Raw genomic sequence first — 57671 nt, forward strand, 5'->3', positions numbered from 1 at the left:
CATGGCCGCGGGGGAACTCCACGGATTCCAAGGTCTGGGCCAGCGCCTCCGCCGCTGCCGGCTCCACACCCTGGAAAATGCCCGCACGGGCCAGGGTTTCGTCCACCTCGGGTGCCTCCTCGTCGAGAAACGATCACGCTCGGCGTCGGTCGCAGAGCGTGACGCCAGTCACTTGCGCGTCAGTCTAGGGCGTACAGCCGAGATCGCCCGCCGGGCGCGCGGCCCGGCAAACGATCTCGTCCGAACGTGGAGCCTAACTCCGCACGCGCCGCGCGCGTTGCCTGGCTGCCCGTCCGCCCAGCCTACGCAGCCGGAACAGCTCCAGCGCGCGGCCGATGCCGTGCCCGTAGAGCGCCCGGACCTCGTTGGGCTGCGCCTGCTCGAGGAACTCTTCGACCTCGTTCTCCTGCACCGCGACGTGCTTCAACCGGCTCTCCACCCGCTCCATGAACAGGGCGAAGAACATGATCACCAGGGGGACCAGGATGACGAACCAGACGGTCATGGCCGGACTCCTGAACACAGCCGGAAACACTCAGTGAAAAGCATCTACTCCAGATCCTCGCTCATGGCGGCCGGAAACTGCGCCGAGGTGGTGCTCTGGCGTGTCGGTCGTCCACCGGTGCTGTGCCCGGCCCGTCCGACGGCGCCCGTAGGCTATCGGGGTGCCACCTGCCACCACGAACGCCCCCCGTGAGGGCGCTGGTGAAAGCCGGTTAGCTCTGGTGAGACGCGCCAGGCGGATGAAGCGTTGCCTCGACGACGTGTATCCGGACGCCCACTGCGAGCTCGACTTCACCACACCACTGGAACTGCTGGTCGCGGTCGTGTTGTCCGCCCAGACCACCGACGTCCGGGTGAACCTCGTCACGCCCGCGCTGTTCAAGCGCTACCGGACCGCCGCCGACTACGCCGGCGCCGACCGTCCTGAACTGGAGGAATACCTGCGTTCGACCGGTTTCTACCGGGCCAAGGCGAACTCCGTGATGGGGCTCGGCGCGGCGCTGGTCGAACGCTTCGGCGGCGAGGTGCCCGCCAAGCTCGCCGACCTCGTCACCCTGCCCGGCGTCGGCCGCAAGACCGCCAACGTCGTGCTCGGGAACGCCTTCGACGTGCCGGGGATCACCGTCGACACCCACTTCGGCCGGCTGGTCCGGCGCTGGGGCTGGACGGCGGAGGAGGACCCGGTCAAGGTCGAGCACGTGATCGGCGAGCTGATCCCCCGCAAGGAGTGGACGATGCTGTCCCACCGGGTGATCTTCCACGGCCGCCGCGTCTGCCACGCCAAGAAACCGGCCTGCGGCGCCTGCCCGCTGGCCCGGGACTGCCCGTCCTACGGCACCGGCCCGACCGGGTTCGAGGAAGCCGCGAAGCTGGTCAAGGGCGTCGAACGGGACCACATCCTGGCCCTGGCGGCGCCCCGGTGACGACCGTCACCAAATGGGCGCTGGCCGTCGCCGTGCTGGTGGTGGCGCTGATCGTCGCGCTGCTGCCGCGCGGGGGCGCGGACACCGCGGCGACGCCGTCGGCCGGCCTCGCGCCCGCGCGGTCGGCGGCGGCGCTGCAGCCGTGCCCGCCGGCGAGCCCGGCCGCGCCCGTGAAGCAGCTCGACGGCGTCCGCGCCGACTGCCTCGGTGACGGCGCGAGCGTCGACGTCGGACGCGCGCTGGCCGGCGCTCCGGTGCTGGTCAACGTGTGGGCGTCGTGGTGCCAGCCGTGCAAGACGGAGCTGCCCGTGCTCCAGGACTACGCGAAGCAGCCGGGCGCGGTGCGCGTCCTCGGCGTCCAGGTCCAGAGCCCGGCGGAGGACGGCTTGAACCTGCTGGCCCGGCTGGGCGTGCACCTACCGTCGGTGTTCGACGGCGACGGGCAGAGCGGGCCGGTCCGGACCGCGCTCAAGGTGCCCGCGTCGTTGCCGGCGTCGTACCTGGTCACCGCCGCGGGCGCGGTGCGGTTCATCGCGAATCCCCGGACCTTCGGGAACACTGACGAGGTGCGTGTGGCTGTCGAGGGGGCATCGTGATCGGACCGCTGGTCGAGCCGGAGTCGGTTCCGGAGTGGCTCCGGCCGCTGGTCAAGGTCAGCGGTGAGGTCGACTCGAAGACGTTCACCCGGTTCAGCCCGCCCGACGGCGCCTACACCCGGTCCGCCGCGGTGCTCATCCTCTTCGGCGAGAGCGAAGCCGACGGCGAACCGGACGTCCTGCTGCAGCGGCGCGCCGACACGCTCGGCTCGCACGCCGGCCAGGTCGCCTTCCCGGGCGGCGGCGCCGAGGACGGCGACGGCGGCCCGGTCGGCACGGCGCTGCGCGAGGCCGAGGAGGAGACCGGGGTCGTCCCGGCGGGCATCCGGCCTGTCGCGATCCTGCCGGAGCTGTTCGTCCCGGTGTCGGCGTTCGCCGTGACGCCGGTGCTGGCGTACTGGGCCGAGCCGTCGCCGGTGCACGCCGTCGACCCCGGCGAGACGGCGTCCGTGGCCCGCGTCCCGGTGGCCGAGCTGGTCGACCCGGCCAACCGGTTCACGGTCAAGAAGGCCGGCGCGCCGTGGAAGGGCCCGGCCTTCGAGGTCTCGGGCCTGTTCGTGTGGGGGTTCACCGCCGGGTTGCTGTCCGTGTTGCTCGGCCTGGGAGGCTGGGAGCGCGAATGGGACCCGGGCGACGTCCGGGACCTCGACGAGGCGCTGGCCGCGTACCAGGCGCGGATAGCGGCGTCTCACCAGGGCTCCGCCCCGGGCCGGGGGCTCCGCCACCCGGAGCCCCCGAAAGCAGTGGAGGAGTGACACCGTGAACTGGGTCGATGTGCTGGTCCTCCTGCTCGCCGTGCTGGCGGCGGTGTCCGGTGCATACCAGGGCGTGATCATCGCGCTGCCGTCCTTGGTCGGGGTCGTGCTCGGCGCGATCACCGGCATCAAGCTGGCGCCGGTGGTCGTCGCGTTCTTCGACGACCCGGTGTGGAAGGTCGCGTTCGCGGTGGCGACCGTGGTGTTCCTGGTCGCCTTCGGCGAGGCGCTCGGCGTGTACGTCGGCCGCCGGCTGCGGCAGAAGATCAACCCGGACAAGCTCTCCGGCATCGACAAGACCCTCGGCGCGGTCGTGCAGGCCGCGGTCGTGTTCGTGGTCGCGTGGCTGATCGCGACGCCGCTGACGACCGTGTCCGGCCTGCCCGGGCTGGCCAAGGCGATCAACAACTCGGTCGTGCTCGGCAAGGTCAACGACACCATGCCGGCGGCCGCCCAGGGCTTCCCGAGCCAGCTGCGGAAGCTGCTCGACGCGTCCGGCTTCCCGTCCATAGTGGACCCGTTCGAGAAGGCCCCGACGGCGGACACCTCCCCGCCGGACCCGGCCCTGCAGAACAGCGGGATCGTCCAGCAGCTGCACGGCAGCGTCGTCAAGATCCGCGGCACGGCCAGCTCCTGCTCGCGGTCCCTCGAAGGCAGCGGGTTCGTGATCTCACCGCAGCGGGTGATGACCAACGCGCACGTCGTGGCGGGCACCGACACCGTCGGCATCGAGACGACGCAGGGCGATTACCCGGCGCGGGTCGTCTACTTCGACCCGGAGGTCGACATCGCCGTGCTCGCCGTGCCCCGGCTGAGCGCCCCGCCGCTGCAGTTCGCGCCGGAGACGGCCCGCGCGAGTGACAGCGCGGTCGTGCTCGGCTACCCGCTCGACGGCCCGTACCGCGCGACGCCGGCCCGCGTGCGCGGCCGGATCAACCTGCGCGGCCCGGACATCTACGAGGCCAACACCGTGCAGCGCGACGTCTTCACGGTCCGCGCGGAGATCCGCAGCGGCAACTCCGGCGGCCCGATGGTGACGCCGGACGGCCGGGTCATCGGCGTCGTGTTCGGCGCGGCCGTGGAGGACCCGGAAACCGGCTTCACGCTGACGGCCGAGCAGGTCCGCGGCGAGGTCGACGCGGCGTCGACGCAGACGACGGAAGTCTCGACCGGCTCCTGCGCCGCCTGACACCTGCTGCCGCGGCGGTCGTGAGTGGTTAGGGCGGTTAGAACCGCCCTAACCACTCACGACCCCGTAGCGCAGGGCGAGGCCGTCGAGCAGGGCGCGCAGGCCCGACTCGAAGAGGTCGTCCAGGACGAGGTCGTAGCCGTTCGTGCTCAGCTCGGTCATCATCCGGGTGAAGATCGGGTGGCCGCTGACCATCGCCGCCATCGCGGGCGCCTGGTGGTCGATCCACTGCTCTTCGGACAGCCCGGACGCGGCGAGCGCGTGCTGCTCGCGTTCGAGGTGGATCGCGATGCCCTGGACGTAGCTGAAGAACAGCACGTGCAGGTCGCACAGGGTGGCCGCGTCATCGTCCAGCTCGGCCAGCGCCGAGAGCGCCCATTCCGCGTGCGTCGCGAGGTTGCGCAGCGGCAGCGGGCGGGTGATCGGCGTGAGCTGGGCCAGCCACGGGTGCCGCCGGTGGAGCGACCAGAGCGTCCGGCCGGCCAGCGTCAGCCGCTCGCGCCAGCCCGCCGGCGGGATTTCCGGGTAGCCGCGCTCGCCGTACGCGGTGTCGGCCATCAGTAGCACCAGCTCGTCCTTGCCGCGCACGTACCGGTAGGGCGCCATGGCCGCGACGCCGAGCCGGGCCGCCACCCCGCGCATGGACAGCGCGCCGAGCCCTTCGGCGTCGGCGATGTCGATCGCCGTGCGCACGATCCGGTCGCGCGTCAGGCCCTGGTGCCCGCCGCGGTGCTCACGTCCGGCGACGACCGTGCCGGACCGCGGCTCCGCGCGCACCAGCCCCTCCTGGTTCAGCAGGGCGAGCGCCTTCGCCGCGGTCGCCATCGCGACGCCGTGATCGGCCGCGAGCCGCCGGGTCGAGGGCACCCGCGCGCCCGGCGGAAGCTCGCCACGCGCGATCCGGCCGCGCAGCTCCTCGGCGATGACCACGTACTTCACGGCTGCTCCCTGACCTAGTACAGATGACCTTCTGTACTAGCACAGAATTAGCCTCTGAACTGCGATGACTCCAGTGTGGTGCGGGCAAGCGTACAACCCTGGAGGAAGCATGCGGAACGTACTGATCTCGGGCGCGGGCGTCGCCGGCGGCACCCTGGCCTGGTTCCTGGCGCTCGACGGCTGGACGGTGACCGTCGTGGAACGCGCGGCCGGCCCGCGCACCGGCGGCCAGGCGGTCGACGTGCGCGGGGTCGCGCTCGACGTCGTCGACCGGATGGGCTTGGGCGAGCGGCTGCGGGCGAAGCGGACGCGGATGCGCGGGATGTCCGTGGTGGACGGGGCCGGGCAGGAGCTGTACCGGTCCGAGGAGTTCACCCACAGCAGCGGCCGGCTCGACAGCGCCGACTTCGAGCTGCTGCGCGACGACGCCGTCGCGATCCTGCACGAGGCGACCGCGGACCGCGTCGAGTACGTCTTCGGCGACTCGGTCACGGCGTTGACCGAGGACGCGCACGGCGTGCGCGTGGAGTTCGAGCACGGCGGCTTCCGGACGTTCGACCTCGTCGTCGGCGCCGACGGCCCGCACTCGGCGGTCCGGCGGCTGGCCTTCGGCCCGGAGGAGCGCTTCAGCACGCACCTCGGCCAGTACCTGGCGATCTTCCCGGCGCCGAACTTCCTGGGCCTCGAGGACTGGCAGCTGTGGGTCCGGCACGAGGAGACCGGCGGCGCGGTCTACCCGGTGCGGGACAACACCGAGCTGCGCGTGACGCTCGGGTTCGGCTCGGCGCCGCTGCCCCCGATGAGCGTCCCGGAGCAGAAGCGGCTGGTCGCCGAGCAGCTGGCCGGCGTCGGCTGGGAGATGCCGAAGCTGCTGGCCGCGATGGCCGAAGCCGAGGTGTTCTACTTCGACGCGATGGCGCAGATCCACCTGGACCGCTGGTCGGCGGGCCGGGTCGTGCTGGTCGGCGACGCCGGGTACTGCGCGTCGGCGCTGTCCGGCCAGGGCACGAGTCTCGCGCTCGCCGGCGCGTACGTCTTGGCGCAGGAGCTGGGCCGCGCCGGGCACGAGGAGGCGTTCGCCGCGTACGAGCGCCGGATGCGGCCGTTCGTCGCGCTCAACCAGGCGCTGGCCACGGAGAACCCGACCGGTGGACCTTCGGAGGAGTCGCTGGCGCGGGCCAAGAACGCGCTCACGCTCGGTTGAGGAAGTCCACCAGGGCCGCCGACGTGCGGTCCGGCACCTCGAGGTGGGGGAAGTGCCCGACGCCCGGCCAGAACTCCGGCTCGGCGTGCGGGCCCGCCCAGCGCGCGGACGACCTCGCCGTCTCGGGGAGGATGCAGGTGTCGTCGGCGCCGTGCAGCTGCAACGTCGGGGCCGCGATCCGGCGGCCGACGGCGTCGGTGAACCGGCGGCCCTCACCGCGGAACTGCGCGCGGAACGCCCAGCGGTAGTACTCCAGCGCGCTGTGCGCGACGCCCGGCACGAGCATCGCCTGCCGGAACGCCGCCGTGCTCTCGGCGAAGTCCGAAGTGGACCGCCAGGAGTCGCCGGCCCACGCGTCGAAGAGGTCCTCGACGGCTTGGGCGTCTTCGCGGGTCAGCCACTTCTCGGGCGCCATCGGCATCTGGAAGCGGAAGAGGTGCCCGGCCGCGCGGCCCTGGCCACGCCAGAGCGTGCGGGCGATCGACGACCGCAGCGCGAGCGGGTGGGCGCCGCCGATGGCCGTCACCGACGACACGAGCCGGGGGTGCAGCGCGGCGACCGTCCAGGCGAGCATGCCGCCCCACGCGTGTCCGACGAGGTGCGCCCGCCGGGCGCCGAGCGACTTGACCAGCCCGCCGATGTCCCCGGCGAGCGTCCACGCGTCGTAACCCCGTGGCGGCTTGTCCGAGTCGCCGTACCCGCGCAGGTCGACGGCGACCGCGCGGTACCCGGCGTCGGCGAGCGCCTGCAGCTGGTGGTGCCAGGTCCACCAGAACTCGGCGAACCCGTGCAGCAGCACCACGACCGGACCCTCGCCGAGCTCGGCGATGTGCAGCCGGATGCCGTTGGCGGAGACGTCGCGGTGCGCCCACGATCCGTCGATGCGGACGATCGACGGATCGGGGGACGGGTGCAACGAACTCAGTCGCGCGTGGTGGTCAAGTCGGCTTCGGGCGCCTTCTGCGGCTTGAGCGCGGCGGCGGTTTCCTTGACGCTGGCGATGGTCCGCTCCGGTGCCTTGAACTTCTTCACCTTGCGGTAGCCGAGGAACCCGGCCACACCCGCGACCAGCAGCATCAGGAAGAACACGATGCCGAACGCGATCCAGCGGTAGCGCACCCACTCCGCCAGGCCTTCGGCCGCGAAGAAGAACAGGAAGAACGTGCTGTACAGGAAGACCGTCAGCGCGATCAGGAAGTAGACGGCGCCCTTGAGGCCCTTCTTCACCTCGCCGACCAGCTCGGACTTCGCCAGTTCCATCTCGGCCCTGACCAGGGTGGAGATGTGCTGGGTCGCGTCGCCGACCAGGCGGCCGAGGGACTGGTCGCCGGGGACGTCGGTGTCGGAGGACAGCGGGAGGTAAGGCACGGCCCCCACGCCGTCGGGGCCGGTGCGTTCGTGTTTGGGGCTGCTCACCGGGTCATCGTGCCATGACGTCGTGGAGCGGGCGCGGCGGACCGGGCGAGTGTCGGCGATCAATCCATCTCGGCGTGGACCTTGCTCCGCCGCAGGAGCATCACCGCGGCCAGCAGGGACGCGATCCCGGACGCGATCAGCACCGCCGCCTTGGCCAGTTCGCTCGCCTCGGCGGGCAGCGCGAGGTCGGCGATCAGCAGGCTGACCGTGAAGCCCACGCCGCCGAGCAGCGACAACGCGCCGATGTCGCGCCAACCCATGCCCCGCGGCTTCTCGGCGAGCTTCAGCTTCACCGCCAGGAAGCTCGCGCCGAAGATCCCGACGACCTTGCCGCCGAGCAGCCCGGCGAGCACCGCGAGCGGCAACGCCGTCGTGAACACCTTGCCGAGCGAGTCGCCGCTGACCGAGATCCCGGCCGCGAACAGCGCGAAGAGCGGCACGGCGACGGCCGCCGACCACGGCTGCAGCCGGTGCTCCAGCCGCAACGCCGGCGCCTCGGCCTCACCGTCGTCGGCCCGGACGCGGGTGAGCAGGCCCAGCGCGACGCCGGCGATCGTCGCGTGGATGCCCGCGGAGTGCACCGCGACCCAGGTGACGAGCGCGAGCGGGACGTAGATCCACGCCGTCCGGACGCGCTTGTGCTGCAGGAAGGCGTAGAGCGCCAGGGCCACGACGGCGACGGCCACCGCGACCAGGTCGAAGCCGGTCGTGAAGAGCACGGCGATGACGATGATCGCGCCGAGGTCGTCCACCACGGCCAGCGACAGCAGGAACACCCGCGCGCTCGAGGGCAGGTTCGACGCCGTCAGCGCGAGGACGCCGAGCGCGAACGCGATGTCCGTCGCGACCGGGATCGCCCACGCCCGGTCGATCCCCGGCGTCCCCCAGCCGACGCCCAGCGCGACCAGCGCGGGCACGATCATCCCGCCGATCGCGGCGACGATCGGCAGCACGGCCTGCTTGAACCGCGACAGCTCGCCGATGACGAGCTCGCGCTTGAGCTCCAGCCCGGCGACGAAGAAGAAGATCGCGAGCAGGCCGTCCTTCGCCCAGTCGCCGATGGTGAGGTTCAGGTGGAGCAGCTCCGGGCCGAGCCGGAACTCGCGCAGCGCGTGGTAGCTGTCGCGCAGCGGGGAGTTGGCCCAGACCAGGGCGAGCGCCGTCGCGCCGAGCAGGATCATCCCGCCGGTGGTCTCGGTGCGCAGGTAACGCGCGAATTCGCTCAACGGGCGGGACACGGGCGGCTCCTGGGGTCGCTGATCACTGTTGCCGACCAGACTTCCCGGCGCACCTTGACGGTATTTTAATGCCGTTCGTCACCGACCGTTATGGCGGGGACCACACCTTGTGCCGGTGGTGGGTCACACGGTGGCCTCATAACATGCGAACGGACAACGAAGTCCAGACAAAGGATGACTCAGTTGTGAGCACCTCCACCGAGGTCCAGCAGGACAAGAGGTTCTTCGGGCACCCACGAGGGCTGGCGAACCTCTTCGGCGTCGAGATGTGGGAGCGCTTCTCCTACTACGGGATGCTCGGCATCCTGCCGTTCTACCTGTACTACGCGATCGACCAGGGCGGGCTCGCGCTGCCCAAGGCGCCGGCGCTCGGCATCGTCGGCGCGTACGGCGGCCTGGTCTACCTCGCGACCGTGCTCGGTTCGTGGGTCGCGGACCGGCTGCTCGGTTCCGAACGGACGTTGTTCTTCAGCGCCGTGCTGATCATGGTCGGCCACATTAGCCTGGCCGTGATCCCGGGCGTCGCGGGCCTCGGCGTCGGCCTCGCCTGCGTCGCGGTCGGCAGCGGCGGGCTCAAGGCGAACGCCACCGGCATCGTCGGCACGCTCTACGCGCCGGACGACGAACGCCGTGACGCCGGCTTCACGATCTTCTACATGGGCATCAACCTCGGCGCGTTCGTCGGGCAGATCCTCACCGGCCTGGTCTGGGACCAGGCGGGCTTCCACTTCGGCTTCGGCCTGGCCGCGATCGGCATGGCGCTGGGCCTGGTCCAGTACACGCTGGGCCGGCGCAACCTGCCGGACAAGGCGAACGAGGTGCCGAACCCGCTGCCGTCGTCGAACCGCCTGCTGGTCGTCGCCGGTGTGGTCGTCGTCCTCGCGCTGATCGTCGTGCTGCTGCTCACCGGTGTCGTCCGGGCGGACAACCTCGCCGACGTCGTGCTCTGGGCGGTCGGCGGGATCTCGATCGTCTACTTCGCGGTGATCCTCTCGAGCCGCAAGATCGACGCCGACGAGCGCAGCCGGGTGTACTCGTTCATCCCGATGTTCATCGCCAGCGCCGCGTTCTTCTCGTTGTACCAGCAGATCTTCACGGTGCTCGCGACCTACGCCGACACCCGCCTCGACCGGCGGATCTTCGGCTGGGAGATGCCGATCCCGTGGGTCGGCTCGGTCGGCCCGGTGTTCGTCATCCTGTTTTCGCCGCTGTTCGCGCTGATGTGGACGAAACTCGGGACGCGGCAGCCGTCGTCGCCGATCAAGTTCGTCATCAGCACGATCATCATGGGCGTCGCGTTCCTGCTGTTCCTGCCGTTCACCGGCACCGGCCAGAACGGCACGCCGCTGATCGCGATGGTCGGCGTGCTGGCCGTGTTCACCCTGGGCGAGCTGGGCTTGTCCCCGGTCGGGCTGGCGCTGGCCACGAAGCTGGCGCCGAACGCCTTCCGCACCCAGATGGTGGCGCTGAACTTCCTGTCGATCTCGTTCGGCACGGCGATGTCGGGCAAGCTCGCCGAGTTCTACTCACCCGAGCACGAAGGCGCGTACTTCGGCACGGTCGGCGGCGTCGCCATCGTCATCGGCGTCCTGCTGTTCGCGGCGTCGCCGTTCATCCGCCGGATGATGAAGGGCGTGCACTAACCGATCGTGACGCCGAACAACACCCCGACGAAGTAGGTCACCACCATCGTGAGGGCGCCGACACCGACGTTGCGGAGGATCGCGCGCCCTACGTGCGCGTCGCCGAGCCTCGCGCTGACCCACCCGGTCAGCGTGAGGCCGACGACGACCGCGGCCGCGCACGCCCACACCCGCAGCGAGACGCCGGTCCAGGCGATGGCCAGCAGCGGCAGCAGCGCGCCGACGGAGAACGCGATCAGCGACGCCCACGCCGCCTGCCACGGGCTGGTCAGGTGGCCCGGGTCGATGCCGAGCTCGGCTTCCGCGTGCGCCTGCAGCGCGTCCTTTTCGGTCAGTTCGCGGGCGACCTGCCGCGCCAGCTCGGGCGAGAGGCCCTTCTGCCGGTAGATGTCGGCGAGCTCGTGCTCCTCGGCCTCCGGCATGGTCGTGAGTTCTTGTTTTTCCAGCCGGATCAGGGCCTGCTCGGTGTCGCGCTGGGTGCTCACCGAGACGTACTCGCCACCGGCCATGGAGAAGGCCCCGGCGACCAGCCCGGCGATCCCGGCGGTGAGGATCGTGGTGCGTTCGGCGGTCGCCCCGGCCACCCCGACGACGATGCCCGCGACGGACACGATCCCGTCGTTCGCCCCGAGAACCCCGGCCCGCAGCCAGTTCAGCTTCCCGCCGACACCTTCGTGCGGCTCGTGGGGATGCGTTTCGATCACCCGGCAAGTGAAACACGAAAGACGTTCCTGAGAGAGTCCTCAGTGGACTTCTCGCTTAGCGGGACATTCGGTCATGATGGGGGCATGGACGAGCAAGTGTGGCAGCCCCTGCTCACGGTCGAGGGCCTGCCGCTCCAGGGCGGCGAGGGCCGGTTCCGGCTGCTGGAGAGCGCGGACTCGGGGCTGGCGTACTTGATCCACTACCCGGCCGGGGTGTCCTCACCTGCTCATTCGCACGACCACGACTCGATCGTGTACGTCCTGTCGGGTCGTCTTCGGGGCGTGGTCGACGGAGTGGAGTCGATCCTGGAGCCGGGGGATTCGGCGGTGCACCCTCGCGGGGTTCCGCACCAGGTGGAGGCCCTGACGGACGCGATGTGGGTGGAGTTCAAGTCCCCGCTGCCGACCCGCCCCCCGATCGCCTGACCCCCGCTGGCCCAGCTCCCGTCCCGGCTCCCGTGTCGACCCCCTGATCACGCGAGTCGACCCTTCAGTCACGCGTGTCGACTGTCCAGTCACACGAGCCGACTGTCTCGGTGTCCGAGCCGACCCTCCAGGTACGCGAGTCGACCCCTCGGGTGCGTGAGCCGACCGTCCAGGTGCACGAGCCCGACCGCGCAGTTACGTCAGCAGACCGTCTCGGTGCGCGAGCCGAGCATCCAGGTGAGCGGGCCGACCGCACCGTCACGTCAATCGACCGTCGCGGTGCGCGAGCCGACCCGTCGGCCACCGTTTCAAGTGTCTGCCGGTACCGGAATTCGAGCGGCCACGCAAACGTCCATCCACAGTCGCGCAAGTTGTCCACAGATCGCTGAGCGGCCGTTTTCGCAGGTGGGGGCCGGTAGACTGGAACAGGGGACGCCCCCCAAGGGAAGGGTGGGGGGCGCCCTTCGGGCGTCGCGGCCGCCGCAAAACCGCGGAAGGGTGCGGAAGGCGGAAAGGTCCGGAAAGCGGAAACGCCCGGCCCCGCCAATGCGGAACCGGGCGCTTCCTGGAGAGAAAGCTGAAACTCAGGCGTCCAGCTCGGCGAGGGCCTGCTTGGCCTTCTCGAGCTCGGCCTCCAGCGCGGCGACCTTCGCGGCCTGCGCCTCGCGGGCCTGGTTGATCACCTCGTCGATCGGGCCGGACAGGTCGGCGTGCAGTTCCTTCGCCGCGCGCGACACCGCGGCGGCGGGGATCTCCAGGCCCTTCGCGACCCACTTCGAGCCGTTCTTCAGCTCGGCCTGCCACTCGCCATCGGCGGTGCCGGTGACGGTCAGGATCAGCTCGACCGTGCGGGTCTTCTTCGCCGTCGACGCGGTCGCCGCACCCTTCGGGCGGCCTCGCTTCGGCTTCGGTGCCTCTTCGGCGGCGGGCTCAGCGGAAGCAGAGTCCTCCGAAGGAGCGGCAGCCTCCGAAGAAGCAGCGCCCTCCGAAGAGGTGGACGCGGACTCGGTGACGGTCGTCGCCTCGTCAGTGGCAACGGCGGGCGCCTCAGGGGTCGCCGAAGCCGTTTCCTCGTCGTGCGTCAGGACATCCACGGTCATCGTCGTGTCGTCTCCTTGCCCGGGAAGGGGGTGTGGTTCGCGGCACAGTGTAGAACATGCGTTCGAAGTGCGCCGCTCGGGGGGTTCATGAAAGAGCCCTCCCGGCGCGAAGCCGGAAGGGCTCTGACACGCAAGACGCTAGCTCACTCCTCGGACTTGCCCGTCTGCAGGCCCGACGAGATCAGATCCATCACCGTCGAGTCGGCCAGCGTGGTGACGTCGCCGACCTGCCGGTTCTCCGCGACGTCGCGCAGGAGGCGGCGCATGATCTTGCCCGAGCGCGTCTTCGGCAGCTCCGGCACGACCATGATCTGCCGCGGCTTCGCGATCGGCCCGATCTCCTTCGCGACGTGGTTGCGCAGCGCCTGGATGGCCTCTTCGCCACCGTCGACGGCGTTGCCGCGCAGGATGACGAACGCGACGATGCCCTGCCCGGTCGTCGGGTCGGTCGCGCCGACGACCGCCGCCTCGGCGACCGTCGGGTGCGAGACGAGCGCCGACTCGACCTCGGTCGTCGAGATGCGGTGGCCGGACACGTTCATGACGTCGTCGACGCGGCCGAGCAGCCAGATGTCGCCGTCGTTGTCGTACTTCGCGCCGTCACCGGCGAAGTAGAAGCCCTGCTCCTTGAAGCGCGACCAGTACGTCTCCTCGTAGCGCTCGTTGTCGCCCCAGATGCCGCGCAGCATCGACGGCCACGGCTCGTCGAGCACCAGGTAACCGCCGCCGCCGTGCGGGACTTCCTGAGCCTGGTCGTCGACGACCTTCGCGGAGATGCCCGGCAGCGCCTTCTGCGCCGAGCCCGGCTTGGTCGAGGTGACGCCCGGCAGCGGCGAGATCATGATCGCGCCGGTTTCGGTCTGCCACCACGTGTCGACGATCGGCGCCTTGCCCGCGCCGATGTTCTCGCGGTACCAGATCCACGCCTCGGGGTTGATCGGCTCGCCGACCGAGCCCAGCACCCGCAGCGACGACAGGTCGTACTTCTCCGGGATTTCCGCGCCCCACTTCATGAACGTGCGGATCAGCGTCGGCGCGGTGTAGTAGATGGAGACCTTGTGCTTCTGGATGATCTCCCAGTGCCGGCCCTCGTGCGGGGTGTTCGGCGTGCCTTCGTAGACGACCTGCGTGACGCGGTTCGCGAGCGGGCCGTAGACGATGTAGCTGTGGCCGGTGATCCAGCCGATGTCCGCGGTGCACCAGTAGACGTCTTCGCCGGCCTTGTGGTCGAAGACGTTGTGGTGCGTGTACGCCGTCTGCGTCAGGTAGCCGCCGGAGGTGTGCAGGATGCCCTTCGGCTTCCCGGTGGTGCCGGAGGTGTAGAGGATGAACAGCGGGTGCTCGCTGTCGAACGCCTCGGGAGTGTGCTCTTCGGACTGTCCGCCGACGAGCTCGTGCCACCAGAGGTCGCGGCCGTCGGTCCACGGGACGTCGCCCTCGAGCTGGTCGCCGGTGCGCTGCACGACGATGACCTTCTCGACGCTGTCGGCGCCTTCGAGCGCTTCGTCGACGTTGGCCTTCATCGGCGCGGCCTTGCCGCGGCGGAACTGGCCGTCCGAGGTGATCACGATCTTCGCGGCGGCGTCGTCGACGCGGGCGCGCAGCGCGGTCGGGGAGAAGCCGCCGAAGACGACGCTGTGCAGCGCGCCGATCCGGGCGCACGCGAGCATCGCGAAGATGGCCTCGGGGATCATCTGCAGCTGGATCGCCACGACGTCGCCGGCGGTGACGCCGAGGGACAGGAGGGCGTTGGCGGCCCGGGAGACCTCGGTCTTCAGCTCGGCGTAGGTGATGTCCCGGGTGTCACCCGGCTCGCCGACCCAGTGGATCGCGACCTGCTCGCCGTGGCCGGACTCGACGTGCCGGTCGACGCAGTTGTACGCGACGTTCAGCTTGCCGCCGACGAACCACTTCGCGAAGGGCGCATTGGTCCAGTCCAGTACCGTGGTCCACTTCGTGTCCCACGTCAGCCGCTCCGCCTGCTTCGCCCAGAAGGCCTCGCGATCGGCGTCCGCCTCGGCGTAGAGCTCGGCCTGCGCGTTGGCCTGAGCAGCGAAATCGTCACTGGGCGGGAAAGTACGGCTCTCGGTGAGCAGGTTGTCCAGGGCTGGGGACTGCTCGGTCATGTTGCAAGGCCTCCTGTAGTGCGCCGATCACCGGCTAGCGGCACGCTAGCGACGTTAGTCCGCCTTGTAAAAGGTTGCACCCACGTTGCCCCGGGGTTTCACCGAGGCAGGCGAGCGCCGGTGACTAAGCGTTCAGTCAGCCGGGCTTTCGCGGCCGGCCACTCCGGCTCGAGCATCGAGTAGGTGACGGTGTCGCGCGACGACCCGTCCGGCCGGATCCGGTGCGCGCGCAGGACGCCTTCGCGAAGCGCGCCAAGTCGTTCGATGGCGCGTTGTGAGCGCAGGTTGCGGATGTCGGTCTCCCACGCGACCCGTTGCGCGTCAAGGGTTTCGAACGCGTGCGTGAGCAACAGCAGTTTCGACTCGGTGTTCAGCCCGGTGCGCTGCCAGTCCGCGCCGATCCAGGTGTGCCCGATCGAGAGGATCCGGTGCTGCGCCACGACCTGGTAGTACGACGTCGTCCCGGCGACCCGGCCGGAGGCGGCGTCGAGCTGCGCGAAGGGCCGCCGGGCGGGGTCGGCCAGCGCGTCCGAGATCATCCGTTCGGCGGCCGGGACATCCAGCGGCTGCCGGATGCTGAGCCAGGCCCAGATGCCCGGGTCGGCACCGGCCTCGAACAGGCCCTTGGCGTGGTCGAGCGTCAACGGCTCCAGGCGGACGTACTCACCGGACAGGGTCGGCAGGGTGCTCCAGTCACTCACCGGACCACCGTAAGGCGGCCAGTGGCTGTTCGTGATAGCCAATTTCGGAGCAATTCCAGAGTCCACTTCGGCGTTGCCTATGCTCGGCCGACCACGACCGAAGGGCGAGAACGATGGCCGAAGAGCGGGAAGAGCTGAGCTGGGAGCTGTTCGGCACGGCGGCGCGTGAACTGGCTCACACCGTCGCCGACGACGGCTTCGCGCCCGACCTCATCCTGTCCATCGCCCGCGGCGGCCTGTTCGTCGCCGGCTCGCTCGGCTACGCGCTCGACGTGAAGAACCTGCACGTGATGAACGTCGAGTTCTACACCGGCGTCGACCAGCGCCTCGACCTGCCGGTGATGCTGCCGCCGGTGCCGAACGCCGTCGACCTCACGAGCAAGAAGGTGCTGATCGCCGACGACGTCGCCGACACCGGCGCCACCCTCAAGCTCGTCCGCGACTACTGCCTCGACCACGTCGCCGAGGTGCGCTCGGCCGTCGTCTACGAGAAGCCGCACTCCACCGTGAAGTGCGAGTACGTCTGGCGCCACACCGACAAGTGGATCAACTTCCCGTGGTCGGTGCTGCCGCCCGTGGTCAAGCGCGAAGGACAGGTTCTCGACGCATGAGCGACCCGCTGAAGCCCCTGCTCGACCTCGAAGGCGTGGCCGCGGCGGCGAAGTCCGCGCAGGACGCCGTGTTCGCGGTGCACCGCCTCCCGGCGAACCTGCGCGGGGGTGCGGCGACCGCGAGCGAAGCCTCGGTCCGCGCGGCGCGCGCGTCCGCCGGGATCGAAGGCGCCAACCCGGAACTGCCGGCCGACGGTGCGGTGGCCGACCCGGTGCTGGCGGGTGCGCTGCGCGTCGCCGAGACGTTGGAGACGCTGCTGCCGACGTGGCGCCGCGCGCCCATGCAAGCGTTGGCCCGCATGCACGTTCTCGCCGCGGCGGACCTCGTCAGCGACCCGGATGCGTTGGGGCGCCCGCATTCCGGTGGTGGGCGGCTGGAGATGCTGGCGCAGCTGGTGACCGGCGCGACGTCGGTGCCCGGGCCGGTCCTGGCGGCCGTCGTGCACGGGGAACTGCTGGCGCTCAAGCCTTTCGGCAGCGCGGACGGCGTCGTGGCGCGGGCCGCGGCCCGGCTGACGATGATCGCGACGGGCCTGGACCCGAAGGCGCTGAGCATCCCGGAGGTCGCGTTCTTCCGCCGCGTGCCGCGTTATCTTGAAGCGGCACAAGGATTCGCGAGCGGGACGTCGGAAGGCGTCCGCGCGTGGCTGCTCTTCAACTGCGAAGCGTTCGAAGCCGGTGCGCGCGAGGCGAAGAGCATCTCGGACGCGGCCTCTTAGCTGAGCACGGCGTCCAGCAGGCCGGGAAACCGCGCCTGCAGGTCGTCACGCCGTAGTTCGACCCAGCGCCGGCGTCCGTCGACGAACGTCGTCGTCAACCCCGCTTCGCGCAGCACGCGCCAGTGGTGCGACAGCGTCGCCGCCGTGATGTCAACGTCGTACGCCTCGAGCGAGCAGCTGCGCGGCTCCGTCACCGTCGACAGCTCACGGATGACCTCCAGGCGCACCGGATCGGCGAGCGCCTGCAGCACCGTCACGATCTCGATCGCCTCGCGCGCCGGTTGAGGCAGCGTCCTGGTCACCGTGATCTCCCAACAGTTGGATCGTTTGACAACGATCGAAGTGTAGCTCCATCATGACCGTATGACGATTCGACGATCATCTAATGATCGGCTGGGGATCCTGCTCGTCCTCGCGGTGGGCACGTTCACCGTCGGCACCGACGGGTTCGTGCTCAACGGCCTGCTACCGGTCATCGCCGCCGACCTGCACGTGACGGAGTCCGTCGCGGGCCAGCTCACCACCCGTCTTCGCCCTGACGTACGCGGTCGCGTCACCGCTCATCGCCGCGTTCACCGGCGGCTGGGACCGCCGCCGGCTGCTCGCGGGCGGCATGGCGCTGTTCACCGTCGGCATGGCCGGGCAGGCGCTCGGGACGTCGTTCGCGGTGGTCGCCGCGGCCCGGCTGCTTGCCGCCGTCGGCGCCGCGGCGTTCCAGTCGAACGCCTACGTCCTCGCCGGGGCGCTCTCGTCCGAGCAACGCCGGGGGCGGGCCCTGTCGACGGTCGCCGCCGGGATGAGCGTGTCGATGGTGCTCGGCGTCCCGATCGGCGTGCTCGCCGGGCACTGGTTCGGCTGGCGCGCGGTGATGTGGGGGATCGGGGTGGTCGCGGTCGTCGTCGCCGCGCTGATCCCGATCATCCCCGAGGTCCGCGTGCCCGCGGCCGGGCTGCGCGAACGCCTCGCCGTCGTCGCCCGGCCGGCGGTCGCCCGCGTCCTGGTGGTGACGGTCTTCGGCACGCTCGCGGCGTTCACCGTGTTCGTCTACCTGCCGGTGCTGGTCGCGCCGGTCGCGAGCGGCGCCGTGCTGTCCTGGGTGCTGGTCGGGTTCGGGCTCGGCCAGCTCGCCGGGACCACGTTCACCGGCCGCGCCACCGACCGTCTCGGCCCGGCCCGGGTCCTCGCGTTTTCGCTGGCGGGCACGGCGGTCGTGCTCGCGGTCGTGGACGTTGCCGTGCTGTCCCTGCCCGGGGCGCTGCTGTTCGCGCTGTTCGCGGGCGCGTTCGGCGGGATGCTGATGGTCCCGCAGCAGCACCGGCTCTTCACGATCGCGCCGGACGTCCCGACCGTCGCGCTGGGCGTGAACGGTTCGGCGATCTACGTCGGCGGCGCGCTCGGCTCGGTGCTCGGCGGCGTCGTGCTGGCCGACGCGGGCCCGGGGTGGGTCGGGCCGGCCGGCGCGCTCGCTGCACTGGCCGCCCTCGCGCTGGGCGTCAACCCAGCTTCGCGGACCACTTCTCCTCGATCCGCCCGAAGCGCCACACCGCCAGTGCGATCACCCAGGTGAGCACGAACAACCCGACGATCGCGAACCCGACGTAGTCCAGGTCGACCGACGCGATCGCGGCCAGCGGCCCGGACGTGATGTCGAGCTTCTCGGCGAGGATCGACACCAGCTCGATCGTGCCGATCAGCAGCGCGACGGCGACCGACAAGGCCGTCACCGTGAGGTTGTAGAAGATCTTGCGCACCGGCTTCGCGAACGCCCAGCCGTAGGCGAAGTTCATGAAGCAGCCGTCCACGGTGTCGAACAGGCTCATCCCCGCGGCGAACAGGATCGGCAGCACGAGGATCGCGTACCAGGGCAGGGCGAACGTCGCGGCGCCCGCGGCCAGCACCAGCAGGCCGATCTCCGTCGCGGTGTCGAAGCCCAGCCCGAAGAGCAGGCCGACCGGGTAGATGTGCCACGGCTTGCGCACGGCCTTCGTCGCCCCGCGCAGCAGCCGGTTCATCAGGCCCCGGTTGTCCAGCTGGTGCTCCAGCGCGGCTTCGTCGAACTCGCCGCGGCGCATCCTCTTGAACACCCGCAGGATCCCGACGAGCACCACGAGGTTGAGGATCGCGATCACGTACAGGAACACGCCGGACACCGACGTCCCGATGAGGCCGGTGGTCCGGTGCAGCGTCGAGGAGTCGTCCTCGACCTGCCCGGCCAGGGCGCGGACGCCGAGGGAGAGCAGGAGGCACAGCACGAAGACGATCGTCGAGTGCCCGAGGGAGAACCAGAAGCCGACCGACAGCGGCCGCTGGCCGTCGGCCATCAGCTTGCGGGTGGTGTTGTCGATCGCGGCGATGTGATCGGCGTCGAACGCGTGCCGCATGCCGAGCGTGAACGCCGTGACGCCCAGCCCGATCCCGAACACGCCGGAGGTGCCCAACGCGTAGTGCTGGGGTGCGACGAAAGCCGCCAGCACCACCCAGCCCACGACGTTCAGCAGCAGGATGAACCCGGCCATCCCGCCCACGGAGACCCATTCACGGCGTGAAAGCCGCGAACCGGTCGCTTCGAGCACGCCCATCGTCGCCACCCGCCTTCCCTCATCTGAGAGGTTAGACAGGTGAACAGATGAACGGCAATCAGTCTGTGACAGCCGAGGCTTCGCCTCGGGCCGGGGGCTCCGCCACCCGGAACCCCCTAACCGCGTCCTAGCTGGCGCGCGCCCGCACCAAGTCCAACGCCTTGCGAACGTGTCCGCCGGACGTGTGGAGCGCCTTCGCCGCGCTCGTGACGTCCGCCCCGGACAGCAGGTGCACCAGCGCCACCTTGAGGTCGCCCCCGGCCTCGGTGAGCGCGTCGGAGCAGTCCGCCATCGTCATGCCGGTGGCTTCCTGCAGGATGCGGATGGTCCGGCCGCGCAGCTTCGCGTTGGTGGCCCGCATGCTGACCATCAGGTTGGAGTAGGTCCGGCCGAGCTTGATCATCGTCGCCGTCGAGAACGACGTGAGGATCATCTTCTGCGCCGTGCCCGCCTTCATCCGGGTCGAGCCGGCGATCGCCTCCGGCCCGGTGTCGACGGCGATGAGCACGTCGACGCCCGGCGGCTTGGCGGCCTTCGCGTTGCCCGAAACCAGCCCGGTGCGGGCCCCCTGACGCGACGCCGCGAGCAGCGCGCCCAAGACGTACGGCGTCCTGCCCGACGCCGTCAGCCCCAGCACGAAGTCGCCCGGCTGGACCATGGCGGCCATCTCGGCCGCGCCCGCCCCGTCGTCGTCCTCCGCGTTTTCGACGGCCTGGCGCAGGGCGCGCTCGCCGCCGGCGTGGTGCGCGATGAACCAGTCACCCGGCACGTTGAACGTCGGCACCAGCTCGGCCGCGTCCAGCGTGGCGAGACGACCCGAGGTCCCCGCGCCGACGTAGTGCACCCGGCCGCCGGCCCGCAGTGCCTCCACCGCGTAGTCCACCGCCCGTGCCACCTGCGGCAGCACCGCGGCGACCGCGCCGGCGACCGTGCGGTCCTCGGCGTTGATCGCGCCCAGGATCCCCGCGGTGGACATCAGGTCGATGTCCGTGGTGCGGGGGTTGCGGGTCTCGGTCGGCGAATCGACGTGCACCGCCTGCGTGGGGACGGTCATCATGCGCCTCACATTTTCTCCGGTCATTACTTGCCGGTTTCCCGAGGACGGCGACGACCGTCCGGCCTGACACCCAGGCGGTGCGAGCCGACCGCGTCCCTGGTGGCGTCCAGGGCGTTGACCGACGCGTCCATGTGCCGCTGCGCGACGCCGATGAACAGGCAGTCGATGACGGTGAGCTGGGCGATGCGGCTCGCCGTGGCCCCCGAACGGAAGGTGGTTTCCCGGGCGGCCGTCGTCAAAACGTAGTCGGCGACCTCGGTGATCGGGGAGCGCGGGAAGTTCGTCACGGCGATGGTGATCGCGCCGTGCTCCCGGGCCACCCGCAGCGCCTCGACGGTGTCGGTGGTCGCGCCGGTGTGCGAGACGCCGATCGCGACGTCACCGGGGCTCAGCACCGCGGCCGAGGTGAGCATGATGTGCGTGTCCGACCACGCGAAGCACACGCGGCCGATGCGGTGCAGCTTCTGCTGCAGGTCCGCGGCGACGAACGCGCTGGCGCCCACGCCGTAGACGTCGGAGCGGCCGGCGTTGGCGACGACCTCGATGACGCGCTGCATCGTGGCGACGTCGAGCTGCTCGGCCGTCTCTTCGACCGCGCGCGCGTCGGCGAAGCTGACCTTGCTGATCACGGCGGCCAGGTCGTCGTCCGGGCCGATCTCGCCGCCGAGGTTGCGCGAGCTGCGCGCCTCGGTGCGGGCGGTGTCCGCGGCCAGCGCGATGCGCAGCTGCGGGTAGCCGCCGACGCCGACGGCCTTGCAGAACCGCGTCACCGTCGTCTCGCTCGTGTTGGCGGCCAGGGCCACCTCGGTGATGCTGCGTCTCGCGACGTGCGCGGGATCCTCCAGCACCACCTTGGCCACGCGCTGCTCGGCGCGGGCCAGTCCGGGGAGCAGCGACCGGATCCGCACCAGCGGGCTGGCGTCGGCGTCCCGCACGGCCGTCTGGACCGGTACGGCTTCGGACGGTGCCGTTCCGACTACGGATTCGGTATCAGTCACCGTCGGAAAGTTACTAACCGTTGGCATTTGCGACAAGGTTACCCACACCCTTCGGTACGATCGCAACCCGTCCGTGTCTGCGGATCTCGATTTGCGATTAATCGTTGACCAGAAAGTCGCCAACAGGGTCGACCTTGTTAACGAGGTCAAGCTAACGACTTGGCAACTTAGTGTCGCGACGCAAACGGCTTGGTACCGCTCAGCGGTACACGGATGTCGGCGTTGGGCGACCGAACGGTCACCGTGCGCTCAACTGGAAACCTTCAGCGGTGAAAGCAGACGATTCTCGCTCACCGTCGAGGAGTGCTCGGCCGCGTTCGGTGACTTTCACACCGTCGACCGAAACTCCGCGGCCCGTGTAGTTCGGATCGGTGCCGTAACGCCACCTGAGGCTGATCCCGGCGGCCTGGGGCAGCTTGGCCGTCACCTTCCACCAGGCACGGTGCCCGTGTCCGGAGAGCGACGTCACGTCTCCGGACGGTGCACCCGGCCCGGATACCGATAGCGCGATCGGTTGCCAGTTCACCCCGTCGGTGCTGGTCTGCAGCTGAAGTGGATCGGTGCTTCCCTCGGTGTCCACGAAGGCGTAGAAGGACACGCGAGCTTGATCACTTTGCGTAGTAATGGGGCGGGTACTCAGCGTGGCGACGGCGTTGTTACCCAGCGTGCTCGTCCAGGCGTCCTTCCCGGCGGCCGGCTTGACGGCCATCGCGCGCGCGAGCGACGTCGCCCACACCTGGCGGGCGGTGTTGATCGAGCCCCAGTTGCGGCTCGGGTGCACCCGGTTCGTCAGCAAGATCGCGAACGAGCGCGACTCCGGGTCGATGACCAGCGTCGTTCCGGTGAAACCGGTGTGCCCGGCGGTGACCGGCGAAGCCAGCGCACCCATGTACCAGGGCTGGTCGAGCTCGAAGCCGAGGCCGTGCGAGTCGTCCGGGAACTGCTGGTTGTAGTTGGTGAGCATCAGACGCACGGTGTCCGGGCGCAGGACCCGGTGCCCGCGGTAGCTGCCGCCGTTGAGGATCGTCTGGGCCAGTACGGCCATGTCACCTGCCGTGCTGAACACCCCGGCGTGCCCGGCGACGCCGCCGAGCGACCACGCGTTCTCGTCGTGCACGCTGCCGCGCACCATCCCGCGGGGCGGGTTCGCCTCGAACTCCGTCGCGGCGATCCGGCTCAGCTTCGACGCGGGCGGGTTGTACCCCGTGTCGGCCATGTCCAGCGGCCCGGTGATCCGGTCGTGCACCACCTTGTCCAGCGGCTGCCCGGTCAGCTTTTCGACGATGAAGCCGAGGGTGAGCAGGTTGATGTCGGAGTAGAGGTACGTCGTGCCCGGCTTGTTCTTCAGCGGGCTGTCGAGCACGGCCTGCCGGCGCGACGGGATGTCCGGGTAGCCGGCCCACAGCGAGGGGATCGGGTCGGCGTCGAACCCGGAGACGTGCGTGAGCAGCATCTTGATCGTGATGGCGGCCTTGTCGCCGGTCGCGAACTCCGGGAAGAAGCGGGACACCGGGGTGTCGACGGTCAGCTGCCCGCGTTCGATGAGCTGCAGCACGGCGATCGAGGTGAACAGCTTCGAGATCGACGCCATGTCGAAAATGGTGTCGTTCCGCATCGGGACCTGCTGGTCGGCGGGCAGTTCGGTGCCCGCGGCGTCGGCGTACCGCACTGCGCCGCCGACCGCGTACCGGTCGACGACCACGCCGTCGTGCCCCAGCAGCCCGACCGCGCCGGAGAAGTGCGGGTGCCCGGTGGCGTCCGGCTTCGTCCAGCTCGCCAGGAAGTCCTCGGCGGACTTGATCGGCGCCGGGTCGAGGTTGACGTCCTTCGGGGGCCCGTCGCGCAGGGTCGTCCACGAAGGCGCGAAGCCCTGTTGCGGCCGGTCGAACCGGCCGGCATCGTCATGGCGCCCGGCGGGGGTGGTGATGGCACTGGCTCCCGAGGTCAACGTGGTCAGCGCGACCAGCACTCCGGTGGCCGCGGCGAGGACCTTCCTAGCACGCACGACTCTTCCTCTCAGCGGTAGAGCAGGTGGCGACGGCGGGTGTGGTCGAACGCGGCGAGCTCGGCCCGCCAGGCCCCGGTGACCTCGTCGACGCCCGCACCGGCGTCGATCATGGTCCGGAGCCGGTCGGACCCGGAGAGCTTGTCGATGTAGTTGTCGGGGCGCCAGGCGAACTTGTCCGGGTGCAGCGCCTTCGCCGTGACGAGCATGGCGACCGCGGTCCGGATCGCGTCGAAGGCCCGCGGATCGCTGACGCTCACCTGGACACCGCCGCAGGTCTCGTTGACGAACTTGTTGAACGTCGGCACGAAGTAGATCTCCCGGAACTTCGCGCCGGGCAGGTGGAGCTCCTCGAGCTTCTCCCGCCAGCGCCAGTCGAGCCCGGGCGCGCCGATGATCTCGAACGGCCGCGTCGTCCCGCGGCCTTCGGAGAACACCGTGCCTTCGAACATGCCGGTGCCGGGGTAGACGAGCGCCGTGTCCGGCGTCGGCACGTTCGGGCTCGGCAGCACCCAGCTCAGCCCGGTCTGCGCGAACTGGACGTCACGCTGCCAGCCGCGTACCTGGACGACGTCCAGCTTCGCGAGCTTCACGCCTTCGCCCGGCAGGAACTCTTCGGCGAAGAAGTGCGCGAGCTCGCCGACAGTCATGCCGTGCTGCTGGGCGATCGGCTTCTTCCCGATCCCGGAGGCGAACTTCGGGTCGAGCACCGGCCCGGCGAGCCGTCCGCCGATGGGGTTCGGGCGGTCGAGCACGACGACGGCGACGTCGGTCCGGGCCGCGGCCACCATCGCCGTGTAGAGCGACCAGATGTAGGTGTAGAAGCGCGCGCCGACGTCCGCGATGTCGAACACGAGCGTGGCGATGCCCGCCTTGGTGAACAGCGAAGCGAGCTTCGTCGCGTCGGCGCCGTACGCGTCGTACACGGGCACGCCGGTGCGCGGGTCCGTGTAGTCGCCTTCGGAGCCGCCGGCCTGCGCGCTGCCGCGGAAGCCGTGCTCGGGCCCGAAGGCCGCGACCGGCTTGACGCCGGCCGCGACCATCGAGTCGACGATGTGGTCCCCGTTCAGCAGGACCCCGGTCGGGTTCGACAGCACGCCGAGCTTGCGGCCCTTGAAGGCCTGCCAGCCCTGGCCGGCCAGCTGCTCCGCGCCGGTCAGCACCCTTCCGTGGGTCTGCGTCTGCCCGGGTTGTTCCGGCTGCGCCCGGGCCGAACCACCGGCCAGGACCGGGACCGCGAGGGCGCCCGCGCTCGCGCCGAGGAAGTGGCGCCGGTTCAGGTTCACCAGGTGAGCCCGTGGCCGAACGGGTACTTCACGGTCTGCAGGTCGGCGCCCGCCGGGATGTCGACCGGCAGCTTCCCGACCGGCTTCGTCTCGCCGAGGATGACCTTGGTCAGCGCCTCCAGCGTCGGGTTGATGTAGCCGTAGGTCGCCAGCCAGGTCGGCACGGCGTTCGCGTAACCCGCGTCGTACGGGATCTGCGCGGCGACCGCGACGACCGGCTTGCCGGTGGCCTGCAGGGCCTGGAGCAGCTTGGTCTGCAGCGGGAAGCCGCCGATGTTGTTGGTCAGCACGACCACGAGGTCGACGTTCTTGGCGTTCGCCGCGGCCTGCGCGATCTGGGCGTCGGTCGGGGCCTGCCCGGTCTGGTACGCCGTCGCCGCCGTGCCGTGCGCGGTGAGCTTCTGGGCGAGCGTCGCCGTCGTGGAGACGCCCCAGCCGGTCACGAGCGCCGTCGCGGGCTTCTGCTTGAGCGGCAGGACGCCGGCGTCGTTGGCGATGGCCGTGATGCCGCGGTCGGCGATGTCCTGCGCGGTCTTGAGGTTGGCCGGAGTGCCGACGGTCTTCATCACCCGGTTCGCGTCGACGAACGGCGAGAACAGGATGCCGCGCTTGAACTTCAGCTTCAGCACGCGCAGCACGCTCTGGTCGATCCGCTGCATCGACAGGTCGCCGGTCTTCACGGCGTTGAGCACCGCGTTGATCGCGACGTCCAGGTGCACCGGCATGAGCAGCTGGTCGATGCCCGCCTTCAGCGCGAGCACCGGGATCTCGGCGTCGCTGTGCATTTCCCGCACACCCTGCATTTCCAGTGAGTCGGTGATGACCACGCCGTTGTAACCGAGTTCCTTGCGCAGTTTGCCGGTGATGATCGGCTGCGACAGCGTCGCCGGCTCGAGCGACGGGTCGAGGCTCGGGAACTGGATGTGCGCGCTCATGATCGAGTCGATGCCCGCCGCGATCGCGGCCTTGAACGGCGGCACGTCGATGGCGCGCCACTGCTGCTCGGTGCGGTCGATCCGGGGCAGGCCGGTGTGGCTGTCGGTGGCCGCGTCACCGTGGCCGGGGAAGTGCTTGGCCGTCGCGGAGACGGTCTTCGTCGGGAAGTCCGAGTTCTGGTAGCCCTTCACCTCGGCCGTGACGAACTGGCTCGCGAGGCCGGGCTGCCCGGCGAAGGAGCGGACGCCGATGACCGGGTTCGCCGGGTTCGAGTTGACGTCCGAATCGGGCGCGAAGTCCTGGTTGATGCCGACCGCGCGCAGCTCGTGCCCGAGGACCGTCGCGGCCTTCGTCGCCCGGCCGGTGTCACGCCCGGCCGATACGGCCATCGAGTTCGGGAACTCCGTGGCGGGCGCGCCCATCCGGGTGACCGTGCCACCCTCCTGGTCGGCGCCGACCTGCAGCGGGATGTGCGCCCCGCTCGAGACGGCGGCCTTCTGGAGGCCGTTGGACAGCTTCGCGACCTGGACGGGGTCGTCGAAGTTGTCGCGGCTGTCGTTGTTGAAGTAGATGACGCCGCCCAGGTGGTACTTCTGGACCACCTGCGCTGGAGTGTCGACGCCGAAGTCGGTCTGGTTCTTCGGGTTGACCTCGTCCGCGGACTTGCCGTTCACCCAGGTGACGAACAGCTGGCCGACCTTCTGCTCGAGCGTCAGCCCCCGAAGCGCCTGCGTCGCCGCGGCGTCGGCCTGCGCGTCCGCGCTCACCGCCGGTGCGCTGGCCGCGGTCGCGACACCCACACCGGTGAGGGCGAGCAGCCCCGCGACGGGCAGCGCGAACGCATGGAACCTCCGATTTCGGGTCGTCACGACCAGCCTCCCAGAAAGTTGCGGGCGCCCGGTGTGACGTGAGAAGTCCACTCAGAGGCGCCAATATCGGGAAGCTACTCACCGAATCCTTCGATGTCCATCGACCGACCGCAGCAACGGTCGAGTTCGTACCCGGATCGGTAGGAAATTCGCCGTTCGCAAGATGCGGCTCACCCGAACGGACTGGTGGGAGGGGTGACCCGAACGGCCCAGCCTCGCCTCGCACGGCTTCGTTCCACCGCAGGCGGCTCGGCTCCTGCGCGCCGGGGGCGCTCGTCGACGGCTCCTCCGAGTGGCCGATACCGCGCGCTCGGGCTAGCCATATGACGAGGCGGCGCCCGTGGCCAAAGGCCTACGGGCGCCGCCTGCAAAGCGCGAACATCTCGGGCGACCAAGCGTGCAACTCTGGTCGTACCTACATGGACTCGGCGTGTGGCGTCCCACTACGCAGTCCCTAGACGACGAGCCTCCCGCGGCGCGCTGCGCGTGGGTTCCCGGAGTCCGCGCACGGAGATTCGCCGGGGTGGAACAGGCTTCTCTTCTACCTGTTCCCTGGCCGACCGAACGTCCGCACCTTCTTTCTACGCCGTGAGCCCGGTCACTTCAAGTGCGCGGATGGGTGCACCGGTACAGAGGCTGGATCGGGTGACACGGGCACCCTCAGCGACGGACAATTCGGGGCTGGGCCAAGCAAAGCGGACGCTGTACGGCCGTATGGGTGGCCCGGCCGCCGCTACCGGGTCCGGCGGCGCCGGCTGAGGCCGTACCAGGTCGCCCCGGCGGCCATCGCCCCGACGCCGAGGGCCACCATGCCGGCCGACCGGGTCGGGATCCGGCTGCGCAGCGACATGGGCCGGTCGAACGCCAGGATCGGCCAGCCGCGGTCGAGCGCCTCCCGCCGCAGCAGCTTGTCCGGGTTGACCGCGTGCGGGTGCCCGACGACCTCGAGCAGCGGGATGTCGGTGCTCGAATCGGTGTAGGCGAAACACTCGGCGAGGTCGTAGCCGTGGGTCGCGGCGAGCTGCTTCGCGGCGACGGCTTTGTTGGCGCCGTAGCAGTAGAAGTCGACCTCGCCGGAGTAGCGGCCGTCGACGATCTGCATCCGCGTCGCCACGCTCCGGGTCGCTCCGAGCATCTCCGCGACGGGTGCGACGACCTCTTCACCGGTCGCCGAGAGCACGATGACGTCGTGGCCGTCTTCGCGGTGCTGTGCGATCAGCTCCGTCGCCTCCGCGTACACGAGCGGGTCGACGACGTCGTGCAGGGTTTCCCGCACGATCGCCGAAACCTGCGCGACGTCCCAGCCGGTGCACAGCGCGGAGACCTCCGCGCGCATCCGCTCGGTCTTGTTCTCGTCCGCGCCGGCGAGCGAGAACACCAGCTGCGCGTAGGCGCTGCGCAACGCGGCGCGACGGTTGATCAGTCCCTCCTTCAGCAATGGTTTGCTGAACGCCAGTGCGCTCGAGGAAGCGATGATCGTCTTGTCCAGGTCGAAGAACGCGGCCACCGCGTGCTCCGGGCCCGGCTTCCGGATGCGCGTCGGCGCGCTGATCGGTTCGGCCACGTGTCCAGGATAAGAGCTTGATCGCGACGCGTCCCGTTGATCCACCACAAGCGCGTCGTGTCGCCGGAAAATCCATGACAGGAAGGGACTTTCGACGCGTGATGCCGTTACCGAACTGTGTGCCTCGTCCGCTGGGCTCCCGGGCGTCCGGCGGAGTTACAGTGAGGGAGCCCGGTGTCCAACCGGGCCGGTTCAGTCCGACCCCCCGGGGCTGAACCCTTGGCGGCCCCCGTCCCTCCCCCCTGGCGGGGGCCGCCTTCTTAACCTCACGCTCGCCTTTCGCGAGCCCGGGTTCCGAATCGCCGGACGATTCTGTCGCGCCATTCGCCTTTCCGGAAATCTTTTCCCGTCGGGCCTATTGCGACGCGGGTGCCGCCGCGATCCTGCCACGCCCCACCGACAGAACCGGCGCGCGAGCCGTTCCCCAAGCGGCAGTTGTCCACAACACCCCGGTTGTCCACAGCCCGGCCCCCGACCCGTTGTGCCTCCAGGCCCCCCGCCGCGACGGTGGAACCCGGGCCATCCGAGGCCCGCACCGACGACGGGGGAGGAACACATGGCGGGGGAACGACCGCTCGTGGTCGCCACGGACGAAACCGTGCTCGACGAGATTCTGCGCGTGGCCGCGGTGGCGGGCTGTGAGCTCGACCGTGCCCCGGACCTGACCGCGGCCGGCGGGCAGTGGGCCCGGGCGCCGCTGGTGGTCCTCGACGAGGAAACGGCGTTGCGGCCACCCTCGCTGCCCCGGCGTGGCGGGATCCTCCTGGTCTGCAAGGGCACCCCGGAGCCGAGGACGTGGGAGCACGCGTTCCGCGTCGGCGTCGAGCGCGTGATCTCGTTGCCGGAGGAGGAGACCGAGCTCGCGGGAGCGTTCGCGGACGTCGTCGAGACGCCGGCCGAGCAGGCCGGGCTGGTGCTCGGCGTGGTCGGCGGCCGCGGGGGCGCGGGCGCGTCCGTCTTCGCCGCGACCCTCGCGCTGGCGGCCGACCGCGACCCCGGCGGCGCGCTGCTCGTGGACTGCGATCCGCTGGGCGGCGGTCTGGATCTGTTGCTCGGCTTGGAGAAGACGCCCGGCCCGCGCTGGTCCGAGGTCCGGCTGAGCGGCCGGGTGTCGGTACCAGCGCTGGCCGCCGCGCTGCCCCAGCGCCGTCACCGAGGCGGCAGCCTGCCGGTGCTGGCGTGCGGCCGGGACGGTGAAGGCCCGGGGGTGGAGTCGCTGTCGGCGGTCCTCGCCGCGGGCCGCCGCGCGGGCCGCACGGTGGTCTGCGACCTCCCGCGCACCTTGGGTGACGCGGCCTTGGAAGCGGTCACGGTGGCCGACCTGGTGGTGCTCGTGGTCCCGGTCGAGTTCCGCGCGTGCATGGCGGCGAAGCAGGTGCTGCGCGGGCTGTCGGAGCTGACGGCCCGCCTGGGGGTGGTCGCGTGTGGACGGTCCCGCTCCGGAGTCTCACCCGCCCAGACGGCCGGCCTCCTCGGGCCGCCTCTGCTGGCTTCGATGCCCCTGGAGCGAGGCCTGCCCGCGGCCGTGGAGCGCGGCGAATTCCCGGCCAAGCAGACCGGGCCCCTGTCCACAGCGGCGGCGGACGTCCTGTCCGTAGCCCGCCGCGAAGCCCGGGCGGCGACCCGATGACTTCAGGTCTGCCGACATCCCCGACCCGAGTGGGTGACCTCCTGCTCCCGACGATCCTGACCCTGGCCGGCCGCAACACGGCGAGCGTGAAGCAGTTCCTGGAGCTGTTCCCGCCCCGCAGCTCCCCGTCCCGGCCACCCTCCCAGCCCAAGGCGGTGAACCCGTGACGACCGACTTCGTGGACCGCGTCCGCAACCGCCTCGCCGGCGACCGCCGCCAGGCCGACCCGGTCGCCGTCGCGACCGCGGTCCGTGCCGAGGCGGGCGGCGCCCTCGGCCACGACGCCGTGCTCGACGCCGTCCGCCAGGCCCGCGACGAGTTCGTCGGCGCCGGCCCGCTGGCCCCGCTCCTCGACGACCCGGCGACCACCGACGTCCTCGTCACCGGCCCGGACGAGGTCTGGACGGACGGCCCGCACGGCCTCACCCGCACCGGAATCCGCTTCGAAGGCGAGGAATCCGTCCGCCGCCTGGCCCAGCGCCTCGCGCTGGCGGCCGGCCGTCGCCTCGACGACGCACAGCCCTATGTGGACGGCTGGCTCCCCGGATCCGGCCCGCACGGGCGCATCCGCGTGCACGCCGTCCTCCCGCCGGTCGCGGCCAACGGCACCTGCCTGTCCCTGCGCGTCCTCCGCCCGGCCACGCACGACCTCGCCGCCCTGGAAGAGCTCGGCGCGTTCGACGCGAGCGGCGCGAAACTGCTGCAGCACGTCGTGACGCGGCGAATGGCGTTCCTCGTCACCGGCGGCACCGGCGCGGGCAAGACCACCCTGCTGGCCGCGTTGCTCGGCGCGGTCGACCCGCGCGAGCGGATCGTCTGCGTCGAGGACGCCGGCGAGCTGCAGCCCGCGCACCCGCAGTTCGTCGGCCTCGTCGCCCGGCCGGCCAATGTGGAGGGTGCGGGCGCGGTCGGCCTGCCCGAACTGGTGCGCCAGGCCTTGCGCATGCGCCCCGACCGGCTGGTCGTCGGCGAGGTCCGCGGCGCCGAGGTCGGCGCCCTGCTCACCGCCCTGAACACCGGCCACGACGGCGGCGCCTGCACGCTCCACGCCAACTCCCCGGCCGAGGTGCCCGCACGCATCGAGGCGCTGGCCGCACTCGGTGGGCTGGGCCGTGACGCCGTGCACAGCCAGCTCGTCGCGGCGGTCCGCGTCGTCCTCCACATGCGACGCGAGCCGGGCGGCCGACGCCGTCTCGCCGAAGTCGGCGTGCTCCGCGGCGAGCACGGCCGCGCGCGGGTGGTGCCGGTGTGGCGCGCGGGCCGCTGGACGGTCGACCGCCACCTCTTCGTGACGACGGGATCCCTCACGTGCTGACTTCGCTTACCGGACAACGTTTCCCGCACCGTCGAAGGAGAGACCGATGATCACCGCGTGGCTCCCGCTGTGCGTCGGCGCGGCCCTGGCGTGCTGGCCCGCGGCGCCGGACCGGCTGCAGGTCGTGGTGGAACATCCGGCGCCGAAGTCCCGCAGTCGGCTGCCCGAGCTGTGGCCGGTCGTCCGCTGGCTGCTCCCCGCCGCGCTGGCGGGTCTGCTCGCCGGAGTCGGCGGCGCTGTCGCCGTCGGAGTGCTGACGCTGGCGTGGCGTCAGGAATGGCAGGCCCACCGCCGCGCGAACCGGGACCTCGCGATGGCCGCGCACACGGCGACCGCGTTGCGGACGATGGTCGCCGAGCTGCGCGCCGGCGCCCACCCGGTGACCGCGGCGGAGGCCGCCGCCGAAGTCGTCCCCGCGGTCTCGGCGGACTTGCGTGCCCTGGCGGCCGCGGCCCGCCTGGACGGTGAGCTGCGGGCACCGGCCATCCCGGAACTGGCCACGGCGTGGACGTTGGGCAGGCGCTACGGCCTGCCGATGGCCGACGTCCTGGACGCGGCCCGCCGCGATGCCGAAGCCGCGCTGGCGTACGCCCGCCGGATGCGCGCGAAACTGGCCGGCCCACGCTCGAGCGCGGCGGTGCTCACCGGTCTCCCGGTGCTGTGCGTGCTCCTCGGGCAGGCGATGGGCGCGTCACCGCTGTCGGTGTTGATCGAAAGCACGCCCGGGCAGCTCCTCCTGGTCCTGGGCAGCGTCCTCCTCTGGGCAGGAACGGCCTGGTGCCGCGCCCTGACCGGCCGAGTGCGGCTCCGATGAACGCGGCGGCACTCCTACTGTTGGCCGGCGCGGTCGTCACCTGGCCGACCGACGCCACGGCGGCCCGGCGATTCGCTTGGCTGAGGGCCGCCCGAAGACCCGAGCCCGTTCGCAAGTGGCCGGGCGCAGTCCCGCACATCGCGACGACCTTGGGCGGCGTCTCGCTGGCGGTACTCGTCGGCGGCCTGGCCGGGATCGTCGTGGGCGCGCTCGTGACCGCCGCCGGCTGGTGGGCGATCGGCCGTTCCCGGCGACCACGCGCACCCACGGCCGACATCGCCACTAGACTGCGGCTCGCGGGCACGCTCGACCTCCTGGCGGCCTGCCTGCGAGCGGGCCTCCCGGTCCCGACGGCGCTCGACGCGGTCTCCGGCGCCGCACCCACCGAGGCAGCCACGGCGTTGCGATCAGCCGCGGCCCTGCTCGCCCTCGGCTCGGAGCCCGGCGAGGCCTGGGCGCCGGTGCAGGCGCTCCCAGGCCTCGACGAACTGGCGGTCGCGGCGATCCGCACCTCCCGCTCGGGCGCGGCGTTCGCCACGGCCGCCGCTGACCTCGCCGAGCGGTTCCGCGAGGAGCTGGCCACCGAGGCCGAGGAACGCGCCGAACGGGCCGGAGTGGCGCTGGCCCTGCCGGTGGGTCTGCTCTTCCTGCCCGCCTTCTTCTGCCTGGGCGTCCTGCCGGTCGTCCTGGGCCTGGCCGCCCGTCTCGGCCCCCTCTTCTGACCTCTTTATCGAAGGGAATCCCCATGAACACGCCCCACCGACGTCCCACCAACGACGACGGCTCCACAACGGTCGAGTACGCCATCGTCACGGTCGCGGTAGCGGCTTTCGCGGCCGTCCTCTACACCCTGCTCACGGGGGACTCGGTCGTCTCGTGGCTGACGAGCCTGGTCATGAAGGCCTTGTCGGTCCCGTCATGACCCGCCGCGACGACGGCTCGGTCACGGTCGAAGCAGCCCTCGGGCTGGCCGGCCTCACAGTGCTGGGGCTGTTGCTGTTGGCGGCAACGACGATGGTGACAGCCCAGCTCCACTGCACAGACGCGGCCCGCGAGGCAGCGCGCCTCCTAGCCAGAGGCCAACCCACCCAGGCCGAGGCGGCGGTCCACCAGATCGCACCACCGGGAGCAACCCTCGACGTCCAGCACATGGGCGAAGAAATCACGGTCAGAGTGGCAGCCCACCCAGCCGACACCCTCCTGCCGATGATCACCTTGAAGGCGACGGCGTACGCCCTGGCCGAGCCAGGCGCAGAGGCCCCCAATGCCTCACGCTGACAACCAGAGGGCCGGAACACGGCACAGTCCGCGCACCGCTGGCCGCCCTAACACCAAGACGCGATGCCGCACAGCGGCAACCGCGCGGATGCGTAGCCGCCAAGCCGCCTCCACCACGAAGGCGGACAGCGGAGCGGCGACAATCTGGACAGCAGTGGCAGTCGCGGCGCTAACGGGAATAGCAGTGCTCGGCCTCTGGCTGAGCACGGCGACCATCGCCCGGCACCAAGTCGAATCGGCAGCCGACCTGGGAGCCCTAGCAGCGGCATCACACGCATCAGAGGGCCCGGACAAAGCCTGCGGCCGCGCCCGCTGGGTGACCGAACGCATGGGAGTCACACTGCTGACCTGCCGCTGGCAAAGACTGGACGCCCTAATCGAGGTAGAAGCCCCAAGCTCAAAGTTCGCCGGACTACCCGCCCCATCAGCACACGCCCGAGCAGGCCCCGTCAACGAACCACCCTGACCCGGCCCACACCGGCCACCCACGTTGGCAACCAAGTGCCGAGGCCGACCAGCCTCGCTGGCCGACCACAGTGCCCCGCCCCGCCGACCACCCCCGGCCAAACCAACCCACGAGGACCTAGCTGCACCGAACCGGCCCACTGTCCAACCGTCGTGACCATCTGCGCCGCAGACCAGCGTCCGTGAGCGGCATCGAGCAGGGTCACCAGCGAAGCCGGTTAAGCCGTGCGTGCGCGTGAGCCGACCCCGCAAGCGGTGAACCGAGCACATGCTCGGCGGCGAGCCTGGCCAAGCCCAACTGCTGTCCGTGCAGACCGCTGGCCACCGCCCGCGCTCGCCGAGCAAGAGACTCGACCCCTGTCACATGCGGTGAACAGCTGCGGCGACCGAAGGGCGCCAAGTGACTGGCCGTTCACCAACGCGCCAACCAGCGGGGACCCGCCGCACCGGCAATGTGCCGCCTGGAATCGCCGCTCGCCTTCCATCGGGCTGACTCGCCGGTGTGGTCGACCGGCGGACGCCGACCGGTCGGTATGCGGGGGTGACCGGCGCGGCGGGTGGGCCGCGCGATGAGCGGTGGTTGGTCACGCGCAGCGGTCATCAGTGCACGGTGAGCGGTCAAAACCCTCTCTCACCTGGGCTGATGGGTGGCCTGTGTGGGCTCTGTGAGGCCTCCGGCGGGTGTCAATCCTGGGGTTCACCGCGACGAACGGTCTTTGTTTGCCTGCCGTTCACCGTCGGAGGCCCGTCAGTCCGTTCGGTCCGGCGTAGGGACTACTGGGCGCTCATCGCCCCGTAACCACCGGTTGTCGCGTGGGGGTTCCGGGCAATGTGCAACTTGCCGTTAAGTGAGACGTGCGACACCACGGCAGGGTCTCGGGGGGTCGCGACGAACCAGACCTCACAGGCAGGAAAGACATGTTGGACGCGAATTGGCCGGACAGCTGGCGCGGCGCCTTCCGCATCGAAATGCGGGCGGAGGCGATCGGTCTCGCCTGGCGTGGCTGGCCGGTGCTGCCGGGCGTCAACCCCGCGCCGCTCACCGAGGGCGACGACCTCACCTGGCGCCGTCCCGTTCCGGCCAGTGACAACTGGCGCGAGCAGATCGGCACCCACGCTCACGAGGTCGCCACCTGGTTCTCCGACCGCACTCACAGCCTGCTCGTCGCGACCGGCACCGTGCTCGACGCCATCGAGGTCGACGACGAACTCGGCAAGCGCGCCTGCCGCCTGCTCCGCGCCCTCGGCCACCCGGCGCCCATCATCGCGCTGCCGAACGGCCGCTGGCTCTTCCTCACCACCGCCGCCGACAGCATCCCGGCGGAGCTCGCCTCCCGCGCCACGATCCAGTGGCACGGCAAGGACAGCTGGATCCCGCTGCCTCCCTCGCCGTTCCAGCACGGTGTCGTGCACTGGCGCGTCAAGCCCGAGGTCTGCGGCTGGCAGCTGCCGGACGCCACCGAGGTGCACGACGTGCTCGTCCGTGCACTGGCCGGCGCCGACGCCGCCCTGCTGGTTCAGACCACTGCGGCCTGAGTCACTCCGAACCACCGCCCCAGGCCGGTCCCAGCCCGGCCGAGGCGGAGCAGGACACAACTCCATGGACCACTGAGTGGCCGTTCTAGGCGCCGTGTTGACGCAATGCCCCGAGCACGGTTCCGAGAACTGCCACCGCCCCCGCCTTGTCCAGCGGTTCGTTGCCGTTCCCGCACTTCGGCGACTGAACGCAGGACGGGCATCCCGTCGGGCACTCGCAGGAGACGATCGCCTCCCGCGTTGCGACCAGCCACGGGACAATCGCGGCATAACCGCGCTCGGCAAATCCCGCACCCCCGGGATGGCCGTCGTGCACGAACACCGTTGCCTCCCCGGTGTCTTCGTGCCACGCGGTACTCACCCCGCCGATGTCCCATCGGTCGCACGTAGCAAAAAGCGGTAGCAGGCCGATCGCCGCGTGCTCGGCGGCATGCAGGGCACCGGGGACCCGTGCCGGAACCAATCCGGCACCCCCCGGTGTCCTGCCACCCTCGTGAACGGGCCCCCGACCGTTCGCCAGGGTTTCCTCCCCGGTCCCCACCGTCCCCGCAGATTCGGTCCCCACCCGATGGCCCCCGGTCCCCGCCTCGCCATCGGCCCCAAATCCGCGGACGACCTCACCCGAGCCGACCATCACCGGCCCGCCGCCGACGACGACGTTCTCGCGGTCGGCCGAATCTCGAACGGCAGCCTTATGGCCAGCGGAATCCCGAGTGATCGAGCCACGGTCGCCCGAGTGCCGCTCGGCCGAATCCCGTCCGCTGGAGTTCTCGCCATCCGCACCTCGCCCGATCGGGCCACGACCACTCAGATCCTGATCGTCCGCCACGCGGTAGCCCGAATTCTGGTCGGCCACGCCATCGCCGCCCGAGTCCCGCTCGGCCGCGCCGCGGTCGCCCGAACCCAGGGCCGCCGCGCGTGGAGGCTCGCTAGGGCCGAGCAGGTGCGACGAGATCGTGTACCAGACCGCCCGCGTGTGGAGGCTTTGCTCCGGCAGGTCCAACGGTGTCGAGTCCAGCACCTCGCCCGATGGGCGTCTTCGCAGGTAGCCCACTACCTGGGATGTCACCGCTACCTCGCCCAGGCAGATGCTTACTCCGCCGAAGTCCTGCTTCTCCTGGGTGCTCAGCACCGAGATGTCCACGATCTCGCGCGGCGTTGTCGTCCAGTCCGGGTTCTCCGCGTGCACCAGTGCCAGGCCCTGCTCCAAGTCCAGCTCGTCCACTACGTACGACGAACCCTGGTGCAGGTAGACCGCGCCGGGGTGGACGGCGAAGCAGGCCGAGCCCGGGTCGACCGTGCCCAGCATTCGGCCGGAGTCCGACTCCACCACCGCTATCTGCTCGCCGCCCGTTCCGCGGATGCCGACGTCGGCGTGGGGGCGGTCGCGGGATGTCCAGTACCAGCCGCTCGATCGGCGGCGCAGCAGTTTCTGCTCCGCCAGTTCCGTGAGCACCGCCTGGGCGGCCGCGCCGCCGAACATCTCCAGTTCCGGGACCGTCAGCGGCAGCTCGGCGACGGCGCACGCGAGCTGCGGCGCCAGCACGTACGGGTTCGACGGGTCTAGCACCGCCGACTCCACCGGCCTCTCGAGCAACGCCGCCGGGTGGTGCACCAGGTACGTGTCCAGCGGGTCGTCGCGTGCGACGAACACCACCAGCGCCGAGTCGCCCGAACGACCCGCGCGGCCGGCCTGCTGCCAGAACGACGCGAGCGTGCCCGGGTAGCCGGCCAGCACCACCGCGTCCAGCCCCGCGATGTCGACGCCCAGCTCCAGCGCGTTGGTCGTCGCGACGCCCAGCAACCGGCCCGACAGCAACGCCGCTTCGAGGGCCCGACGCTCCTCCGGTAGGTAGCCAGATCTGTACGCCGCAACGGTTCCTGCTAAGCGGGGGTCCACTTCGGACAGTATGCGACGCGCACCCAGCGCGGCCAGCTCCGCGCCCCGGCGCGAGCGGATGAAGGCCAGCGACCGCGCGCCCTCGACGACCAGGTCGGCGAGGATCCGCGACGCCTCCGCACCGGCCGACCGCCGGACCGGTGCGCCGTTCTCACCCGTCAGCTCCTCCAGCAGCGGCGGCTCCCACAACGCCACCGTGCGCGCGCCGCGCGGCGACGCGTCATCGGTGACGGCGACACACGGAACTCCAGTCAGCCGCGAAGCGAAAGAAGCCGGCGAAGCCGTTGTCGCGGAGGCCAGTACGAACACCGGCGAAGCGCCGTAGTGCTCCGCCACCCGCCGAAGCCGGCGCAGCAACAGGGCGACGTGCGACCCGAAGACTCCGCGATAGCTGTGGCACTCGTCGACGACGACGCAGCCGAGCCGCCGGAAGAACGGCGCCCACCGCCCGTGCGCCGAGAGGATTCCGCGGTGCAGCATGTCCGGGTTGGTGAAGACCCAGTTCGCGTGCGCGCGCACCCAGTCGCGTTCGACCATCGGTGTGTCCCCGTCGAACGCCGCCGCCCGGACGCCGGACACGTCCAAAGAGGACACCGACCGCAGCTGGTCCGCGCCCAGCGCCTTGGTCGGCGACAGGTACAGCGCCGTCGTCTTCTCACCCGCGGCCAGCCGGGACAGCACCGGCAGCTGGTAAGCGAGCGACTTGCCGGACGCCGTGCCGGTCGAAATCACGACATGACGACCCTCGTACGCGTGCGACGCCGCCTCCGCCTGGTGCGCCCACGGCGACGGGACGCCGCAGTCACGCAGAGCGTTCACGACCGCCGGATCCGCCCACGACGGCCACGGCGAGAAGCGCGCCGCGCGGCCCGGCAGGTCCGCGACGTGCGTGATCGGGTCTTCGCGCGCCGGGATGCCCGCGGTCACCCGCCCCAGCAGCCGCCGCCCACGTGAATCGTCCACTCGCCGAGCTTGGCACAGGGGTCCGACAGTTCCGGCGCATCCCAGCAGGGCCAACGGATCGGCGGCAGAGTGATCGATCAAGTGAGGAGGCTCACAAGGTAACGGATTGTACCGACCCTGGGACGGCTTGTCGGGCCTGGTTGCAGTACCAATACACTCCCGCAATCCACACTCTCTGTGGTGAGCGTCATGTGAGACGTGCGTTGCTGCCCGGCTAGCGTGTCGCTCGGTACAGGGTCCAAGCCAGCGTCGGCCGTGTCGAACCTCGGCCTGCCGTCGACGCTGGCGCATGTCGACGTCTCCTGGAGGACGAATGGCACGGCAGTTCCTCGCGGAGGGCGGCAACATCACGCTCTCCGGAGGTGGCTACACGATCGTCGGTGTAGTCGCCGTGGTCGCGCTTGCCGCACTCGTCATCGGCTACGTCTTGCTCAAGGAGGTGCTGGCCGCGGGCCAGGGCACCGCCAAGATGCAGGACATCGCCAAGGCGGTGCAGGAAGGCGCGGCCGCTTACCTCAAGCGGCAGCGGAACACTCTCGCCATTTTCGGCGCGATCGTGTTCCTCCTGCTCTTCGCACTTCCCGCCGACGACTGGAACGAGAAGATCGGCCGCTCGCTCTTCTTCCTGGTCGGCGCCGGCTTCTCGTTCGCGATCGGTTACCTCGGCATGTGGCTGGCGACGCAGGCGAACCTGCGCGTGGCCGCCGCGTCGCGTGAGGAAGGCGGCCGCGAGACCGCTATGCGCGTGGCCTTCCGCACCGGTGGTGTGGTCGGCATGATCACCGTCGGCCTCGGCCTGTTCGGTGCCGCGGTCGTCGTGCTGGTGTACACCGGCCAGGCGCCCAAGGTCCTCGAAGGCTTCGGTTTCGGCGCCGCGCTGATCGCCATGTTCATGCGTGTCGGCGGCGGCATCTTCACCAAGGCCGCCGACGTCGGCGCGGACCTGGTCGGCAAGGTCGAGCAGGGCATCCCGGAGGACGACCCCCGCAACGCCGCGACCATCGCGGACAACGTCGGTGACAACGTGGGTGACTGCGCCGGCATGGCGGCGGACCTCTTCGAGTCCTACGCCGTCATGCTCGTCGCCGCCCTGATCCTGGGCAGCACGGCCTTCGGCGTGCACGGCCTGATCTTCCCGCTGATCGTGCCGGCCATCGGCGTGATCACCGCGGTGATCGGTGTCTACATCACGAAGGCGCGCGTCGGCGAGCCCGGTCTCGTCACGATCAACCGCTCCTTCTACATCTCCGCGGTCATTTCCGCGGTGCTGTCGGCGATCGCGGCGTTCGTGTACCTGCCGAGCAGCTTCTCGGACTTCGGTGCGGGCTTCGAAAACTCGGGCAACCCGGCGGTCATCGCGACCATCGCGGTGATCATCGGCATCGTGCTCGCCGCGGTCATCCTGAAGCTGACGGGTTACTACACCGGCACCGAGTACAAGCCGGTGAAGGACGTCGCGCAGACGTCGGAGACCGGTGGCGCGACCGTCATCCTCTCCGGCATCTCGGTCGGTTTCGAGTCCGCTGTGTACACCGCACTGGTGATCGCCGCGGCCGTGTTCGGCGCGTACCTCCTGGGCGGCGGCGTCGCGCTGTTCGCCGTGGCGCTCGCCGGTACCGGCCTGCTGACCACCGTCGGCGTCATCGTCGCGATGGACACCTTCGGCCCGGTTTCGGACAACGCGCAGGGCATCGCCGAGATGTCGGGCGACGTCGACGAGAAGGCCGCGCAGATCCTCACCGAGCTGGACGCGGTCGGCAACACCACCAAGGCGATCACCAAGGGCATCGCGATCGCCACGGCGGTCCTCGCGGCGACGGCGCTGTTCGGTTCCTACTCGGACGCGATCGCGAAGACGCTGACCGGCATGGGCACCGGCGTCGCCGACGGCATCGCCGGGGCGAACTCGTTCGTCAACACGATCGTCAGCCCGAACACCCTCGTCGGCGTCATCGTCGGCGCGGCTGTGGTGTTCATGTTCTCCGGTCTCGCCGTCAACGCGGTCTCCCGCGCCGCCGGCGCGGTGGTCTACGAGGTCCGTCGCCAGTTCCGCGACATCCCCGGGATCATGGAGGGCACCACCCGTCCCGAGTACGGCCGGGTCGTCGACATCGTCACGCGCGACTCGCTGCGTGAGCTGACGACGCCGGGTCTGCTGGCGGTCTTCGCCCCGATCGCGGTCGGTTTCGGCCTGGGCACCGGCGCGCTCGCCGGCTACCTGGCCGGCGCGATCGCGTGCGGCACCCTGATGGCGATCTTCCTCGCCAACTCCGGTGGCGCGTGGGACAACGCGAAGAAGCTCGTGGAGGACGGCAACCACGGTGGCAAGGGCTCGTCCGCGCACGAGGCCACCATCATCGGTGACACCGTGGGTGACCCGTTCAAGGACACCGCCGGCCCGGCGATCAACCCGCTGATCAAGGTGATGAACCTGGTCTCCGTGCTGATCGCGCCCGCCATCGTGCAGTTCTCGATCGGCCCGGACCAGAACACCGCGGTGCGCATCATCATCTCGCTGGTCGCGGTCGCCGTGATCGTGGCGGCGATCGTGGTCTCGAAGCGGCGGGGAACGGTCCTCACGGACACCCCGACGGAGATCAAGGCCTGATCCTCGCGGTACCCGTTCACGGGCCCGGCACGCAGCGTCGCGTGCCGGGCCCGTGGCGTGCCGGGGCATCCCACGCCGGGACGGCGAGTTGCGAAGCGGCACCGAGTCGGTACCGTCGGGCTCTCCGGGACGTCGTCGAGCAGGAGGTGTGCAGGTGCGGCCGCGGTCAACCGTCTTAGCCGCTCTGACCACGACGATCACGATCGGCCTCGCCGGCTGCGGGCAGCAAGCCGCCACGCAGCCGCCGGCGCGGGACCAGGGTCTGTCGGTGACGACCGTGGTGCCGCAGGCCGATCCCGCGGCGAGATGGGCGGACGCCTACTGCGGCGCGGTGGGCGGCCTGGTCCGCACCCTGGCTTCGCTCCCGACGGTCGATCCGAGCACACCGCAGCAGGCGTCCCGGACGTCGAGCGAGCTGCTCTCGTCGGTGGTCGGCGGGCTCGACCGGAGCCTGGCCGGGCTGACCGCGCTCGGCGCGCCGCCCGTGCCCGCCGCCGACGGCGGCCGCGAGGACGTCATCGGGCAGTTCACCGAGATCCGCACGCAGGCCGAGAACGCGCGTCAGCGCATCGACGCGGTCCGCGGCGACGCGGCGGCGACCAAGGAGGCCCTCGGCGAGGCCAGGGCCACGCTGGACCGCATCGACGCGCTCGACTACCTCAAGGGCCTCAAGGACGTCCCGGCCCTGGAGGCGGCGCAGCAGCGGGCCCCCGGCTGCCGTCAGCTCGACGGGCCGCCACGCTGAAAGATCCCGTGACCCTCGCCACGAATCGAACTTGTGTTCTAGTATGGCGCGGTGGATCGGACGATCTCGCTCTTCTCCGCGGAGGCCAGCGGGCCCGGCCTGGGCGACCTGGCCGGGCTCTTGTGCTGCCACGGTCAGATCACCGGGTTCGGGCGCACCGCCGCGCGGCTTTCGGTGGTCGTCGAGGAGCCGTGGCGGGCGCACATCCTCGCGCGTGAGCTGCGGCAGCGTGGCGCGGACGCCCAGGTTTCCAAGGCCGACTGCGGCAACCCGCAGGTCCGGACGTCGTTCCGGGTGGACCTGCTCCCGATGGCGGTGAAATGGCTGCGCACGGGCTGCGCCGGCCCGGTGGAGGACGACTCGGGCAAGGCGGTGCCGGACGGCTTCCGGCTGAGCGGGGCGATGCTGCGGATGTGGGCGCTGGCCGGCGGCCGGCCCGGCACGCAGGGCTACCTGCTGGCCGTCGACCCGCTGGCGCCCGGCATGCACGAGCGGCTGGTCGACGCGCTGACGCCGCTGGGCGTCCTGGCCAAGCTGACCGGCCCGAAAGCCGAGGTCCCGGCCGTGAAGGTCACCGGGAAACGCCGGTTGGAGGCGCTGCTGGAGCTGATCGGCGAGCCGCCGCCGGGCGCCGAAGCGGCGTGGCCCGGGGCGGTGCCGGCGGAGGTGGAACCGCACCCGGAGGCCGTGACGAGCACGGCCTGACCGGGTGCGGCCGCCGCGTCAGGGCCGGGGCAGGGTGCAGCCGGCCTGGGTGAGGGCGATCTCGTTGGCCGCGGTGAGGCAGGCCGGGATGCCGTAGGTCTCTTCGCCGTAGTTCGTCAGGTGGTGCACGGTGACGTTGCCGGCCTGGTCGACCTCGCACGGGTTGTTCTCCGTGCAGCGCTGGCCGTCTTCGTTGCCGGTGTTGTTGACGCCGACGACCTTGCCGCCGGAGATGATCGGAGAGCCCGAGGTCCCGCCGATGGTCTGGCACGCGGAGGTGTAGCGGATCGAGTCCTTCCAGGTCCAGCTGCCCTCCTTGAGCCGGTAGACGAACCCGTCGATGTTGCAGGAGTAGACGCGCTTCCAGTAGCCGGAGACGACGTCGATCGCGGAGCCGGCGGTCGGGTGCGCGTTCGACAGCTCGAGCGGGGAGATCCCGTAGTTGGACTTGATCTGCGCGTAGGTGGTGGTGAGCTGGTAGAGCGACACGTCGGTGTCGGTCATCGTGCCGTAGATGATCTTCTTCGCGCGGAGCGTGGCCTTGTTGCTCCCGCTGGCCGTGAGCAGCGTGAACGTCCGGGTCGAGGTCTGGTTCGTGATCACCTGGCCGGGGCCGGGGAAGCCGCTTTCGAGGCAGTGGCCGTTGGACATGACGAGGGCGGGCGCGGTGTCCGGCGTGGCGGCCGGCTTGACCACGGAGCCCGAGCAGTTGGACAGCGCCACGGTGCCGGCGAAGTTCGCCGCCGCCGCGTTCGCCGGAGTGACTCCCAGTAATACGGTGGCGGTCACGGCGGTGAGCAGGGCGCCGAGCAGGCGTCGGGTCATGGCGGTTCCTTTCGGCTGGACGGGGAATCCAGTGAAGCGGTCACCTCCACGCGCCCACCACCGTCGAACGGAGGGTATCCGGACGGTCACGCGCTAGGCTGCGCGGCACGTGGCCGAAATCACGTGCCCGGTGTAGAGAGGAAACATCGCCGAGGTCAGCGGCGATGCGGTGGACACGGGCCCAGCGGCGTGTTGGGCCACCTCCACGCCGTCCGGGCTGGGAGAGCGTGCACACTGACAGGCCGAGACGCGGGCTCGGGCCCTCCGTCAGGGGTCCGGACGTGGTGCAGTCCCGCGGCGGCGGGACGAGATGAGCGGAGAGCAGGACAGCGTGGCAGGAGCAGGGACCAAGAAGAACGGAGCCGGGGCGGACAACGGCGCCGGGCACCGGCGGCTCGTGATCGTCGAGTCACCGACCAAGGCCCGCAAGATCGCCCCCTACCTCGGCGGCGGTTACGTCGTCGAGTCCTCCGTCGGGCACATCCGCGACCTGCCGCGCGGCGCCGCCGACGTCCCCGCCCAGTACAAGGGCGAGTCGTGGGCCCGGCTCGGTGTCGACGTCGACAACGACTTCAAGGCCCTCTACGTGGTCACCCCGGACAAGAAGTCCAAGGTCACCGAGCTCAAGGGGCTGCTGAAGGACGTCGACGAGCTCTACCTCGCGACGGACCCCGACCGCGAGGGCGAAGCCATCGCGTGGCACCTGCTCGAGACGCTGAAGCCGAAGGTCCCGGTCCGCCGGATGGTCTTCCACGAGGTCACCGAGCAGGCGATCCTCGCGGCCGCCGACTCGACCCGTGAGCTGGACGTCGACCTCGTCGACGCCCAGGAGACCCGCCGCATCCTCGACCGCCTCTACGGCTACGAGGTCTCGCCGGTGCTGTGGAAGAAGGTCATGCCGAAGCTTTCGGCGGGCCGCGTGCAGTCGGTGGCGACCCGGATCGTGGTCGAGCGCGAACGTGAGCGGATGCGCTTCACCTCGGCGTCCTACTGGGACATCTCGGCGACGATGGACGCGGGTGAAGAGGCGTCACCGCGGAACTTCCCGGCTCGCCTGGTCGCCGTGGACGGCGCGCGCCTGGCCACCGGCCGCGACTTCGGCTCGGACGGGCAGCTCAAGGCCTCGAACAACGAGATCCGCGTGCTGGCCGAGGCCGACGCGCGGCGCCTGGCCGACGCGCTGAAGCAGCGTGACTTCAAGGTCTCGAGCGTCGAAGAGAAGCCGTACACGCGGAAGCCGTACGCGCCGTTCATGACCTCGACGCTGCAGCAGGAGGCGGGCCGCAAGATGCGGTTCACCTCGGAGCGCACCATGCGGATCGCGCAGAAGCTGTACGAGAACGGTTACATCACTTACATGCGTACCGACTCGACGACCCTGTCGGAGTCGGCGATCTCGGCGGCGCGCAGCCAGGCCACGCAGCTGTACGGCAAGGAGTACGTCTCGCCGTCGCCGCGCCAGTACACCCGCAAGGTGAAGAACGCGCAGGAAGCGCACGAGGCGATCCGGCCGTCGGGCGAGGTCTTCCGCACGCCGGGCCAGGTCGCGAGCGAGCTGGACACCGACGAGTACCGCCTCTACGAGATGATCTGGCAGCGCACGATCGCCTCGCAGATGACCGACGCCAAGGGCACCACGATGTCGGTGCGCATCGTCGGCAACGCGACGTCGGGCGAGGAGTGCACCTTCGCGGCTTCGGGCCGCACGATCACGTTCGCGGGCTTCCTGAAGGCGTACGTCGAAGCGGTCGACACCGAGACCGGTGGCGACGCCGACGACAAGCAGAGCCGCCTGCCGGTGCTCGAGAAGGACCAGGACCTCACCGCGACCGAGCTGAGCCCGGACGGGCACACGACGTCGCCGCCGGCCCGGTACTCCGAGCCGAGCCTGGTCAGCAAGCTGGAAGAGCTGGGCATCGGCCGCCCGTCGACGTACGCGTCGATCATCAAGACCATCCAGGACCGCGGTTACGTCTGGAAGAAGGGCTCCGCGCTCGTTCCGTCATGGGTCGCGTTCGCCGTGATCGGCCTGATGGAACGGCACTTCGAGCGGCTGGTCGACTACGACTTCACCGCCGGCATGGAGGACGAGCTCGACCGCATCGCCAACGGCGACGAGCAGCGCGGGCAGTGGCTGTCGAAGTTCTACTTCGGCGGCGACATGGGCGTCGACGGCTCGATCGGCCGCCTCGGCGGGCTGAAGAAGCTGGTCGAGGGCAGTGTCGAGGACATCGACGCGCGGGAGATCAACTCGATCCCGCTGTTCAACGACTCCGAAGGCCACAAGGTCGTCGTCCGCGTCGGCCGCTACGGGCCGTACCTGGAGCGCGAGGTCGACGGGAACTCGCAGCGCGCGAACCTGCCCGAAGACCTGCCGCCGGACGAGCTGTCCCTGGAGCTGGCGGAGAAGCTGTTCGCGACCCCGCAGGAGGGTCGCACGCTGGGCGCCGACCCGGTGAGCGGGCACGACATCGTCGCGAAGGAAGGCCGCTTCGGGCCGTACGTGACCGAGGTGCTGCCGGAGGCCGAGCCGCTGCCCGAGACCGCGACGGCCGCGCAGAAGAAGGCCGCGAAGGCGAAGCAGCCGAAGCCGCGCACCGGTTCGCTGTTCAAGTCGATGGACATCGAGTCGGTGACGCTCGAAGACGCGCTGAAGCTGCTTTCGCTGCCGCGCGTGGTCGGCAAGGACCCGGAGTCCGGTGACGAGATCACGGCGCAGAACGGGCGCTACGGGCCGTACCTGAAGAAGGGCACGGACTCGCGTTCGCTCGCGACCGAGGACCAGCTGTTCTCGATCACCGTCGAAGAGGCGCTGAAGATCTACGCGGAGCCGAAGCAGCGCGGCCGGTCGGCCACGGCGAAGCCGCCGCTCAAGGAGCTCGGCGAGGACCCGGTGTCGAAGAAGCCGATGGTGGTCAAGGACGGCCGGTTCGGCCCGTACGTGACCGACGGCGAGTACAACGCGACGCTGCGCAAGGGTGACGAGATCGAGGAGCTCACCACCGAACGCGCGTCCGAGCTGCTGGCGGAGAAGCGGGCCAAGGGCCCGGCGCCGAAGCGGAAGGCGCCGGCGCGCAAACCCGCTTCGACGACGGCGAAGACGGTCAAGGCGGGCACGAGCAAGACCGCCAAGGCTGCGGCCACGAAGTCCACCGCGACGAAGACCGCCCCGAAGCGCACCACGGCCACCAAGGCGAAGTAGCGCTCCCAGGAAGTCCGTGAAGGCCTCCTTACCGGCTCTTATGGCCGGCAAGGGGGCCTTCGCGGCGTTTCGGACCATGCACCGACCGTTCGGCGACTCATCTCGCCTGTTCGAACGTATGTGCGAGAAATTGTCGGTGCCAGGGTGTTCAATTCAGGGGTGAACAACTCAGTCGCGGTCTTCGACGTCATCGACGAGGTCATCGCCCCGCTCTCGGCCGAGGTCCCGGAGCGGCCCTCCGTGATGGAGTTCTACGACCCCGAGTTCGAGATCCCGCCGGTGCTCGCGGACACCGAGCCCCGGTTCTCGCGCCGGGCGAACCGGCCGCGGACCCTGGCCGACGAAGTCGAGCAGTACACCCGGTTCGTCGCCGGGATGGCCGCGATCGGCCTGGCGCCGGGTGGCGAGGTCACGGCGGAGGCCGTCGGGCTGTACCGGGCGTTGCGCGGCGGCTTCATCCGCGGCGTCGTCACCGGCGTCTTCCCGGCCCGGCGCGAGCCGTGGGAGGTCCGGTTCTTCGGCGACGAGGACTACACCACGGTGCTGCACAAGCTGGGCAACCGCGCGCGGCTGCGGTCCGGGTTCCTCAGCGAGCTGCCGGGCTGGGTGTTCGACGGCCTGCCGGACCGGCCGCCGGGCCCGGGCCGGCAGGTGCGCATCGAGACCGACGAGGGCGGCCTGATCCCGCGGCGGTGCGAGGAGGCCGTCGAGCTGATCCGGGAGTGCGCGGCGCGGCCGCGGCTGGGCACGGTGCTGGTCGACCTCGCGGTGCGCGACTCGATACTGGCCGAGTACCCGCACGGCGCGTTCGGCCTGGTCGACAACGACCTCGGCCGCTACCAGTTCAGCGCGGCCGTGGGCCGGACCGGGCGCTGGACGGTCACGTGGGGTCCGGCCTCGCGGAGCACGGCCGAGCAGTGGATCGTCGAGGCGGTGCAGAGCCATGCCTGAGCCGGCTGCCCGGAGAGACCTCACGGTGCGCGACGCGATCCTCGCCGCGGTCGAGGAGAACAGCGGTGTGCCGGAGTGGCGGGGCGCGGCCGCCGCCGGTGAGCCGCCGGTCGGCTCCGGTCCGGGCGAGGGCTCTGGCGGGCCCGCGGTCAAGCCGCCGGTCGAGCGGAGCGACGTGGAGGGCGAGGTGCGACGCCATGCCTGAGCGGACGGCGGCGCGCGAGCTGCTGGAGCTGGCGGCCGGGCCGGTGCTGGCGGCGATGCCGGACCGCGAGCCCGTGGACCGGCTGTACAACCCGGACGTCAGCGACCACGACATCCTCGTGCACGGCCCGGTCTCCGACGACCCGGCGGACCTGGCCGAGGAGGTCGAGCGGCACGTGGCGTGGGCCGCCTGGATCGACGGCACGCCGTTCGGCGAAGACGGCGAGCTCAACGACGTCGGCTTCGAGGTCGTGTCGCTGATGCTGCGCGGTTCCGTCCGGGCGGCGCTGTGCGGCGTGTTCGACGAGGGACCGGAGACCGCGGACATCCGGTGCTACGCCGACGGCGAGCGGGCCTTCATGATGGGCTCGCTGCCCGGCCGCACGGCGATCCACCTGGCCGACTTCGAGGAGCTCCCCGAGATGCTGGTGGCGGAGCTGCCGGAGGCGCCGTTCGGCAGCCCGCGCCGCGCGATTTGGGTCACGGTGGACGACGACGGCCTGGTCCACGACGGCCAGGACGACGACGTCGGCGCGATGCGCGACGTCCTGGCCCGGCCTCGCTCGGGCACGGCGGTCCTGGACATGCTCGCGTTCGGCGGGCTGTGCGCGGAGTTCCCCGACCACGGCTTCGTCCTGGTCGACACGGACCTCGGCCGCTTCGCGCTGGCGGCCCTGGACCGCGGTGACGGCCGTCGCCAGCTGGTGCTGAGCCCGTTCAGCCGCGAGATGCTCCGCGACTGGTGCCGGAAGATGATCGACCTCGGGCAGGAGGAGGTCTCCTGACCTGTTGACGACGACGCCGCCGACGCCAGGGCTGCTCCATCCGGGCTCGATCGCCACGCGCGAAACTGGTCATCCTGACACCCTGGGTATGACCGGTTACGGGCGGTCGCTGTCGGTGACTGTGATGGGCTTCACTACGATCTGTCACCATTGGCGGTCGACCGGAGCCTCGGCGGATTGGACACTGCTGGGGGTTCGGGCGTGGGCTTGCGCTGCGTGACGAACCCTCCCGTGGAGACAGAGCCATTGGGCGGATGCGTTATCCGCCTTGGTCGCTACCCTGGAAAGGCGAGGACATTCAGTAGTGAGGTGGTCACCATGAGCGCGAACGGTGAGGCTCCCTTCTTCAGTGCCCCCGAGCTCACTCAGCGCGACGGCACACTGTCCGAAACACCAGGCGAGACGTTCGCGGACCCGGTCTCCGGACTGGTCACCACGGACCCCGAGCCCCGCACCGCGATGCCGAACGGCCACGAGCCCGCCGCCTTCTCGGTCGCCGGGCCCGTGCAGCACGACGAGGAGGTCGTACGCCGGATGGTGGAGGAAACGCTCCGCGAAGACGGCGTGCCCGGGGCCCGTGCCCCGGAAGCGATCCCACCCGCCGGCACCACGGGCACGCTCGGCGAGGACGTGACGCCGCCGCTCGGGGTGTTGCCACGGCAACGCAACCGGCAACGGACCTGGCCGAAGCGGGCACCGCAGATGCTCCGGCCCGTCCGGCAGCTGCCACCGCCCGCCGAGGACGACTTCGACGACGACCTCGAGGTCGTGCCCGTCAAGCGGCGCAAGCTGCCGAAGCTGCCCGCGGTGTCGATGCCGGCGATCGGCAGGCCGTCGTCGAGCGCTTCGGGCGTGATACTCGCGGTGGTGCTGCTGATCGTGTTCGGGGTCGTCGCCATCGAGATGGTCTCGAGCCTGGTCAGCAGCGTGACGGGGTTGTTCGACTGACGTTCACCAGCTGATCCCCACCCCACTGGGACCTCGGGGTCGTCCGCGTGCCAGAGGCCGATCGGGCTACCCTGGCTACACGGTCGGGCTAACTCACGAGGGTGTCCGGCACCGCGGTGACTAGTGGGGTGGGCGTATCAGCGAGGGCGTGCGATCGGTACCCGGGTCCGGCCCGGGCGGGTCGTCGGGCGCCGAGGCGTCCACGATCAGCCGGGTCCGGCGGGTGCTGGCGATCAAACCGTTCCGGCGCCTCTGGGGCGTCACGTACCTGTGCAGCGTGGCCGACTGGCTGAACATCCTGGCCCTCACCGGCCTGGCCACGAAGCTGACGAACAACTACTTCGCGCAGAACTTCGCCTTCGTCGGCGTCGTGCTGACCGGACTGGCGCCGGGGCTGCTGTTCGCCCCGGTCGGCGGCCTGCTCGCGGACCGGTTCGACCGCCGCAAGGTGATGGTGGTCGCCGACCTCCTGCGCTGCGGCTTCCTGCTGTCCATCGCCTTCGTCAGCGCGCCGTGGTGGCTGCTGGTCGGCAACTTCCTGGTCGGCAGCGCGGCGAGCATGTGGATCCCCTCGAAAGAGGCGGCGGTCCCGAACCTGCTTCGCCGCCCCGACCAGGTCGAGACGGCCAACCAGCTCGGCATGGTGATGACCTACGGCCTCGCCGTCATCACCGCGGCCGGCGCGAACGCGATCCTCACCGGCATCAATACGAACTTCCTCCACGTTCCCGGCGAAGACACCAGCCTCCGCATCGCGAAGCTGGTCGTCATCATCACCGCCCTGCTCTACCTGGCCAGCGCGATCCTCATCGCCACCCGGATCCCCGAGCTTTCGCTGCGCAACGTCCACGAGTCGCCCGAGAAGAAGGCCGACCTGGCCGACGAGGAGAAGCTCGGCATCGGCCGGATGATCGCCGACGGCTTCCGGTTCGTCCGCAGCACGCCGCTCGTGCGCGGGCTGCTGGTCGGCGCGTTCGGCGCGTTCGCCGCCGGTGGCGCCGTGATCGGCTCGGCCAAGCCGTACTCCTCGAGCCTGCTGGCCGGTGACTCGGCGTTCAGCCTCCTGGTGCTGGCCATCTTCCTCGGCCTCGCCTCCGGCATGGCCTTCGCGCCCAAGCTCTCCCGGCGGCTCCCGCACGACCGGCTGTTCGGCGTCTCCATCATCGCGGCCGGGCTCTCGCTCGCGCTGGTCGCGTTGTCGCCGCACCTGTCGGTCTCGCTGGTCACCGTGGTCCTGGTGGGGTTCTGGGCCGGGACGGCGTTCCTCACCGGCGTCACGATCATCGGCTCCCGCGTCGAAGACGCCATCCGCGGCCGGATCAACGCGATCTACCAGCTGATGATGAAGCTCGTGCTGTTCGGCACCACGGTCACCGTCCCGGTCCTGGTCGGTGTCGTGGCGACGCGCACCATCAACGTCTGGGGCAGCCCGGTCACGATCGACGGCACCCGGCCGATCATGCTCGTCGGCGCCGCGCTCGCCCTGATCGCCGGCTTCTTCGCCTACCGGCAGATGGACGACAAGCGCACCGAGCCGATCCTGTCCGACCTGCGCAACGCGCTGCGCCGCACACCGCGGCGCGTCAACGGCTTCCTCATCGCCGTCGAGGGCACCACCGCGATCAACACCGCGATCCAGGCCGTCAACCTCGCCGACTGGATGCGCGGCGGGACCCGGCCGGTCGTGGTCGCCGCCGACCCGGCGCTCGACGACAAACGGTTGACAGCACTGGTTTCCGGCGCGTCGCTGACCGGCGCGCGCGCCCAGGCGCTGGCCGCCGCCGCGGTGCGGGCCGACATCGTCGAGCGGCACGTCCAGCCGGCGCTCGACGCCGGTTCGGTGGTCGTGATGGAGCGGTTCGTCGACTCGCCGCTCGCGCACCTGTCCGCCGTCGCCGGACTCGACAGCGACGAGCTCGAAGGCCTCGCCGACTGGGCGACCGGACGGCTGCGGCCGGACCTGACCGTCCTGCTCGACGCCGCTCCGCCCGGGGCGCCGCGCGACCGGGCGGCCACGATGAACGACCAGTGGCGCGTCCAGCACCTGCTCGTCGAGATGGCCGCCGCGGACCCGGATCGCTACGTCGTGATCGACGCCGACGGCACCGACACCGAGGTCGCCGCGCGGATCCGGACCGCCCTGCGCGCGGTGTTCGTCGGCCGCCTTTCGGCGCTGGCCCCGGCCGCGTCCACACCGGAGCAGCCGGTGACCCTGCCACTCGACGTCGACGAGCCGTCGGCCGAGGAGACCCGGCCCGTCGAGACCGCGGACGCGTCTCGCGTGGAGGCGAAGTGACGACGACCGAACGCATCGGCGTCTGGAACCAGCTGGTCGGCCAGGAACCCGCGGTCGAAACCCTGACGGCGGCCGCGTCCGCCGCGGCGAAGATCGTCGCCGGGGAGCCCGCGCCGCCCGGCGCGATGACGCACGCCTGGCTGATCACCGGCCCGGCCGGGTCCGGCCGCTCGGTGGCCGCCCGGACGTTCGCCGCGGGCCTGCAGTGCAGCACCGGCACCGGATGTGACGCCTGCCCCGGCTGCCACACGACGATGGCGGGCACCCACGCCGACGTCCGGCTCGTGGTGCCGGAAGGCCTGTCGATCTCGGTCGCCGAGATGCGCGCACTGGTCCAGGCCGCGGCGCGCCGCCCGACCACCGGCAGCTGGCAGGTCGTGATCATCGAAGACGCCGACAGGCTCACCGAAGGCGCGTCGAACGCGCTGCTGAAGGCCGTCGAAGAACCGCCGGACCGCACGGTGTTCCTGCTCTGCGCGCCCTCGGACCACCCCGAGGACGTCTCCGTGACCATCCGTTCGCGCTGCCGCCTGGTGAACCTGCGGACGCCGCCGCCGGAGGCGATCGCCGACGTGCTCGTGCGCCGGGACCACGTCGACCCGGAGCAGGCGCAGTGGGCCGCCGCGGTCTGCGGCGGGCACGTCGGCCGCGCGCGCCGGCTCGCCACCGACGAGGCCGCGCGCCAGCGTCGCGCCACGGTCCTGCGGATCCCGCTCGGCCTGCGCCGCCCCAGCGACGTCTTCACCTGCGCCGACCAGCTGATCAGCGCGGCGGAGGCCGACGCGGGCGAGGCGAGCAAGGGCCGCGACGAGGACGAGCGCAACGAGCTGCGCACGGCGATGGGCGGCGACGGCGTCGGCAAGGGCGTCGCCGGGGCCAAGCGGGCCGCGGAAGCCGCGGTGAAGCAGCTGGAGAAGAAGCAGAAGTCCCGCGCCACCCGCACCCAGCGCGACACGCTGGACCTGGCGCTGATCGACCTCGCGGGCTTCTACCGCGACGTCCTGGTGACGACGACCCGCTCCGGCGCGACGCTCAACCACCCCGACCACTTCGACCAGATCGCCGAAGCCGCGACGGCGTGGACCCCGGAGTCGGCGCTGCGCCGTCTCGAAGCGGTGCTGGAATGCCGCGAGGCGATCGACCTGAACGTGAAGCCCCGCATCGCCGTCGAGGCGATGGTCACCACGCTTCGCCAGGGCTGAGCACAAAGAAACCCCGTCAGGAGCCAGGCTCCTGACGGGGTTCTTCACTGTCCCCGGGGCGGTCTCAGGTCACTCGCGCGGCCGCGGTGACGGCTTGAACGGCTTCTCCTCGGCCAAGATCGGCAGCGGACGACGACGCGAGCCCGGCATCGCGGCCACCATGACCACACCGAGCAGGAGCATTGCGGTGCCCGACCAGAACAGCGGCACCGTGTCGTACGCGCCGCCGGTGTAGGCGAGGTTCTTCACCGGGCCCTTGGGCGCTTCCCCGCCCGCGGGCGGCGGTGTCGTCGTGCTCCCGCAGACCACGCCGTCGGTCGGCGCGTAGGCCCGCGCGATCTGCTCGCCGATCGACAGCTGCGCCAGCGAGGACGGCAGGTTGCTCGCCGCGTCGCCGGGCAGCAGGCTCTTCAGCTTCGTCGTGGGCAGCAGCTGCAGGTCGAACATCCGCGCCGAAGCGCCGAGCTGGAAGCCCTTGAACGGCGTCGTCATCGCCGCGCTCTTCTGGTCGAGCCCGGCGATGCTCAGCCGCAGCACGCCCAGGTCGAGCACGGTGCCCGCGGTGTTGCCGACCTGCTGGATGCCCTTGGTGAGCGTCGAAACCAGGCCACCGACCACCGGGATGTCGTTGAGCTGACCGAACTGGTCGCTCAGCCCGGCCAGCGGCAGCCCGATCGGGATGTCCTTGGTCGGGTGCGCGGCGTCCAGCGTGTAGAGCACCTTGCCGCCTGCTTCGATGGTCAGCACCGGCGCGGTGTACTCCACTTTGGACGTCTTCGCGTCGCCGGTGGAGGTCACCTTCAGCGTCGGCTGGCTGGCCACCTTGATGCTCAGCGCCAGCGGCGTGCCCTTGAGGATCTCGATGTCCGCGCCCTGCAGCGTCGACGTCGACTGCACGGCCTTGTTCTTCGAGCCGGGGATGTCGACGAGCTTCACCTGCGAGCGCGACGACAGCGCGTTCGGCAGGCTCAGCAGCGACCCGGTGCCGCTGGCCGCGGTCTGCCCGCCGCCCTGCAGCAGGCCGCCGAGGCTCTGCAGGCCCTTGGTCAGGTCGAAGCCCTTCGCGAGCGTCGACGGGTCGAGCGCCAGCTTGTCGAGGCCGAGGTTCGGCAGCGACGGGATGACGTTCAGCAGCGACAGGCTCGCGACGGACGTGCTGGCGTCGGCGATGGTGTCGACGCACGGGCCGAGCGTCGGGCTCCAGCGCGCGTGCGCGGAGCCGTTCAGCACCCCGACGTTCAGCAGCGGGTTGGACGGCGCGTTGAGCCCACCGGTGATCGGCTGCGGGTTGTCCGGCAACGCGGTCTGCACCACGCTGCCCGGCGTCTGCGGCGCGTTCCCGCCCACCGACAGCCCGAGCGGCGACGCCTGCGCGACGGCCTTTTCGTAGCTCAGGTAGGCGTCGGAGTTCGCGGACGCGCTGGACAGGCCCATCCCGGCCTCGAGCGCCGACTGCTTGGGCAGCGTCGCCCCGAAGCCGGGCAGAATCGTGCTGGTGGGCACGGCGTTGGGCAGCAACCGCACGATGCCGAGCGCGGTCCCGGCATCCCCGACGGCCTGCCCCAGCGGCTGCGGCCCGATCGGCGCCGAGATGGGCGCCTGCCCGGAACTCGCCGGCTGCGGGATCGGCGTGGTCGGATAAGTCGGGTCGGCCATCGCCGGCGCCGCGCTGAGCAGGAGCAACGCCGCGGCCGCCGGCAGGGCCGCCGAACGGGGCAGTCTTCGCCGCATGTGCCAGTGCCTCCAGGTAGGTCGATCCTGGTGTGAGATCGACGTCATAGGGCCCTAACGACGGTGCCCCGGGAAAGTGACGCCCACAGCCTCCGCTACACTGGTTCCCGTCGCCAGCGCGAGCCGGAGACATGCCGCCTTAGCTCAGTCGGCCAGAGCGATTCACTCGTAATGAATAGGTCAGGGGTTCGATTCCCCTAGGCGGCTCCGCAGGTCAGGCCCCATCCGAGACACCTCGGGTGGGGCCTGATTCGTCTGGTGAGGGTCTAACTGAGTGTCTAAGGCGCCTGGTCGGTGGGTGGAGAACGTTCCACAGGTTCACCCGTCACGGGGAAGGTCAGTTCAGCGCGATCGCGCCCAATCCAACTACCGGTGGACCAGCTTCGTCACGGTGGTGCCGCTTTGCTCAACCAACCACCAGATCTCTTGCACGGTGTACCCCAGCCGACCCCGTCGACGTCGATCTCCAAGCGCAGACGCCCTGAAACTCGCATGTTCAGAGGTCCCTTACTTGCCAATGCGGTCCCGCCGGGGGCTGAGCACTGAGTTCACGTGTGGTTTGCCGCCGTCGTAGGACCACGCATGGCGCGCCACCGTACGAGTCGCTTACTCTTCAATCAGAGACGCGACCAGTTCGGAAGCGCGTTCCGCTCGCAGCCCGAACCGGTTGGGATCGGTGCGAGCCAATTCTCGGTAGAAGTCGACGGCTTCCTGGGCGGCGGCCAGCGCTTCGGGGCGTCGATCAGCCTCAGCCAGCTGGACCGCGAGGTTGTTGATCGACGTGGCCAGGTTGGGCAGGTAGGCGTCGCGGTTGCCCTCGACAAGTTCCCGGCGCAGGGTGACTGCTTCCTGGGCGGCGGCCAGCGCTTCGGGTCGTCGACCCGCCTCAGCCAGCCGGTTCGCGAGGTTGTTGATCGACATGGCCAGGTTGGGCAGGTAGGCGTCGCGGTTGCCCTCGACAAGTTCCCGGTGGAACTCGACGGCTTCCTGGGCGGCGGCCAGCGCTTCGGGGCGTCGACCCGCCTCACTCAGCTGGACCGCGAGGTTGCTGATCGACATGGCCAGGTCGGGCAGGTAGGCGTCGCGGTTGCCCTCGACAAGTTCCCGGTGGAACTCGACGGCTTCCTGGCCGGCGGCCAGCGCTTCGGGGCGTCGACCCGCTTCAGCCAGCCGGTTCGCGAGGTTGTTGATCGACCCGGCCAGGTCGGGCAGGTAGGCGTCGCGGTTGCCCTCGACAAGTTCCCGGTGGAACTCGACGGCTTCCTGGGCGGCGGCCAGCGCTTCGGGGCGTCGACCCGCTTCAGCCAGCCGGTTCGCGAGGTTGTTGATCGACATGGCCAGGTTGGGCAGGTAGGCGTCGCGGTTGCCCTCGACAAGTTCCCGGTGGAACTCGATGGCTTCCTGGGCGGCGGCCAGCGCTTCGGGGCGTCGATCAGCCTCAGCCAGCTGGACCGCGAGGTTGTTGATCGACGTGGCCAGGTCGGGCAGGTAGGCGTCGCGGTTGCCCTCGACAAGTTCCCGGCGCAGGGTGACTGCTTCCTGGGCGGCGGCCAGCGCTTCGGGGCGTCGACCCGCCTCACTCAGCTGGACCGCGAGGTTGCTGATCGACATGGCCAGGTCGGGCAGGTAGGCGTCGCGGTTGCCCTCGACAAGTTCCCGGTGGAACTCGACGGCTTCCTGGCCGGCGGCCAGCGCTTCGGGGCGTCGACCCGCTTCAGCCAGCCGGTTCGCGAGGTTGTTGATCGACGTGGCCAGGTTGGGCAGGTAGGCGTCGCGGTTGCCCTCGACAAGTTCCCGGCGCAGGGTGACTGCTTCCTGGGCGGCAGTCAGCGCTTCGGGGCGTCGACCCGCTTCAGCCAGCTGGTTCGCGAGGTTGTTGATCGACGTGGCCAGGTTGGGCAGGTAGGCGTCGCGGTTGCCCTCGACAAGTTCCCGGCGCAGGGTGACTGCTTCCTGGGCGGCAGTCAGCGCTTCGGGGCGTCGACCCGCTTCAGCCAGCTGGACCGCGAGGTTGTTGATCGACATGGCCAGGTTGGGCAGGTAGGCGTCGCGGTTGCCCTCGACAAGTTCCCGGCGCAGGGTGACTGCTTCCTGGGCGGCGGCCAGCGCTTCGGGGCGTCGACCCGCCTCACTCAGCCGGACCGCGAGGTTGCTGATCGACATGGCCAGGGCCGGCAGATAGGCGTCGCGTTCGGCGTCGACGGCGGAGCGCAGTAACTGGGCAAGCTGCGCTGCGGCGGCGACGCTGGTCGGCCCCAGCAACAGGCTGAAGCGAGGCAAAGCGGTCTGCAACTCGTAGAGCTGGGAAAGATCGGCGCCATGGACGAACCGATCCAACGCGGCCAGCAGAGGACGAGGCTGGGCGAGGCGGGGAGCTACCGTGACCGCTGCTCGGGCACCGGCTGCTCCTGAGTTCAGCACAATGCCGGTGAGGACTGCGGCCAGGCGCGAGTGCTGCGGATGGGCGCGGCCCAGTACGGTGAGTGCCTGCTCCAGCTGTCCCGCCGACGCGGCGGCCCGTGGGGCGGCCATCAAGCTAGGGCTTTGCTTCTCCTCGCTCAGGGTGGTGCCGACCAGATACTCGCCGAGCGTGTCCGGCTGCAGCCCGGACCAGTAGCGCTCGCCGTCGCGATACAGGGTGGCTAGCCAGTCCGCGATATTGGTGACCTGGTCGCCGCTTGCCGGTGTAATGGAAGCAGCGACGATCTTGCGCGCTTCCTCGCCCGTCGATGCGCCCCAGAGCGTGGCGGCGGCGACCAGACTTCGCCGGGTGGCGGGGGCGAGGCTGATGCCGAATCGTTCGGCGATCCGGGACCAGTAGCGGGCCTCGTGCTCCAGCAGGACCTCCTGCGCGTCCACCGGCGTCCCTGTCAACACCGGAATGGGGTCGTTGGCATGCAGCAATGCGGCAAGGGCGTGCATCTGCACTGCGAGAATGGTCCGAAAACGATCATCGTCCAGTGGCGGCAACGCCAGCCGGCTAGCTACGTTCTGCCACGCGATGTGCTGGTACCCATCGAGGGTGGCCAGCCGGTTAGCTAGCGCGTCGATTGCCTCTCGCCACGCGAGTTGCCTACCGTCGCGGTCGGGCTCGACCGGGCTCAGGTTCACGACGATGCGGTCGTCAGCCATGACGGATAGATGCGCGGCGGGCGTGACTCGTTCGGTGCGCCACGCGCCTGCGGTGCGGGCCAGCAGCAACAGCCGTACCTTGGCCTCGGCCCGGTTCAGGGCGTCCACGAGCGGGTCGAGCTGCGTACCACGGCCCTCGGCGTAGTCGACCACCACCAATGTTGGTGCCACGACATGAGCCAGCACCGCGAGATCCTCGGCACGGGCGTGTTCGCCGAGCATCACCGTCGCCCACCCCCGACTGGTGAGCGAAGAGGCAAGATGGCGAGCGAGGCGGGTTTTGCCCTGGCCCCCAGCCCCCGCCACCAGCCGGGTTCCCTCCCACGCATCCGCCTCGCACCAGTCACG

52 protein-coding genes and 1 tRNA gene (2 of these 53 only partly in view) are annotated in these 57671 nt (G+C 70.6%); 30 read left to right on the top strand and 23 right to left on the bottom strand.

What is annotated here, in order from left to right; all coding sequences use genetic code 11:
• Positions 1 to 106: the 5' portion of a Crp/Fnr family transcriptional regulator gene (locus tag OG570_RS14045; protein ID WP_003081747.1), read on the bottom strand. It extends 569 nt beyond the left edge of the window; the window shows 106 of its 675 coding nt (coding positions 1–106); its start codon is at positions 104 to 106; the stop codon falls past the left edge of the window.
• A 147-nt stretch (positions 107 to 253) separates the two neighbouring features.
• Positions 254 to 505 (bottom strand): hypothetical protein, encoded by a 252-nt coding sequence (locus OG570_RS14050; protein WP_247058866.1) that lies wholly within the window; start codon positions 503 to 505, stop codon positions 254 to 256.
• Between the two features lie 238 nt (positions 506 to 743).
• On the opposite strand from OG570_RS14050, the gene nth reads away from it, so the two are divergent.
• The 4 genes from nth to OG570_RS14070 are packed head-to-tail and all read left to right on the top strand — an operon-like array spanning position 744 to position 3967.
• Positions 744 to 1427 carry an endonuclease III gene (gene nth, locus OG570_RS14055; protein WP_326951698.1) on the top strand — a complete coding sequence of 228 codons (684 nt, stop codon included), beginning with the start codon at positions 744 to 746 and terminating at the stop codon, positions 1425 to 1427.
• Positions 1424 to 2023 (top strand): TlpA family protein disulfide reductase, encoded by a 600-nt coding sequence (locus OG570_RS14060; protein WP_326944987.1) that lies wholly within the window; start codon positions 1424 to 1426, stop codon positions 2021 to 2023. Before nth ends, OG570_RS14060 begins: the two co-directional genes overlap by 4 nt.
• On the top strand, positions 2020 to 2778 hold the full coding sequence (locus OG570_RS14065) for an NUDIX hydrolase (protein WP_326956787.1): 759 nt from the start codon (positions 2020 to 2022) through the stop codon (positions 2776 to 2778). Before OG570_RS14060 ends, OG570_RS14065 begins: the two co-directional genes overlap by 4 nt.
• A 4-nt stretch (positions 2779 to 2782) precedes the next feature.
• Positions 2783 to 3967, top strand: coding sequence for a MarP family serine protease (locus tag OG570_RS14070; protein WP_326956789.1), 1185 nt, complete (start codon positions 2783 to 2785; stop codon positions 3965 to 3967).
• 48 nt (positions 3968 to 4015) lie between these two features.
• On the opposite strand, the gene OG570_RS14075 is transcribed toward OG570_RS14070, so the two are convergent.
• Positions 4016 to 4906, bottom strand: coding sequence for a GntR family transcriptional regulator (locus OG570_RS14075; RefSeq protein WP_326956791.1), 891 nt, complete (start codon positions 4904 to 4906; stop codon positions 4016 to 4018).
• Positions 4907 to 5015: 109 nt separating this feature from the next.
• On the opposite strand from OG570_RS14075, the gene OG570_RS14080 reads away from it, so the two are divergent.
• Complete coding sequence (locus OG570_RS14080) at positions 5016 to 6110, top strand: FAD-dependent monooxygenase (RefSeq protein WP_326956793.1); 1095 nt, start codon at positions 5016 to 5018, stop codon at positions 6108 to 6110.
• Here the strand turns inward: OG570_RS14080 and OG570_RS14085 are convergent.
• From OG570_RS14085 to nhaA, 3 genes are read right to left on the bottom strand one after another with little or no spacing between them, the layout of a single operon-like run.
• Positions 6097 to 7026 carry an alpha/beta fold hydrolase gene (locus OG570_RS14085; protein ID WP_326956796.1) on the bottom strand — a complete coding sequence of 310 codons (930 nt, stop codon included), beginning with the start codon at positions 7024 to 7026 and terminating at the stop codon, positions 6097 to 6099. The genes OG570_RS14080 and OG570_RS14085 overlap by 14 nt on opposite strands.
• A 5-nt stretch (positions 7027 to 7031) precedes the next feature.
• The gene (locus tag OG570_RS14090; RefSeq protein ID WP_326944981.1) at positions 7032 to 7526 is read right to left on the bottom strand and encodes a phage holin family protein; all 495 of its coding nucleotides are present in this window, start codon (positions 7524 to 7526) and stop codon (positions 7032 to 7034) included.
• A 59-nt stretch (positions 7527 to 7585) separates the two neighbouring features.
• Positions 7586 to 8764: a Na+/H+ antiporter NhaA gene (nhaA, locus tag OG570_RS14095; protein WP_326956798.1), complete on the bottom strand. Its 1179-nt coding sequence runs from the start codon at positions 8762 to 8764 to the stop codon at positions 7586 to 7588.
• Between the two features lie 185 nt (positions 8765 to 8949).
• Here nhaA and OG570_RS14100 point away from each other — a divergent pair, with 185 nt between their 5' ends.
• A complete protein-coding gene (locus OG570_RS14100) occupies positions 8950 to 10407 on the top strand; it encodes a peptide MFS transporter (RefSeq protein ID WP_326956800.1) in 1458 nt (485 codons plus the stop codon).
• Here OG570_RS14100 and OG570_RS14105 read toward each other — a convergent pair.
• Positions 10404 to 11111, bottom strand: a complete 708-nt coding sequence (locus OG570_RS14105; protein ID WP_326956802.1) for a VIT1/CCC1 transporter family protein — start codon at positions 11109 to 11111, stop codon at positions 10404 to 10406. The two genes, OG570_RS14100 and OG570_RS14105, sit on opposite strands and share 4 nt — an antisense overlap.
• Before the next feature lie 84 nt (positions 11112 to 11195).
• On the opposite strand from OG570_RS14105, the gene OG570_RS14110 reads away from it, so the two are divergent.
• Positions 11196 to 11537: a cupin domain-containing protein gene (locus OG570_RS14110; protein WP_326956804.1), complete on the top strand. Its 342-nt coding sequence runs from the start codon at positions 11196 to 11198 to the stop codon at positions 11535 to 11537.
• 584 nt (positions 11538 to 12121) lie between these two features.
• Here OG570_RS14110 and OG570_RS14115 read toward each other — a convergent pair.
• From OG570_RS14115 to OG570_RS14125, 3 genes are all read right to left on the bottom strand, one after another.
• Positions 12122 to 12637, bottom strand: a complete 516-nt coding sequence (locus OG570_RS14115) for a DUF6319 family protein (protein WP_326944976.1) — start codon at positions 12635 to 12637, stop codon at positions 12122 to 12124.
• Between the two features lie 143 nt (positions 12638 to 12780).
• Positions 12781 to 14763, bottom strand: a complete 1983-nt coding sequence (gene acs, locus OG570_RS14120; RefSeq protein WP_326956806.1) for an acetate--CoA ligase — start codon at positions 14761 to 14763, stop codon at positions 12781 to 12783.
• A gap of 98 nt (positions 14764 to 14861) precedes the next feature.
• A complete protein-coding gene (locus tag OG570_RS14125; RefSeq protein ID WP_326956808.1) occupies positions 14862 to 15464 on the bottom strand; it encodes a GNAT family N-acetyltransferase in 603 nt (200 codons plus the stop codon).
• A gap of 113 nt (positions 15465 to 15577) precedes the next feature.
• Between OG570_RS14125 and OG570_RS14130 the strand changes: the two genes are divergently transcribed.
• Together OG570_RS14130 and OG570_RS14135 are read left to right on the top strand one after the other, a co-directional pair.
• Positions 15578 to 16075: a phosphoribosyltransferase gene (locus OG570_RS14130; protein ID WP_247058852.1), complete on the top strand. Its 498-nt coding sequence runs from the start codon at positions 15578 to 15580 to the stop codon at positions 16073 to 16075.
• On the top strand, positions 16072 to 16794 hold the full coding sequence (locus OG570_RS14135) for an oxidoreductase (protein ID WP_326956810.1): 723 nt from the start codon (positions 16072 to 16074) through the stop codon (positions 16792 to 16794). The genes OG570_RS14130 and OG570_RS14135 overlap by 4 nt, the downstream gene beginning before the upstream one ends.
• Here OG570_RS14135 and OG570_RS14140 read toward each other — a convergent pair.
• Both OG570_RS14140 and OG570_RS14145 read right to left on the bottom strand, forming a co-directional pair.
• Positions 16791 to 17096: an ArsR/SmtB family transcription factor gene (locus OG570_RS14140; RefSeq protein WP_247058850.1), complete on the bottom strand. Its 306-nt coding sequence runs from the start codon at positions 17094 to 17096 to the stop codon at positions 16791 to 16793. The two genes, OG570_RS14135 and OG570_RS14140, sit on opposite strands and share 4 nt — an antisense overlap.
• A gap of 163 nt (positions 17097 to 17259) precedes the next feature.
• The gene (locus OG570_RS14145; protein WP_326956813.1) at positions 17260 to 17409 is read right to left on the bottom strand and encodes a hypothetical protein; all 150 of its coding nucleotides are present in this window, start codon (positions 17407 to 17409) and stop codon (positions 17260 to 17262) included.
• On the opposite strand from OG570_RS14145, the gene OG570_RS14150 reads away from it, so the two are divergent.
• Positions 17357 to 18361 (top strand): MFS transporter, encoded by a 1005-nt coding sequence (locus tag OG570_RS14150; RefSeq protein WP_326960018.1) that lies wholly within the window; start codon positions 17357 to 17359, stop codon positions 18359 to 18361. The genes OG570_RS14145 and OG570_RS14150 overlap by 53 nt on opposite strands.
• Here OG570_RS14150 and OG570_RS14155 read toward each other — a convergent pair.
• From OG570_RS14155 to OG570_RS14185, 7 genes are all read right to left on the bottom strand, one after another.
• Positions 18288 to 19373: a HoxN/HupN/NixA family nickel/cobalt transporter gene (locus tag OG570_RS14155; protein WP_326951697.1), complete on the bottom strand. Its 1086-nt coding sequence runs from the start codon at positions 19371 to 19373 to the stop codon at positions 18288 to 18290. The genes OG570_RS14150 and OG570_RS14155 overlap by 74 nt on opposite strands.
• A 127-nt stretch (positions 19374 to 19500) precedes the next feature.
• A complete protein-coding gene (locus OG570_RS14160; RefSeq protein ID WP_326944969.1) occupies positions 19501 to 20430 on the bottom strand; it encodes an N-acetylmuramic acid 6-phosphate etherase in 930 nt (309 codons plus the stop codon).
• Positions 20431 to 20453: 23 nt separating this feature from the next.
• Complete coding sequence (locus OG570_RS14165) at positions 20454 to 21455, bottom strand: MurR/RpiR family transcriptional regulator (RefSeq protein WP_371827597.1); 1002 nt, start codon at positions 21453 to 21455, stop codon at positions 20454 to 20456.
• Between the two features lie 211 nt (positions 21456 to 21666).
• Complete coding sequence (locus OG570_RS14170) at positions 21667 to 23397, bottom strand: serine hydrolase (RefSeq protein ID WP_326960020.1); 1731 nt, start codon at positions 23395 to 23397, stop codon at positions 21667 to 21669.
• A 47-nt stretch (positions 23398 to 23444) separates the two neighbouring features.
• The gene (locus tag OG570_RS14175) at positions 23445 to 24719 is read right to left on the bottom strand and encodes an exo-beta-N-acetylmuramidase NamZ family protein (protein WP_326956815.1); all 1275 of its coding nucleotides are present in this window, start codon (positions 24717 to 24719) and stop codon (positions 23445 to 23447) included.
• Positions 24716 to 26473 (bottom strand): glycoside hydrolase family 3 protein, encoded by a 1758-nt coding sequence (locus OG570_RS14180; protein WP_326960022.1) that lies wholly within the window; start codon positions 26471 to 26473, stop codon positions 24716 to 24718. The genes OG570_RS14175 and OG570_RS14180 overlap by 4 nt, the downstream gene beginning before the upstream one ends.
• A gap of 784 nt (positions 26474 to 27257) precedes the next feature.
• Entirely contained in the window at positions 27258 to 28088 is an 831-nt protein-coding gene (locus OG570_RS14185; RefSeq protein WP_247058844.1) for an HAD family hydrolase, read from the bottom strand.
• A 556-nt stretch (positions 28089 to 28644) separates the two neighbouring features.
• Between OG570_RS14185 and ssd the strand changes: the two genes are divergently transcribed.
• The 9 genes from ssd (at position 28645) to OG570_RS14230 (ending at position 35126) form a co-directional block, all read left to right on the top strand.
• On the top strand, positions 28645 to 29718 hold the full coding sequence (ssd, locus tag OG570_RS14190) for a septum site-determining protein Ssd (RefSeq protein WP_326956817.1): 1074 nt from the start codon (positions 28645 to 28647) through the stop codon (positions 29716 to 29718).
• A gap of 29 nt (positions 29719 to 29747) precedes the next feature.
• Positions 29748 to 29885 (top strand): hypothetical protein, encoded by a 138-nt coding sequence (locus OG570_RS14195; RefSeq protein ID WP_326944966.1) that lies wholly within the window; start codon positions 29748 to 29750, stop codon positions 29883 to 29885.
• Positions 29882 to 31033, top strand: a complete 1152-nt coding sequence (locus tag OG570_RS14200) for a TadA family conjugal transfer-associated ATPase (protein ID WP_326956819.1) — start codon at positions 29882 to 29884, stop codon at positions 31031 to 31033. The genes OG570_RS14195 and OG570_RS14200 overlap by 4 nt, the downstream gene beginning before the upstream one ends.
• A gap of 46 nt (positions 31034 to 31079) precedes the next feature.
• Positions 31080 to 31847 (top strand): type II secretion system F family protein, encoded by a 768-nt coding sequence (locus tag OG570_RS14205; RefSeq protein ID WP_326956821.1) that lies wholly within the window; start codon positions 31080 to 31082, stop codon positions 31845 to 31847.
• Positions 31848 to 31867: 20 nt separating this feature from the next.
• Complete coding sequence (locus OG570_RS14210) at positions 31868 to 32569, top strand: type II secretion system F family protein (protein ID WP_442788270.1); 702 nt, start codon at positions 31868 to 31870, stop codon at positions 32567 to 32569.
• Between the two features lie 23 nt (positions 32570 to 32592).
• Positions 32593 to 32769 carry a DUF4244 domain-containing protein gene (locus OG570_RS14215; RefSeq protein WP_326944962.1) on the top strand — a complete coding sequence of 59 codons (177 nt, stop codon included), beginning with the start codon at positions 32593 to 32595 and terminating at the stop codon, positions 32767 to 32769.
• Positions 32766 to 33125, top strand: coding sequence for a TadE family type IV pilus minor pilin (locus OG570_RS14220; protein ID WP_326956823.1), 360 nt, complete (start codon positions 32766 to 32768; stop codon positions 33123 to 33125). Before OG570_RS14215 ends, OG570_RS14220 begins: the two co-directional genes overlap by 4 nt.
• Positions 33126 to 33213: 88 nt before the next feature.
• Positions 33214 to 33591, top strand: a complete 378-nt coding sequence (locus OG570_RS14225) for an Rv3654c family TadE-like protein (protein ID WP_326956825.1) — start codon at positions 33214 to 33216, stop codon at positions 33589 to 33591.
• A 917-nt stretch (positions 33592 to 34508) separates the two neighbouring features.
• Positions 34509 to 35126: a bifunctional DNA primase/polymerase gene (locus tag OG570_RS14230; RefSeq protein WP_247058836.1), complete on the top strand. Its 618-nt coding sequence runs from the start codon at positions 34509 to 34511 to the stop codon at positions 35124 to 35126.
• Between the two features lie 85 nt (positions 35127 to 35211).
• Here OG570_RS14230 and OG570_RS14235 read toward each other — a convergent pair whose 3' ends face one another.
• The gene (locus OG570_RS14235) at positions 35212 to 37953 is read right to left on the bottom strand and encodes a DEAD/DEAH box helicase (RefSeq protein WP_326960024.1); all 2742 of its coding nucleotides are present in this window, start codon (positions 37951 to 37953) and stop codon (positions 35212 to 35214) included.
• Between the two features lie 349 nt (positions 37954 to 38302).
• Between OG570_RS14235 and OG570_RS14240 the strand changes: the two genes are divergently transcribed.
• From OG570_RS14240 to OG570_RS14250, 3 genes are all read left to right on the top strand, one after another.
• The gene (locus tag OG570_RS14240) at positions 38303 to 40597 is read left to right on the top strand and encodes a sodium-translocating pyrophosphatase (RefSeq protein WP_326944959.1); all 2295 of its coding nucleotides are present in this window, start codon (positions 38303 to 38305) and stop codon (positions 40595 to 40597) included.
• A 154-nt stretch (positions 40598 to 40751) separates the two neighbouring features.
• Complete coding sequence (locus OG570_RS14245; protein WP_326956829.1) at positions 40752 to 41342, top strand: hypothetical protein; 591 nt, start codon at positions 40752 to 40754, stop codon at positions 41340 to 41342.
• A 51-nt stretch (positions 41343 to 41393) separates the two neighbouring features.
• Entirely contained in the window at positions 41394 to 42047 is a 654-nt protein-coding gene (locus tag OG570_RS14250) for a hypothetical protein (RefSeq protein WP_326956831.1), read from the top strand.
• A gap of 18 nt (positions 42048 to 42065) precedes the next feature.
• On the opposite strand, the gene OG570_RS14255 is transcribed toward OG570_RS14250, so the two are convergent.
• Positions 42066 to 42872: a S1 family peptidase gene (locus tag OG570_RS14255; protein WP_326944956.1), complete on the bottom strand. Its 807-nt coding sequence runs from the start codon at positions 42870 to 42872 to the stop codon at positions 42066 to 42068.
• 310 nt (positions 42873 to 43182) lie between these two features.
• Between OG570_RS14255 and topA the strand changes: the two genes are divergently transcribed.
• The 7 genes from topA to OG570_RS14290 all read left to right on the top strand — a co-directional run bounded on the left by topA (position 43183) and on the right by OG570_RS14290 (position 52460).
• Positions 43183 to 46074, top strand: a complete 2892-nt coding sequence (topA, locus tag OG570_RS14260) for a type I DNA topoisomerase (protein ID WP_326944955.1) — start codon at positions 43183 to 43185, stop codon at positions 46072 to 46074.
• Positions 46075 to 46233: 159 nt separating this feature from the next.
• Complete coding sequence (locus OG570_RS14265) at positions 46234 to 47025, top strand: ESX secretion-associated protein EspG (protein WP_326956833.1); 792 nt, start codon at positions 46234 to 46236, stop codon at positions 47023 to 47025.
• The gene (locus OG570_RS14270) at positions 47018 to 47230 is read left to right on the top strand and encodes a hypothetical protein (protein ID WP_326956835.1); all 213 of its coding nucleotides are present in this window, start codon (positions 47018 to 47020) and stop codon (positions 47228 to 47230) included. Before OG570_RS14265 ends, OG570_RS14270 begins: the two co-directional genes overlap by 8 nt.
• Positions 47223 to 48014 (top strand): hypothetical protein, encoded by a 792-nt coding sequence (locus OG570_RS14275; protein ID WP_326944952.1) that lies wholly within the window; start codon positions 47223 to 47225, stop codon positions 48012 to 48014. Before OG570_RS14270 ends, OG570_RS14275 begins: the two co-directional genes overlap by 8 nt.
• A 318-nt stretch (positions 48015 to 48332) precedes the next feature.
• Entirely contained in the window at positions 48333 to 48962 is a 630-nt protein-coding gene (locus OG570_RS14280) for a hypothetical protein (RefSeq protein WP_326956838.1), read from the top strand.
• Positions 48963 to 49110: 148 nt separating this feature from the next.
• Positions 49111 to 51258 (top strand): bifunctional MFS transporter/dTMP kinase, encoded by a 2148-nt coding sequence (locus tag OG570_RS14285; RefSeq protein ID WP_326956840.1) that lies wholly within the window; start codon positions 49111 to 49113, stop codon positions 51256 to 51258.
• A complete protein-coding gene (locus OG570_RS14290; RefSeq protein ID WP_326944949.1) occupies positions 51255 to 52460 on the top strand; it encodes a DNA polymerase III subunit delta' in 1206 nt (401 codons plus the stop codon). The genes OG570_RS14285 and OG570_RS14290 overlap by 4 nt, the downstream gene beginning before the upstream one ends.
• A gap of 69 nt (positions 52461 to 52529) precedes the next feature.
• Here the strand turns inward: OG570_RS14290 and OG570_RS14295 are convergent, their stop codons facing one another.
• On the bottom strand, positions 52530 to 54191 hold the full coding sequence (locus tag OG570_RS14295; protein ID WP_326944948.1) for a hypothetical protein: 1662 nt from the start codon (positions 54189 to 54191) through the stop codon (positions 52530 to 52532).
• Positions 54192 to 54324: 133 nt separating this feature from the next.
• Here OG570_RS14295 and OG570_RS14300 point away from each other — a divergent pair.
• Positions 54325 to 54398 (top strand) — tRNA-Thr (locus OG570_RS14300).
• Positions 54399 to 54797: 399 nt separating this feature from the next.
• On the opposite strand, the gene OG570_RS14305 is transcribed toward OG570_RS14300, so the two are convergent.
• Positions 54798 to 57671, bottom strand: partial view of a tetratricopeptide repeat protein gene (locus tag OG570_RS14305; RefSeq protein WP_326956842.1) — the 3' portion only. It continues 444 nt past the right edge of the window; the window shows 2874 of its 3318 coding nt (coding positions 445–3318); the start codon falls outside the window, past its right edge; its stop codon occupies positions 54798 to 54800.

It is taken from the genome of Amycolatopsis sp. NBC_01286 (assembly GCF_035982555.1).
Taxonomy (GTDB): Bacteria; Actinomycetota; Actinomycetes; order Mycobacteriales; family Pseudonocardiaceae; genus Amycolatopsis.

Coding starts and splice junctions, on each gene's coding strand:
- OG570_RS14275 (WP_326944952.1), top strand. CDS start 47,223: ATGCCTGAGCGGACGGCGGCGCGCGAGCTGCTGGAGCTGGCGGCCGGG.
- OG570_RS14240 (WP_326944959.1), top strand. CDS start 38,303: ATGGCACGGCAGTTCCTCGCGGAGGGCGGCAACATCACGCTCTCCGGA.
- OG570_RS14155 (WP_326951697.1), bottom strand. CDS start 19,373: ATGGGCGTGCTCGAAGCGACCGGTTCGCGGCTTTCACGCCGTGAATGG.
- OG570_RS14205 (WP_326956821.1), top strand. CDS start 31,080: ATGATCACCGCGTGGCTCCCGCTGTGCGTCGGCGCGGCCCTGGCGTGC.
- OG570_RS14230 (WP_247058836.1), top strand. CDS start 34,509: ATGTTGGACGCGAATTGGCCGGACAGCTGGCGCGGCGCCTTCCGCATC.
- OG570_RS14050 (WP_247058866.1), bottom strand. CDS start 505: ATGACCGTCTGGTTCGTCATCCTGGTCCCCCTGGTGATCATGTTCTTC.
- OG570_RS14215 (WP_326944962.1), top strand. CDS start 32,593: ATGAACACGCCCCACCGACGTCCCACCAACGACGACGGCTCCACAACG.
- OG570_RS14295 (WP_326944948.1), bottom strand. CDS start 54,191: ATGCGGCGAAGACTGCCCCGTTCGGCGGCCCTGCCGGCGGCCGCGGCG.
- OG570_RS14145 (WP_326956813.1), bottom strand. CDS start 17,409: ATGCCGCCCGCGAGCAGCCGGCGGCGGTCCCAGCCGCCGGTGAACGCG.
- OG570_RS14160 (WP_326944969.1), bottom strand. CDS start 20,430: ATGATGACCGTCCCCACGCAGGCGGTGCACGTCGATTCGCCGACCGAG.
- OG570_RS14220 (WP_326956823.1), top strand. CDS start 32,766: ATGACCCGCCGCGACGACGGCTCGGTCACGGTCGAAGCAGCCCTCGGG.
- OG570_RS14225 (WP_326956825.1), top strand. CDS start 33,214: ATGCGTAGCCGCCAAGCCGCCTCCACCACGAAGGCGGACAGCGGAGCG.
- OG570_RS14280 (WP_326956838.1), top strand. CDS start 48,333: ATGAGCGCGAACGGTGAGGCTCCCTTCTTCAGTGCCCCCGAGCTCACT.
- OG570_RS14135 (WP_326956810.1), top strand. CDS start 16,072: ATGAGCGACCCGCTGAAGCCCCTGCTCGACCTCGAAGGCGTGGCCGCG.
- OG570_RS14270 (WP_326956835.1), top strand. CDS start 47,018: ATGCCTGAGCCGGCTGCCCGGAGAGACCTCACGGTGCGCGACGCGATC.
- acs (WP_326956806.1), bottom strand. CDS start 14,763: ATGACCGAGCAGTCCCCAGCCCTGGACAACCTGCTCACCGAGAGCCGT.
- ssd (WP_326956817.1), top strand. CDS start 28,645: ATGGCGGGGGAACGACCGCTCGTGGTCGCCACGGACGAAACCGTGCTC.
- OG570_RS14255 (WP_326944956.1), bottom strand. CDS start 42,872: ATGACCCGACGCCTGCTCGGCGCCCTGCTCACCGCCGTGACCGCCACC.
- topA (WP_326944955.1), top strand. CDS start 43,183: ATGAGCGGAGAGCAGGACAGCGTGGCAGGAGCAGGGACCAAGAAGAAC.
- OG570_RS14165 (WP_371827597.1), bottom strand. CDS start 21,455: ATGCCAACGGTTAGTAACTTTCCGACGGTGACTGATACCGAATCCGTA.
- OG570_RS14130 (WP_247058852.1), top strand. CDS start 15,578: ATGGCCGAAGAGCGGGAAGAGCTGAGCTGGGAGCTGTTCGGCACGGCG.
- OG570_RS14115 (WP_326944976.1), bottom strand. CDS start 12,637: ATGACCGTGGATGTCCTGACGCACGACGAGGAAACGGCTTCGGCGACC.
- OG570_RS14110 (WP_326956804.1), top strand. CDS start 11,196: ATGGACGAGCAAGTGTGGCAGCCCCTGCTCACGGTCGAGGGCCTGCCG.
- OG570_RS14080 (WP_326956793.1), top strand. CDS start 5,016: ATGCGGAACGTACTGATCTCGGGCGCGGGCGTCGCCGGCGGCACCCTG.
- nth (WP_326951698.1), top strand. CDS start 744: ATGAAGCGTTGCCTCGACGACGTGTATCCGGACGCCCACTGCGAGCTC.